A 57,201-nucleotide genomic window follows, 5' to 3' on the forward strand; every position below is an offset into this window, starting at 1 on the left:
GCTCGGCCCAACAAACCCGGAAGCCAAAAAAGAGACGTTGACCGAGCCGCGGAAGAAACACTGACTGAAGGTCTTGATGAGCAGCGTTGTGCACGAGAGAATAGCTGCTTACGACAGATTCGCTCTGTCGTGAAAATGCCGTAGCGGTTGGGGCATAGGCACCGGCGAAGCACGTTCTTTGGTTAACGCGCTTTGCTGAGTTTCTACACCCTGATTCTCATGGGTGCGGAATACCTCAATCAGCGCCTCTTGCGGTCAACTGATTCACTCCGCGTGTGGAAGGCGAGAGGGGCTGAAGAAGAGGGGTGAGGTCGGGGTGCCCCTAGCTGAAGAGGCGAGTTTAGGTGAGGTTGGGAAATCCAAGAGGCGGAGCCAGCTGAACAGGTAGGGCGGAATGAGGCCGAGGCTGCCGTCGGACCTGGGCAGCGAAGCCAGTGACCACCGGCCCTAGGCATACTCCCTTGAGCCGACTCGCAATGCGATCGAATCAGGCGAAGAAGGGAGGGGCAAAGGCGCCGCTAACGGTGATCTCTAGGCATCCCAAACCCCCACAACCCCTATGCAATCCGAGGAGGGCGGCATCAAACCCCCACAACCCCTATGGAATTCAGTGAGGGAGGGGGTGGGCCTTGAATTTCGTGTCCGGATTGACGAAAGCCTCCTGGCATTCAACGATGAGAAGCTCGCGCGCCTTCGCCTCGATCGTGCGGTCGATGAGCTCGAACACCGAAGCGGCCGTCTTCTCGAGTGCTTCGACAGGGCCGGCGCCACCGAGCAAATGCGCAGCGAAGAGAGCCGTCGTCACATCGCCGCTGCCATGAACCTTCCGCTCAAGGCGGGGGGTTGCGAGAAGATACGCGCCCGACGAATCAGCGACGAGGAGCTCGAGCATGCCGTCGGCGGTGTCTTTCGTGATCACGCTCGTCACCAGCACGGTCTCGGCACCCTCGGCACGCAGCTGCTCGACCGCTTGAAGCGTGCCCTCGAGCGTGGACACATCGGTCCCCGTGAGTACGCCAAGCTCGAAGTGATTGGGCGTGAGTACCTCGGCGGCAGGAACGACTTTGTTCGCCATGAGCGGCGGAATATCGGCATCGACGTAGAATCCCTCGCCGGCATTGCCCATGACCGGGTCGGCGATATACACGGCGTTCGGGTTATGAGCCTTCACGCGTTCCACGGCGTCGAGAATCACGTCGGTTACAGCCGCGGATCCCTGGTATCCGCTCAAGATAGCGTCGGCTTCGCCAAGAATGCCGAGCTCTTCGATTCCCAAAACAACCTCGTGAACGTCCTTCGCATCGATGACGGGACCGCGGAACGTCGGGTGGCCCGTGTGGTTTGAGAAAAGGACGGTGTTGACGGGCCATACTTCGTGGCCGAGCCGCTGCAGCGGAAAAACAGCGGCAGAATTACCCGCGTGTCCGTAGGCCACGGCGGACTGGATCGTCAAAATCTTCATGCGTCTCTCCTTGACGGCAGTTGAAAGGGGCACATCGCTGTTTAGAAAAGGGAGGGGCCGAGCGCTTTGGCTTTTTCGTCCAGATAGCACGTGCCGCACAGGGACTCGTAAGTGACGCGGCCAGCGCCATCAATCGCCACCTGATCTCCCTGGAATACGAACATGCCGTTTACGCTGCGGCAATTGAATTCGGCCTGAGAGCCGCATCGACACATGGTCGGTAGCTTCTCGAAGTTGTCGGCCAGCTCGAAAAGTCGCGAAGAGCCAGGGAATTGGCAGGCGAGGAAGTCCGTGCGAAGCCCATAGCAAATCACCGAAATCTGATCGTTTTTCGCGACGAGAAAAAGTTGATCGATTTGGTCGCGGTCGAGGAACTGGCTCTCGTCAACGAGCACCACATGGAAGTCGCGGTCGGGGCGTGCGGCGATGAACGCTTTGATTTCCTCTCGCAAGTCATGGCCAGACTCGATGAGAACGTCGACGCGTCGTTTTGCGCCTCCGCGGGCGAGCACCCAGTCCTCGCCCTTCGTATCGATAGCGGGCTTGACCGTGATCGTGCCGAGGCCTCGTTCCTCGTAGTTGTAGGCCGCCTTAATGAGGGTGTCGGATTTTCCCGAATTCATCGCGCCGTATTTGAAGTGGAGCTTAGCCATCGGTTCCTCCTGAGCGTCCCTTCGCCGTGCGCGAATCTATCCTCCCCAACCTTAGTGCACCTGGCCTTGCTAGCGTGAAGGCGTGAGCACACGTGAGGATAGCGCCGGCGGCCGAAAAGTATTCACCCGCAAAAATCAGGCGAGGAAAAACTCGGAAGTTTGGCGCGAGAGGAGCCGGGCAGGCGTCGGAATCCGAGAACCCGCTCCTGGCAACGGAACGGGCCGTACCAACGAGGGTGGTGCCCAACCCGGGGGCTCCCACCCGAACCGCACGATTCCCGTGGGCCTGTCGACCTCTTCGCTTTTCCCGCTTGGCCTCGAGGACACCTTTAAAGCGGCGCGTGAAACCGGCTATGACGGCGTTGAGGTCATGTGTTCTCTCGATCCCGCAACGCGTGACGCAATGCGTCTTCAGACCCTCACTCGCGTGTATGAGCTTCCAATCTTGTCGCTTCACGCACCAACTCTCTTCTTTCTGCAGTTCGCGGGCGGCCTTGACCCCAAGAAGAAGCTCGAGGACACGATGCGCCTCGCTGTGGATCTTGGGGTTCCGACGGTTGTCGCCCACCCGCCGTTTCGATGGCAGGGGCGTTACGCCAAGAATTTCGTGGAGATCGTTGCTGGACTCGAAGAGCGCTACGGAATCGCGCTTGCCGTCGAGAACATGTATCCGTGGCGCCTCGGCGTGCGCGAGGTGCTCCCGTATTACCCCGATCACGACCCCACGGATGAGGATTACGCGCATCTCACGATCGATCTCTCGCACGCGTCGACGGCTGGAGACGATGCGCTCGCGATGATCGAACGCTTGGGGGATCGGCTCAGCCATCTCCACCTCACCGATGGGTCGGGGCACACCTTGCGCGATGAGCATCTGGTGCCGGGCGACGGTGACCAGCCGGTTGCCGAAATTCTGCAAAGGCTCGCGCGTCGAGGATGGGGCGGCTCTGTCATTGTGGAGATCGCGACGGGCACGAGCCGGAACTTCGAGGCGAAGCTCGCCCCGATCAAACGCTCGCTCACGCTCGCCCGCAGAGAACTCAGTCACGTTTGAGCCTCGCTGCCCCCTGATCAGGTCAATTTTTCACCAAATCTCCAGTGCTTCGGTGGACAATAATGGGGCGCTTTGAGAGGCGCGAACCGAGACCGAAAGCGAATAGTAGTAGTGATCCCCAACACCGCGTTTGACCATAAAAACGCCGCCATTCTCTCCGTTTCCGCCGTGGAAGCTCAGGTTCCCGTCACTTCCGATTCGATCGACGAGATGCTTTCACCGGCCCGCAAGCGACTTCGCTTGCCGAAGGGCACGCTTCAACGCGTGGCCGGTGTGTACGAGCGGCGATGGTGGAAAGACCCGGAAAACGGTTGGAAACAGGGTGCCGTGATTGCCGCTGAGCGTGCGATGGCGAGCGCGGGCATTACGCGCGAGGACGTCGGGGTCCTCATCAACGCTTCCGTTTCGCGTCAGCACCTCGAGCCGGCGATGAGTGCCCACATTCACGCGGCGCTCGGTATGCCCGCCTCGTGCATGAACTTTGACATCACGAACGCGTGCCTCGGCTTTGTTAATGCGATGACCCTCGCCGCCGGTCTGATTGACGCCGGTCAAATCGACTACGCACTCATCGTGGGCGCGGAGGATGTCGAGGAAGTGCAGCGGCGCACCATTGCGCGCTTGAACGACAAGAACTCGACGCGCCAGGATTTCAATAACCAGTTTGCGTCGCTCACGCTCGGTTCGGGCGCTGCTGCGGCCGTTGTGGGGCGCTTCGATAAACACCCGGATGGCCACCGGATCGTGCACACGCAAACGCGTGCGGGCACCGAGCACCACGAGCTGTGCATCGGCAACATGGACGATATGCGTACCGATACGGCCGGTCTCCTTGAAAACGGCCTCGAGCTCGTGACGCAAACGTGGCGCGCCGCCGAGGAAAGCGGTCGCAATTATTCGAATAAGCAGTGGTACATCACCCATCAGGTGTCGATGGTGTACACGCGTGCCTTCGCGAAGGCCATGGGGATCAACCCTGAGATCATTCCGGTGACGTTCCCCGAACTTGGCAACATTGCCGCGGAGGCCGTTCCGCTCACTCTCGCCCTCAACCAGGATCGCTTTGCGAAGGGCGATGAACTTCTGCTCCTCGGCGTCGGCTCGGGATTGAACACGGCGATGATGGAGGTCCAGTGGTGAGCGCGAAGACCTTCCAGGACGTGCAGGATGTTCCCGATCTTCCCGGCGTTCAGCCTGAATTGCACCACACGCTGAAGGTGCGGGACTCGTTCGGTGATATGCGCCGCTGGCACTATCTCGATAACGAGCGTCAACTCGCCGAGCGGGGCATTGAGCCCCGCGGCACGCTTCTGTGCGTGCACGGCAACCCCACCTACTCCTTCCTGTATCGCAGCCTGTTCAACGAGGAGATGCTCGAAGCGGGTTGGCGTGTCGTTGCCGTTGACCAGCTCGAGATGGGCTACTCGGAACGCACGGGACGTGAGCGACGCTTGCAGGATCGCATTACCGATCTTTCGTTGTTCACGGATGCACTCGGCCTTTCCGGCAACGTCGTGACAGTGGGGCACGATTGGGGCGGCATTGTGTCGATCGGCTGGGCACTCGACAACCGCCACGACGTGATCGGTATGGTGCTCACGAACACCGCAATTCATCAGGAACTTGGCGAGTCGCTCCCGGCTTCACTTCAGCTCGCAACGGCCCCCGGTTTCCTTCCGTTCTCGACGTCGCGCACGGACGCGTTCCTTCGCACGACCGTAAACCTCTCGAAGCCGCCGCTGCCGCGCGAGGTGCGGGAGGGCTACTACGCGCCGTATCGGTCGAGAGTGCGCCGTCGGGGCATCGAAACGTTCGTCGCCGATATTCCGGCGAGCGCGGAGCACCCCTCGCGCGCGACCCTTGAGCGCCTTGCGGAGGGCCTCAAGGGCATGGACGTTCCCACCCTCATGGTGTGGGGGCCGCGCGATGTTGTCTTTTCGGACCGATACCTTCGCGATCTTCTTGAACGTGTTCCGCATGCCGATGTGCATCGTTTCGAAGGCGCCTCGCACCTCGTGTGGGACGACGCGCCCGTCGCCCCGCTTGTGCGGCGCTGGCTCGAGGAACGGCTCATCAACGGTGCCGACCATCGCGAACGTTCGGTCTCGAGCTTTGCCGAACAGCCCGAGTACCGACGTCTCGGCTCGCTCATTACTGAGCGCGCAAACGATCCGGCAACGATGTATGAGCCCGCTGTCGTCGAGATGCTCGCCGAGGGTCCTCGCACGATTACGTGGGGCCTTCTTGAAAAGCGTGTGGCGCAGCTTGCGAGTGGAATGCGCGCGCATGGCATCAAGGCCGGTGATCGTGTGAGCGTTCTCGTGACGCCAGGCGCCGACCTCACGGCGGTGCTGTATGCGTGCCTCCGGATCGGCGCGATTGCCGTCGTTGCCGATGCAGGCCTGGGGGTTAAGGGCCTCACGCGCGCAATTGTGGGCGCCCACATCGACTACGTCGTGGGGATCCCTACTGCTCTTGCGGGAGCCCGCGCACTCGGTTGGCCTGGTGAACGTATTTCCGTGCGCACACTGCCCACGATCGATCGCGCTGTGTTTGGTGTAAGCACGTCGATCGATGAGCTCATGCGCGAGGGCGAGCAGATTCACGCTCTTGGTGGCGGCGATGAGCGGTCCGACATTGATCCCGATGCGGATGCGCTCGTGCTGTTTACATCGGGGTCGACCGGCCCCGCGAAGGGGGCCGTGTACACGCATCGGCAGGCGAGCGCGATGTTCGCGGCGGTGGGGGACACCCTTCAGCTGCGTCCTGAACGCGGGCTCGTTGCCGGATTCGCGCCGTTCGCACTGCTTGGCCCGGCCCTCGGTGCGCCGAGCATTGTGCCCGAGATGGACGTGACGCGCCCCGGCGAGCTCACCGCGAGCGCCCTCGCCGATGCCGTCGATGAGCTCGGTTCGCCGGCAGTCTTCACTGCTCCGGCTGCGCTCCAAAACATTATCGATACGGCCGGTGCGCTCGATGAGCGCCAGCGCGAGGCACTTTCGCGAGTGCCGAGCTTCTTTAGCGCGGGGGCACCAATTCCCGCGCCGCTTCTTCGCGCACTACGCGATGTGCTCCCGAACGCGCACTCGTACTCGCCGTACGGCATGACCGAGTGCCTCGCGGTCGCCGCAATTGACCTTGAAGGAATCGAAGCCGCGGGCGAGGGCAGCGGTGTGTGCGTGGGCGCGCCCGTCCCTCGCGTGGAGCTTGCGATTGCGCCGCTTGAGTCCGACGGCCGCGCAGCCTCCACGGTCACCACTAAGCCCGGTGTTGTCGGCGAGATTATGGTCCGTGCCGCGCACGTTCGCGACCGCTACCTCATGCTGTGGGATACGACGCGAGAGTCGATGCGCTGCGAGGGCTATCACGCGACGGGAGATGTCGGTCAGCTCGATGCCGAGGGCCGCCTGTGGGTTGAGGGGCGCCTTGCACACGTGGTCACGACTGCGGCGGGCCCCGTGACTCCGGTGCAGATAGAGAAGGCCGCGGAAAGTCTCGACTTCGTGCGTCGCGCGGGTGTATGCGGGGTAGGCCCCGCGGGAACGCAGCAGGTCGTGGTGATCTACGAAGACCCGGCGACGTTCCGCCCGGGTAAGGGCCAAACGCCCAAGCCCGCGACTCCCGAGCGCCAGGCCGCGATTCGCGAAGCCGTTGAAGCGGCAACGGGTATTGCCGTGACGGCTGCTTTTGAAACGACGACGCTCCCGACCGACATCCGCCACAACTCGAAGATCGAGCGCGCACGCCTTGGGGCGTGGGCCGCGCGCGAGCTGGCCGGTGAAAGGAGTGCGCTGTGAAGGTTCTCGTGACCGGTGCGAGCGGGATGCTCGGCGGCGAGGTCGCAAAGAGGCTTCGCGATGAGGGACATGAGGTCAGCGCGTTCCAGCGCCGCCCCGCGGGAATCGAGGGCATCACCGACGTGTGCGGTTCGCTTACCGAGGCGGACCAGGTGCGCCGTGCCGTCGACGGCAACGACGCGGTCGTGCATCTCGCGGCGAAGGTGTCCATTTCAGGCCCCGAGGAGGAATATCGCGCCATCAACATCGAGGGCACCCGCAATGTGGTGAATGCGCTTCGCGCCCAGGGTGGCGGGAAGCTCGTGAACACGTCTTCGCCGTCGGTCGCCCACTTTGGCGAGGCTATCGTCGGGCTCGACGCGACTGCCCCTGAACCTACGCGCGCCCGCGGGCCCTACGCCCGCACGAAGGCCGCCGCTGAACTCGTGGCGATGGAGGCAGACGGCACGGACGGCATGCTCGTCACGACTTTGCGACCGCATATCGTGTGGGGCCCCGGTGACACCCAGCTCGTGGAACGCATCGTCGAGCGTGGCCGCAAGGGGACGATGCCCCTTCTCGATCGGGGCATGGCGCTCATCGACACGACGTACATCGATAACGCCGCCGAGGCATTCGTCGCGGCACTCGAGCGGATCGAAGACGTGCACGGAGAGAGCTTTGTGATTACGAATGGCGAGCCGCGCACCGTTCGCGACTTCGTGGTGGGGTTGTGCGATGCGGCCGGTGTCTCGCGCCCGCGAATCACGGTTCCCGGCCCGCTCGCACGCGTTGCGGGTCGCGTGATCGAGAAGGCGTGGGAGTTGCGGCCCGGCTACGATGAGCCACCTATGACCGAGTTCCTCGCGGAGCAGCTGTCGACAGCGCATTGGTTTGATCAGCGACGCACGTGCGAGCGTTTGCAGTGGAAGCCGCGCGTAAGTATGGATGAAGGCTTCGCGAAGCTCAAAGCGTATTACGATAAGGCGCGTGACTGAAGATTTAACGACTTCTCCTTACGGCGAGAAGGATTTTGCGGCCATTGATGCTCAGATTCGCGCTGAGCAAGACGCGAAGCCTCGAGCTTCTCAGCGCACCGTTGGGCTCGTGCTGCTCATCGGGTCTGTCCTCGGGATCATCGCGTCATTCGCGCTTATGCAAGATAAGCTCGCGATTCTCGCGGACACGAATGCGTCGCTAGCCTGCGATATCAACCCGTTCATCTCGTGCGGGACGTTTATCCAGACGTGGCAGGCTCAGACGTTCGGTTTTCCGAACATGTACCTCGGGTTCATGGGATTCTCGATCATGGGTGTCGTCGGCGCACTGCACCTTTCGGGCCTTGCGCTTCCGCGGTGGTTCCAGTGGGCAACGTTCGGAGGGCTCGCCTTCGCGTTTGCTTTCGTTGTGTGGCTCTCGAGCAACGCGCTATTCGCCATTCACGCCCTGTGCCCGTGGTGCCTCCTGGTGTGGGCGGTCGTGCCACCCATGTTTTGGTCCTTCGTGACCTTCCTTGTGGAGGAGGGCATCATCGAGGTGCGCGGGCTCGTGCGCACCGTGCTGCGTTCCTGGATCGCGCTTTCGCTCGCGTGGTACGCCCTGGTTATCGTGGCTGCTTTCTTCATGTTTCTGCCCGAATGGCAGGCGATGTTTTTCTAGGCCCTGTGGCGCTCCAGGCTCCACAAGCCCCGGTTGTCCCCAGTGGATCGCCGGGGCTTTTTCGTGGGCGCTCCTCGTTCCTAGCGTGGAGGCTATGAACAGTACGAAGGGGCGCGAGAGGCGACACCGCGCAGATGCACGAACGAGTGCGAACACACGCTCGTGGGACGACCTTGAGGAATGGTCACGCGAAGGATCCGGCGTACGTCGGGGTCCTCGATGGTCAGCACTCAAGGACCCGCGCGTCATACTCGGGATCCTTACCGCGGGTGTGCTCGTGCTCGGTGGGGCACACATGGCTACGTCGATGACGCCGCATGACGACACGGTCGCGGTCACCGCGCCAACTCCCCAGGGGACACCGGAAGCGACGACGGCTCTAGATGAGGGGGCGGCGCCGGATGGAACCTCACCCGCCTCGGTTCCACCGGCGCCCGGGGCCTCGAATCCTCCCGCTTCCGGAAAGCAGACGGTGGTGGTTCACGTCGTGGGGGCGGTCAAGCAACCGAAGCTCGTCGAACTTCCGTCAGAAGTGCGCGTCGGCGATGCACTCGAGGCAGCAGGCGGGCCCACCGAGGACGCCGATCTTGGCCGAATTAACCTCGCGCGCGTCGTGAACGACGGCGAACAGGTTTACGTGCCGCGCCAAGGGGAGGAGACCCCCGCGGCAATCGCGAGCCCCGCGACCGGCGTTGAACCTTCCCCCTCGGGCCCTGGAGCGGAGGCCGGCGGGGACGGCGCTCTCGTCAACATCAACACGGCTTCCGAAAGCGAGCTCGACGAGCTTCCCGGCGTGGGCCCCGCGATCGCCGCAAGAATCGTTGAGCATCGCACAACGAACGGCCCGTTCTCAAATATCGAGCAGCTCCAGGACGTCAAGGGGATCGGTCCTGCCATCTTCGAGAAACTTCGTGAGCGCATCAGTATCTGAGGGCATGAACGGGTGTGGTGTGAGGCCCGTGAGGGGGCTGAGCCTCATTCCACACGCCGCTGTGCTCTGGCCGGCAACCATTGCGAGTGTGTCTCTCGGTCCTGTCGTAATTCTCGCCGTCGTCATCCCGGCGCTTCTCCTGGCCTTAGTGCGAGAGAAACGTTTGCGGGCACATGCGCTGCTTGCCGTTGTTCTTGGTGCAGCAGTCGCAGGGCCGGTTGCCCGCGTGCACAACGATCACTTGAGTCTCGATGAGGCTCTTCGCGAAAGAAACGTTGTGAGCGAGGTCGTGGTGACGCTTCGCGAGTCACCGTCACAGCCCGCGCGAGGTGCCGCGTGGGATACGACGGTTGCACGTGCATCGAGCCAGCCCGAACTCTCGAAGATCACGGTCGGTGCAGGAGACAAAGCGATTTCGAGGCAGACACGAATCGTGCTCACCTGGTCGAAACACACGCGTGGGGGCGATCCCTTCTCGCTTGGACGTGGGGACATGCTTCGGGCGCGGGGGTATGCCGATAAGGACGGCTCCACGCTCTTTCTTGAGATTGCCGAATGGGAGCAGGTGCCGCCACGACCTGCTGAGGATGAGGGGGTGATTGCCGCCGTAGGGCGTGTCCTTGACTCCTGGCGAGAAGAGCGAAAAGAGGTTGTACGGCTAGCCTCCTCGTTTTTGCCTGCCAATGAAGCATCGCTCGTCGTGGGCATGACCCTCGGAGACGCGGCGGGCCTTGCCAGAGAGGTGAAGGACGATATGGCGACCTCCGGGCTCACGCATCTCGTTGCTGCCTCGGGTGCAAATATTGCTTTGACCTATGCTTTTGTCACGCTGCCGCTGCTTGCCGTGGGCGTGCGCCGCAAAGCGCGGGTTCTGGCGGCGGCTGCGGGGATCGCCGTGTACGTGGCTGCGGTGGGCCCGGAGCCCAGCTTGCTGCGAGCCGCACTCATGGCCGTTCCTCTCATGATTGGACGCTACGCAGGTTTTCGCACGCCGCCTCTCAACGCGCTTGCGCTCACCGTTCTCGCCTGGTGCCTCATGGATCCGGCGCTCGTGGGAGAGGTGGGCTTCGTGCTCAGCGTGGGCGCGACGGCGGCTATTCTCGCGCTCTCGGTTCCGCTTGCTGAGGTTATCCGGCAGGTCAGTCGCGAGAGAATTTCTCGCAATCTCGCGCTTGTGGTTTCCGTTCCGACGGTTGCCCAGGCAGCATGCACGCCGGTCTTGCTCCTGCTTGCTCCCGAAACGTCAGTGTGGGCTGTGCCGGCGAATATTGCCGCGGAACTCGTCGTGGCGCCCGCAACCGTGAGCGGTTTTGTCGGCATTATTGTCGCGCATGTGTGGGCGCCGCTCGGGGTACCATTCTTCGCCCTTGCGGGGGCAGGTGCGCACGTTCTCGTGCTCATTGCACAGGTGAGTGCCGCACTTCCGGGAGCGCACATTGCGTTGCCGGCCGGCGCGGGAGGTGCACTGTCCACGGCAGGGGTACTCATCGTCGTAGGGCTCACGCTTTGGCTGCGCACGCGCCGCGAGGTGCGCTGGGCGCTCGCATTCCTCGTAGTGATCGCCCTCTTCGGGGGAGTCTCCACGCTGATTCCCGGGGACGTCGAAGACTGGGATGTCGTGATGTGCGATGTTGGGCAGGGCGATGCAATGCTCGTGCGTGCCGGGGGAAAAACCGTACTCATCGATACGGGACCAGACCCGAACATGCTCGCCCGATGTTTGGACCGTGCGGGAGTCGGAGCGATCGACCTCCTCGTCGTGACCCACCCTCACGCTGATCATGACGGCGGAATACCGGCGTTGACGGGAGAGCGTACGCCGCGGCGGGCGTGGGTGTGCCCGCTCGATACCACGACGAAAGCGAAGCTCCCTCGAACTGAAGTGGACACCGTGCTCGCGCCCCGCGCGGAAACCGTCGGAGGTGTTTCTCTCACGGTGCTGTGGCCGCGTTCAGCCGAGGAAGCGAGAGCCCTCGGGGCAGGCGAGGGCGGGGGTGAGGAGTCGGCGCTCAATGACTGTTCGATTTCGATGCGCGTGGAAGCACCGGAATGGAGCGCACTTACGCTAGGGGATCTAGAGCCGGATGCGCAAGCCAGGCTTGCGCACTCGGGGGCGGTGAAACCTGTTGAAGTGGTCAAGGTTGCGCATCACGGCTCCCGCCGGCAGGCACCGGAGCTTTACGAGGCAGCTCACGCCCCGCTTGCCATCGTTGGCGTTGGTGAGAACTCATTCGGACACCCGCACCCTAAGACGCTCGCGATGTTTGAGCGACAAGGAACAGTGCTTAGACGTACCGACGAGGAGGGGATGCTGGTGTTGACGAGAACGGACGCGGGCTGGACGGTGCGCACGAAATGACGCTCAACAGGCCGATGTAGCATGGCCTGTGCTCATGCCTATGTAGCGGGATTCCGCTGTTGATCTTCGAAGGAGTTCTGCGTGTCTGATGCCGCGGCGAAGACCGTGACCGCCACCCTGCGCAAGCGAATTATCGCTGCCCAATACGAGGCCGGCACTCCGCTTCGTGAAGTTGCCTTGGCGAAGGAGTTTGAGCTGTCGCGCGTCCCCGTGCGTGAGGCATTGCGCATCCTCACGGCGGAGGGATTCGTTGATACGCGGGCAAACGTCGGATCCCGCGTGGCCCACCCGCCCTTTGACGATGCGCGCGAGCTTTTTGACCTCCGCATCACCCTCGAAACCTCACTCGTGCGGGACGCAGCCGCGCGATTTGCCGAGTTCTCCGCTCCCGGGGCCGCTCATGTCGAGCGTTCGCGCCGTCTGTGCACGGAAATTGAGGATGCCCTCGCGCAAGGCGACGAGGCGTTTGCGAATCGAGACGGTGCTGGAATCGCGGAGGCGAATCTCCGCGTGCACCAGGGACTTGCGGATCTAGCCATGCGCCCTGTGCTGAGTCACATCCTCCAGCAGATCGGCGGGCGCGTGGAGTGGCTTCATAGCGCGCATCGTGGCTTCACGGTTACGCGCGACACGTCTGCCTGGGATCAGCACAAAGTGATTTACGATCTCGTGCGCGCAGGAGATGCGCACAACGCGCCCACGCATATGCGCGCCCACCTGGAGGCGTCGCGCGATGCTTTCCTCGCGAGCCTCTCGAGCTTGGCCGACGAGGATCGGTAACTAGCGCCTTCACTTTTCCTATACAAACTGTCGCACGAGCGCGACGAGGGCGACGACGACGATGGTCGCGCGCAGCACCGAGTTCGGTAGACGCTTCGCAACGTGCGAGCCAACATAGCCGCCGATCATCCCGCCCGCGGCGAGAATGGCGACGCCAGCCCACCACACGTGCGCGTCGAAAAACACAAACGCCACGAGGTAGACAATCGCGGCCGTCGTATTGACGTAGAGCTGCATGAGGTTCTTGACCGGGTTGACGTCTTTCATGCTGCGGGATGTGGCGATGCCGAGGATGCCCATGTAGAGAACGCCCTGTGCAGCGGTGAAGTATCCGCCATAGACTGCGGCCGCCCCCATGGGGGCGACGAGCCACGGGCTTTCGTATGCCTCGCCGACGGGGCCGGTTTGCGTGCCAGGGTCGGCCTCGCGCCGTTTATTGAGCCACGCCGTCAGATAGGGCTGACCGATGACGAGGACGAGCGCAACGACGATGAGAATGGGTACGACGATGTCGAGAGCACTCGAGGGGGAGAGGAGGAGCATTATCGAGCCTGCGCTCGCGCACACGATCGTGGTGATCGAGAGGGGGACGAGGTGGCGCTTCTCCGCTGCGATTTCTTTGCGAAAGCCTAGGACGGAGGCGACTGTCGCGAAGGACATGCCGATCGTGTTGGTGCGCACGGCCACGCCGGGCGGGACGCCGAGTGCGAGGAGCACGGGAAGGGTGAGGAGAGAGCCGGATCCGACGGCTGCATTGACGATGCCCGCGAGTATGCCCATGACGAACAGCAGCAGCGCGCTCAAACCCAACACGGGTCACACCTCCAGTTTGTTGTATACATTCAGGCGCTCTAGGTCACCGTAGTCGCTGACCTCAAGCCAAGCGCACAGCGTGAGCCATGTGGTCGATAGACTCTCCCCATGGCCGAAGTCCAGTGGCACAGTATCGAACCCGCGCCCGTTGTGCTCATCGCGGGCAAGGAAGCGCTCCTCGCCCAGCGCGCGCTCGAACGCATCGTCCACCTCAGTCGCGAACGCCACGCGGACCTTGAGGTCCACCGTTTCATCTCGACTGAGATCTCGAAGAGCGACTTGCTCCAATGCACGGCCCCCTCGCTGTTCGGCGAGCCCCGCCTCGTCATCATCGACGAGGTCACGCGCGGCGCGGAGCCTCTCATCAACGCTCTTATGGAATACGTGAAGAGTCCCGAGCAGGACGTCACGCTCGTGCTCATCAATCGCGGTGATCAGCGCGCCAAGAAGCTCCTCGACGCCGTGAAGAAATCGGGTGCCCCGTGGGTGAACGCAGCAGAGATCAAAACCGCGAAAGCGAAGATGACCTTCGCGATGAGCGAGTTTTCACGCGCGCGGCGCCGCGTCAACTCCGATGCGGTCAAAGCCCTCGTCGATGCCTTTGGGGCGGACCTCATGGAACTAGCGGCCGTGAGCACCCAACTCATGCGCGACACCGAGCCCGAGTCGGGGCAGCAGGCTGGTCCCATCACGCTGCGGCACGTCGAGGCTCTTACGGCAGGTCGCGCGGAGACAACGGGTTTTGCGATCGCCGACGCCTGCCTAGCCGGCAAAGAACGCGAAGCGCTCGTGCTGCTTCGCCAAGCCGAACTCTCGGGGCTGTCTCCCGTTGCTATCGTCGCGACGATTGTGCGCAAGGCCAGGCAGGTGGCGCAGGCAGCGATTCCCGGTGCGTCGGCAAAGAGCACAGGCATGCAGGACTGGATGTTCCGCAACAACGCTCAGCTCGCCCGCCACTACTCGGAGCGAGCGCTCGCCTCGGTGTTCGAATCCCTCGCTGCAGCGGATGCCGCGGTCAAGGGTAATGATCGTGACCCAATGTGGGCGCTTCAACGCCTTATCGTTGAGATTTCGCGCGCGAGGAGGAGCCGGGCATGAATCGTTTCGACTGGAGAACCGCTCTGTGGGTGGTGGGTGGTGCGCTTCTCACGCTTCTTCTCGTGCTGTCGTTCGCGAAGGACCTCGTCGCGCAGGTGCGGATCATCTTCGGCTAGGTAGGTCGACGCACGGGTCGATCCATTGCCGACAAGGCAACGAAAAAGGCCCCGCCGAAGCGGGGCCTTACGTCAGGCTAAAACGCGAGAACTATGCTCACTTCTCGAGCGTCGCTACAAGCTTTGCGAGACCCGACTTGCGGTTTGCAGCCTGGTTCTTGTGGATGACGCCCTTCGACACAGCCTTGTCGAGCTTGCGCGAAGCCTCACGAAGAGCCTTGGTCGATGCTTCCGCATCGCCGGCAGCGACCGCGGTGCGAACCTTGCGCACGTAGGTCTTGAGCTCGCTGCGGTACGCCTTGTTGCGTGCCTGAGCCTTCGCGTTGGTCTTGTTGCGCTTGATCTGGGACTTGATGTTTGCCACGAGGTGCCTTTTCTAGATGTTGAGGTGAAACGCCGCTCATGAGAGGTGCTCGCGCTCGACGGGGACGGGCGGTGGGGTGTCGCCTGGAGACGTCAAACGTTCGCATCACGAACGGAAAAACTCACGCCGGCGCATGCAGCACTCTGCCCCAGAGACACGAAAGGGGCGAAAGTGCGCCGCACGCAGCGCAGTATGTTCACACATACAGCCGTCAACTTTACCAGCGGCTGCGGCGAAAGCCCAGAGCTTCAGCTCACCAACCGTGCTCTTCGCGTGTGGCATTAGCCACCCGGTCGAAGCGGGCCTTGTCGAGCTTGCCGCCCTCTCGTCGCACTTTCGCTGCTTCGAGTCTAATGAGGCGATCGACTCGCACCTCCGAAGGGCGGTGCTTGGCATCCCACGAACCGGTGCCGATGTCCACCCAGCGGTTGCCGTATTCATCAGTGTGATCGCCCTTGCCGCGGTCGCGTGAGGTGAGCATGAGTGCCACGATCACGCCGTTGCCTTCGTCGGCAAGCACGAGTACGGGGCGGTCTTTGCCCTTCGAGGGGTCTTCCTCGAACGGTACCCATGCCCACACGATTTCACCCGGATCCGGATTGCCATCAGCGGAGGGTGCGTACGTGATGGTCAGGGGAGCGTTGCCGGCACGGTCGGGGAGAGTGGTTCGGGCGTCGCTCGCGCGAGCATCGGCGTACGAATCTGGCCCGACGCTTGCCCGGCCACCGTCGGAACCCCTCATTTTTCCTTCGAGGGTGCGCACCCCCTCCCGCGCAAGGCGGCGCGCGGCGCGTTGCACTTGACGGTTTCGGGCAAGGGAGCCCGCGATGGACCGGAGGGAGGAGAAAAGGCTCATGATGTGACCGTATCAACCCGTGCGCGGGCCCGCGCGAACGGGCCAAAACTGTCCGTGCATGGGACAATGGAGTCATCTATGCCCGTCGAAAGGATTCCCGTTGACTAGCGCCCCCGCGAACATGCGCGAGATTGAGCCAGCCGCGACCTCCATGGAGAGGATTCGCAACTTCTGCATTATCGCGCATATCGATCACGGAAAATCGACCCTCGCTGACCGGATGCTCCAGCTCACCGGGGTCGTCGACGAGCGTGCGATGCGGGCCCAATACCTCGACCGCATGGATATCGAACGCGAGCGCGGCATCACGGTGAAGAGCCAGGCCGTGCGCATGCCGTGGGTCGTGGATGGCGAGGCCTATGCGCTCAACATGATCGACACGCCGGGTCACGTGGACTTCACCTACGAGGTCTCGCGCTCGCTCGCAGCATGTGAGGGCGCGATCTTGCTCGTTGATGCTGCGCAGGGCATCGAGGCGCAGACCCTCGCGAACCTGTACCTCGCGCTCGATAATGACCTTGAGATCATCCCCGTGCTCAATAAGATCGACCTGCCCGCCGCTGATCCCGAAAAGTACTCCGCGGAGATCGCCCAGCTCGTGGGCTGCGACCCGGAAGATGTGCTCAGGGTTTCCGGCAAGACCGGCGAGGGTGTGGAGGCACTTCTCGATCACGTTGTGCGCACGATCCCGAAGCCCCACGGGCAGATCGATGCGCCCTCGCGTGCGATGATTTTCGATTCCGTGTACGACACGTATCGGGGCGTTGTCACGTACGTGCGTGTGGTCGACGGGCAACTCGACCCGCGTGAGAAAATCCAGATGATGTCGACCGGTGCGACTCACGAACTGCTCGAGCTCGGCGTGATTTCACCCGAGCCGAAGCCCACGAAGGGGCTTGGTCCCGGCGAGGTCGGATACCTCATTACGGGCGTAAAGGATGTGCGCCAGTCGAAGGTCGGTGACACGGTGACCGCCGCGCTGCGCGGCGCCGAAGAACCGCTACCCGGCTACTCCGAACCGAAACCGATGGTGTTCTCGGGGCTCTTCCCGATCGACGGCTCCGACTACCCGGCGCTGCGCGACGCGCTCGACAAACTCAAACTCAACGACGCCGCGCTCAACTACGAGCCAGAAACCTCGACCGCGCTTGGCTTCGGCTTCCGCGTGGGCTTCCTTGGGCTGCTTCACCTTGAGATTGTGCGCGAGAGGCTCGAGCGCGAATTCAACTTGGACCTGATATCGACCGCGCCGAGCGTGATCTACCACGTGACTATGGAGGACGGCACCGAAGTCCAGGTGCTCAACCCTTCGGACTTTCCCGAGGGCAAGGTGCACGAGATTCGCGAACCCGTCGCGAAATCTACGATCCTCGTGCCCAAGGAATTTGTGGGCACCGTTATGGAACTGTGCCAGTCCAAGCGCGGAGCGATGAAGGGCATGGACTACCTGAGCGAAGACCGCGTGGAGCTTCGGTACACCCTTCCCCTTGCCGAAATCGTGTTTGACTTCTTTGACCAGCTCAAAAGCCGAACGAAGGGCTACGCCTCTCTCGATTACGACGTGCAGGGTGAGGAAGCGGCAGACCTAGTCAAGGTTGACATGCTCCTTCAGGGCGAGACGGTGGACGCCTTCAGCGCGATTGTGCACCGCGATAAGGCCTACCACTACGGCGTCGAGATGGCCGGAAAGCTCAAGAACCTCATTCCTCGCCAGCAGTTCGAGGTTCCGATCCAGGCGGCGATCGGCTCGCGCATCATTGCGCGCGAAAACATCCGCGCGATCCGCAAGGACGTGCTTTCCAAGTGCTACGGGGGCGACATCTCCCGTAAGCGCAAGCTGCTCGAGAAGCAGAAAGAAGGTAAGAAGCGCATGAAGTCGATCGGCTCGGTCGACGTGCCGCAGGAGGCCTTCATCGCGGCGCTGCGCTCGGATGGCGGCTCGTCCGACGGCAAGAACAAGTAAGGGGACGAAGATGAACGTCGAACCGCTTTCGGTCGCGATTGCCCAGGGCCCCGCGCGCGTGCTCTCGACGTGCACGGTGGACTCGCTCTTCCACGTCGAGGAGACGGGCATTCGCTCGGGAATCAGCAAAGTTCCGCGAGAAGAAGGCATCAAGCTGCTCACGCACGGCGTGCTCGGCGACGTGCAGGGCGATACCGAACACCACGGAGGCCTTTTCAAGGCCGTATACGCCTTTGCGCGCGAAACGCGGGAGGAACTTGCGCGCCGGGAAGGTTTGAGCGGATTGCCCGACGGTGCCTTCGGCGAAAATCTCGTCACGGAGGGTATCGATACCGACGAGGTCATCATTGGCTCGCGCTGGCGCATCGGCGGGGCAGAGCTTGAGGCAAGCGTGCCGCGCCAGCCCTGCAAGACTTTCGCCGTGTGGATGGGGCGCTTCGCCAAGCAGGCGGGAATTGAGCCCCAAGGGCCATGGGGCCGCCGCTTCAATGCCTACGGAAAGTCGGGGGCGTACTTCCGCGTTGTACGCGAGGGCGTTGTGCGCCCGGGTGACGAAATCGAAGTGCTTTCGGTTCCCGAGCACGGCGTAAGCATAGGCGAGATCTTCCGCGGTCTCTCGAGCGAGATCGATCCGGCGAGCGCCAAGGCGCTCCTGAGCTGGGCGCGAGACACGGAAACGCCCGTGTACACGTCGATGGCGAGGGGATGCCTCGCGGCGCTTCAAAGCGCCAATATCGCGTTCGAGTTCCCCGCCTCGCTCATCACCGATGGCCGGGGAAACTAGCGCGAACGACCGAGGACTCTCGGTTTACATTCACGTGCCGTTTTGCGCGGTGCGTTGTGGGTATTGCGACTTCAACACCTACACCGCAAAAGAGCTTGGCGGGGGAGGTTCGCAAGCTGAGTATCCGGATAACGCGATGCGCGAAATGGAGCGCACGCTCGCGGACGATCAAGCGTCGGGCTTCACTTACGACCGCGTTGACACCGTGTTCTTCGGAGGAGGTACCCCCACCCTCCTGCCCGCCGAGGAACAGGCGCGCATGCTCGCCCACCTCGACTCGCTTATTCCTCTCGCCCCGGGCGCCGAGGTGACAACCGAGGCGAACCCCGACTCCGTCACCCGAGACTCCCTCTTCCGCCTCGCCGATGCTGGGTTTACGCGCGTGAGCTTCGGCATGCAATCGGCCGTGCCGCGTGTGCTCGCGATCCTCGACCGTACCCACAACCCCGAATCCGTCCCGAGGGCTGTCGCGTGGGCCCGGGAGGCGGGCCTTCAGGTGAGCCTCGACATGATTTATGGGACGCCGGGGGAGACGCTCACGGACGTCGAGACCACCATCGGGGCGATAACCGAGATGCAGCCGGATCACGTGAGCGCCTACTCGCTCATCGTCGAGGGCAACACCAAAATGGCTCGCCAGCTGCGCCGCGGCGAACTCAGCGAGCCCGATCCGGACTTCATGGCCGATGCCTACGAGCTCATCGCCGACCGCACGCGAGCCGCGGGCTTCGAGTGGTATGAGGTCTCGAACTTCGCGCGCGGCGACGAGTTTCAGTGCCGCCACAACCTCGCCTACTGGCGGGGCCGCGACTGGTGGGGGATCGGCCCCGGCGCGCATCGACACCGCGACGGCTACCGCTCGTGGAACCTCAAGCACCCCTCACGCTATGCCGCGGCCCTCGCCGCCGGGCGTTTGCCCGTTGACGGGTTCGAGAACGTTTCGCTGGAGGATCGCGCGCTCGAGCGCCTCATGCTCGAGATGCGTATAAGGGAGGGTTTCGAGGCGGCGAGCAACCCGCTTACTTCACGTAGCGAGGCACGCGAGGTGCTCGTGCAGCACGTGGCAGAGGGGCGGTTGGATGCGAGTGCATGGGATAGCGGGATCGTGAGGCTTTCCGACGCCGGCCGGCTTGTCGCCGATGCCATTACGCGCGATATCGCAGCGCTCTAACGCGCGCCGCCGCCACCAATCAAACCCCCACAACCCCTATGGAATTCAGGGATTGGCGGTGACGAAGTCGATCAGTTCCTCGATACGGCCGCTAAGGGTTGGCTCGACATCCGCGTACGAGCGCACCCGCCCGAGAATCTTCTGCCAGCCTTCGGCGATGTCCCCTTGCGACTCGGCGGGAAGTCCGAGCGCTCTGAGCGAGCCGACTTTGATGTCCGTTCCCTTGGGGATGTGGGGCCACTTCTCGAGCCCTACGCGCGCGGGTTTCACGGCTTGCCACACATCGACGTATGGGTGACCGAGGATGAGAACGTGCTCTCGCATCCCCGGCTCGCGCATGACGCTCTCGGCGATGCGGGTTTCCTTGGATCCCGCAACGAGGTGGTCCACGAGAACGCCGAGCTTGCGGTCCGGCCCCGGCCGGAAAGCCCGAACGCGCTCGAGAAGGTTATCGGCGCCATCGAGCATTTCGACAGCTACGCCTTCGATGCGCAGGTCGTGCCCCCACACCTTCTCCACGAGTTCGGCGTCGTGCTTGCCTTCGACCCAAATCCGGGAGCCACGCGCGACGCGGGCACGGGCTCCTTCGACATAGGTTGAGCCCGACGCGCTTCGTTTAGGGCCCGACGTTTGCCGAGCAGCCGTCGGACCGCCGCTCGTGGGCGGGGTCAAGCGAACGGGCCTTCCATCGATCAGAAAACCAGGGCCGAGGCGGAACGTGCGTAGGCGCCCGTGACGATCCTCGAGTTCGACGATGTGGATACCGCCCGACTTCTCCACGCGCGTGACGGCGCCGACCCAGCCGGTTTGGACATCCTCGACAACGAGCCCGCGCTCGGCTGGGACATCCCTGCTCGCGGGGCGTTTCGGGTGAAAGGCATCCCCGGTACCGGAAAGGACGTCGTGGCCGTATCGATCGATATTCACGGCGCTTTACGCTACCAGGGGCGTGTTCGCTCACAGGGGATCGCCACACCGTGCAAGGGTCGCGCGCTACGCGTAGTATTGGCACTCGAAGCCTGTGACTGCTAACGCGCGAAAGGATGAGAAGTATGGATGAGCGCAAGCTCAGCATCCTCGGCGCAATCGTGGAAGATTACGTGGCGACTCGCGAACCGGTGGGCTCGAAGTCGTTGCTCGAGCGGCACGAACTCGGCGTCAGCGCGGCGACCGTACGCAACGACATGTCCGTGCTCGAAGAAGAGGGCCTCATTATGCAGCCCCACACGTCGGCAGGTCGCATTCCCACCGACAAGGGCTATCGCGTTTTCGTCGACTACGTCGCGCAAGTCAAGCCCCTCTCGGCTCCTGAACGGCGCGCGATTCAGACGTTTTTCGACGGCGCCCACGACCTTGACGACCTTCTTTCGCGCACGGTGCGCCTGCTGTCGCGTCTCACGAATCAAGTGGCGGTCGTGCAGTACCCGGCGCTGCGACAAGCACACGTGCGCCACGTTGAGCTCGTGAAGACATCCGAGACTCTCCTGCTCGTCGTGCTCATCACAGACGCGGGGCGCGTTGATCAGCAGACGATCTCGCTCACACACCCCCAAGAGGCCGCCTATTACGAGAGGCTTCGCGAGCGCATTAATCGGGTATGCACGTCAAGGCCCGTGACCTCCGTGGGAGGGGATCTAGACGCACTCCTCGACGCGGAATCCGAATCGACCCGCGCCGCGGCGACCGAGGTGCTCGACACGCTCGGAGAGCTGCTCGCCTCTCGCCGCGAGGATCGCATGATCGTCGGCGGAGTCTCGAACCTTGCGCGCGGCGAGCAATTCTCTCGCGAGGTCGGGCCGATGCTTGACCTGCTCGAGGAACAGCTCGTGCTCCTTCGACTCCTCGGCGAAATGCATTCGAACTTCGGCGAGGTCGATGTGCTGATCGGCGAGGAACTCAGTAGCGTTTCGGGCGATGCCCTTCAGCGAGCGGCCCTTGTGGGGAGCGCCTATACCGAAACTGCGGGCGCCGCTTCCCCCTCCTCGCGCATCGCGATCCTCGGCCCCTCGAGCATGGACTACGTGACCTCGATTTCTTCCGTGCGCGCTGTCGCGCGGTACATCTCCCGTTTCATCGGTTAAGAACTGAACCCAACTCTCAAGGAACCACACTTCGTGAACGACGACTTTTACGAGATCCTCGGCGTCTCAAAGGACGCAAGCGCGGACGAGATCAAGAAGGCCTACCGCAAGAAGGCCCGCAAGCTGCACCCCGATGTCAATCCCGATCCCGCCGCAGCCGATCAAATGAAGAAGGTCTCCCAGGCATACGAGACCCTCTCCAACCCCGAAAAGCGTCGAATGTACGACATGGGCGGTCAGAACCCATTCGGGGGCGGCGGCTTCGGTGGCTTCGGCGGGGGAGCGACGTTCGATTTCTCCGACCTCTTCGATGTATTCGCGGGTGCGTCAGGAATGAGTGGGCGCGGGCGTGGCCCGATCCCGCGCGAACGCCGCGGTAACGACATCCTCCGACGCATGACACTCGAGCTTGATGACGTCGTCTTTGGCTCCGAAAAGGAGCTGACGTTCCCAACGGCTGTCACGTGTAATCGCTGCCACGGTAATTGCTGTGAGCCCGGAACGGAGACGAAGAAATGCACCGTCTGTAGCGGAAGCGGCCACGTGCAGCGCACGGTGAACTCTCTGCTCGGTCAGATGGTGCAACTCGCGCCGTGTTCGGCCTGTCAGGGTCATGGCACGATCATCGAGAATCCTTGCAGCGAGTGCCAGGGGCACGGCCGTGTGCAGGACGAGCGCACGATTACGCTGCGCGTTCCCGCGGGCATCGATACAGGTCGCCGCATCCAGCTTCGCGGGGAGGGCGAAGCGGGTGAGGCTGGCGGCCCCGCAGGTGACCTCTTCGTCGAGGTGCGCGTCAAGGAACACGAGATCTTCCATCGCGAAGGCAACGATCTGCTCGCGCGCCTCACAATTTCCATGGTTGCCGCGGCCCTCGGCACGAAGGCCACCCTCACGACCTTCGACGGCGAGCGCGAGGTCGAGATCAAGGCCGGAACTCAACCCGGTGACGTGATTCGGCTCCGCGACCTCGGCGTCACTGCGTTGCGCGGCGATTCTCGAGGCGACATCCTCATCGAAGTGGGCGTCGAGATCCCGAAGAAACTCTCGGGTGCCGAAAAAGATCTCCTCGCCAAGTTCGGCGAGATGCGTAACGAACCTGACCTGCGCTCGGCGGCGAAAAATGCTCAGCACAGCGACGGCGGCGTGTTCGCGAAACTCCGCGAGAAATTCCGCGATCTGTGAGCCTCAAGAACTTCCTTCTCCTCGAGGGGACTCTCGAGGACGCCACCGCCGGAACCTCAATCGAGATTGGCGGGGACGAAGGCCACCACGGGGCGCGCGTCATGCGGCTTCGCCCGAGCGAGAGCATCCTCGTGACGGACACGGACGGTTACCAGGTGGAGGCTACCGTCACGAGCGTATCGAAGAGCAGCTTCGACATTCAGCTGTGCAGCGCGCCCACGCACCAGCCAGCGCCGGAGACGACATTTGTGCTCGTCCAAGCGCTCGCTAAGGGCGGCCGCGACGAATCGGCGATTGAAATGGCGACCGAACTTGGCGTTGACCGCATCGTTCCCTGGCAAGCTGATCGCAGCGTCGTCCAATGGAAAGGCACGAAAGAGGATAAGGGGCTTGAGAAGTGGCGTGCGCGTATCAACGCCGCAGTTAAACAGTCTCGTCGCGCACGCATCCCCGTGCTCGAGCCCGTCGTCACAAGTGACGATCTCGCTTCCCAAATCGCGCGTGCAGTTGACAGCGGATCGACGGTTCTTGCCCTGCACGAGAGTGCAACCGTAGGACTCGGGGCACACCTACGCGATCTCAACCCCGCCGCGGGTACGCAAGAAGGCATTCCTCGCGACGTCTGGGTCATCGTCGGGCCCGAGGGCGGTATGAGCGACAGCGAGATCGACCGGTTTACTCGGGCTGGTGCCACGCAGACGCTTCTGGGCACGGAGATTCTTCGGGCCTCGAGCGCGGGCCCCGCGGCTCTTGCGGCCCTGTGCGCAGTAACCGGGCGGTGGCAGTAGCCCCACCGCGATACTGACTGCCTTCACGGCTCGCGGCCGGCGAGCGTCGGAAGCACAAGCCGCGCGGGCACCCGACTACTAGACTGGTGGAACCAGCGCCCACACGAGCCGCCACGCGCCAGTTTCCGGCACCGTGCGGCGGCAGCCCTGAGGAGGAACCGATGACCACGACCGCACCAGACTGTGTCTTTTGCAAAATCGTTGCCGGCGAGATCCCGTCGACCAAGGTTTACGAGGACGCCGACGTCGTGTGCTTCAAAGACCTTGAGCCGAAAGCTCCGGTTCACGTGCTCGCCGTGCCGAAGGAACATTACGCCAACATCGTGGAGCTCTCGGCCAACAAGGACCTGCTCGCTGCGGTCGTCAAAGCAGCGGGCTCAGTCGCGAAAGAACATGCCCGAGGCGAGTTCCGCTTCCTCTTCAATACCGGTGAAAGCGCTGGCCAAAGCGTTTTCCACGTGCACGGGCACATTCTTGCCGGTAAAGCCCAATCCGAAGGAGACCTCTTCTAACCGTGCAGGAGACCACCGAAATCCTCGAACGCTACGTCGCAATCCCCGACCACTTGCGTCCCGTCGCCGTTCTCGGCGCGAACGATCAGGCACTCAACGTCATCGAGAAGATCATGCCCGACATCGACGTGTCGATGCGCGGCCACCAGATCACACTGCGCGGCCCCGAAGGCTCGCTCGATCGCGCTGCCGCCATCATGAACTCTCTTATTGAGATCGCCGCAAGCGGCGAAACCGTGACGGGCGAAGCCGTCCACCGCGCCGCAGAACTCTACGGCGATGATCGGCGACGTGACCAGCACGTGTCGGCGATCCTCAGTCAATCAGTTCTCTCCGCACGAGGGCGCACGATTAGGCCGAAGACGATCGGCCAGAAAGAGTACGTGGACGCAATCGATGAGAACACGATCGTGTTCGGCATCGGCCCCGCAGGCACCGGAAAAACGTACCTCGCGGTTGCGAAAGCCGTGCGTGCACTTCTCGATAAGCAGATCAACCGGATCATCCTTACGCGCCCCGCGGTCGAAGCAGGCGAGCGCCTCGGATTTCTCCCGGGCACGCTCAACGAGAAGATCGATCCCTACTTGCGCCCCCTCTACGACGCGCTTCACGACATGCTCGACCCCGAGTCCATCCCGCGGCTCATGGGTGCGGGAACGATTGAAGTTGCGCCGCTTGCCTACATGCGCGGGCGTACGCTTAACGATGCGTTCATCATCCTCGACGAGGCGCAAAACACGACACCCGAGCAGATGAAGATGTTCCTGACCCGCCTGGGTTTCAACTCGACCATGGTGATCACGGGCGATGCGACCCAGGTGGATCTTCCCGGAGGCACTAGCAGCGGCCTCAAAGTCGTCGAACGCATCCTCGGTAAGGTCGACGACATTGCCTTTTGCCACTTGAGCTCGAAGGACGTCGTGCGCCACCGACTCGTCAGCGACATCGTCGACGCCTATGCGCGTTGGGATCTTTCCGAGTTCTCACCGAAGAAGAAGGGGAAGCGATGAGCATCGAAGTCAACAACGAAACGACCGCTCAGATCGATGCCCGCGAGTTCGTTGATCTAGCTCGCTACGTATTCGAAGCCATGTTCTTGCACCCGGCCACCGAACTGTCGATCACGTTTGTGGACGAGAAGGCAATGAGTGAACTCCACGAGGAGTGGATGGACCTCGAGGGGCCCACCGACGTCATGAGCTTCCCCATGGACGAACTTCGCGAAGGACGCGAAGGGGAGCTCGCCCCCGAGGGCCTCCTCGGGGACATCGTCATCTGCCCCACCGTCGCCGCGCAGCAAGCCCGTATTGCCGGCCACAGCTCTGAAGAAGAAATGCTTCTTCTGCTCACTCACGGCATCCTTCACCTGCTCGGCTACGACCACGTCGAGCCCGAGGAAGAGCGTGTGATGTTCACGCTCCAGCGCAAGCTCCTGTTGACGTTTCTCGCTGGCCGTGGCTCTCGCGTGGGCATCTGCGATACCGGCGGCCCCGACGCATGAGTGCCATCGCTTTTCTCGTTCCACTCGCTATCGTCGCGATCGTCCTCGCGGTGTGCTTCTCGGCCGCTGACGCCGCGCTCAGCACGCTTTCGCGCCACAGTATCGAGCGCTACTTCGAAGACGAAGAAAAGAAGCGGGACCGCATCCTCACGATGCACGACGACACCCACACGACGTTCGCCACGATCGCGCTTGGGCGCGTTCTTGCCGAAACGACCTACGCTGTTGTCATCACGGCATTCATGTTCGAACGGCTCGAGGGACTGTGGCTACCACTCCTCCTCGCGATTACGGTGACCTTCCTCGTGTCGTTCATGGGAGCCTCCGTGTCGCCCCGCACGCTAGGCAGGCGTGCCCCCGAGAAAACGATCTCGGCTCTTTCCCCGCTTGTCCGTTTCGCCCGGGTCGCCCTAGCCCTTCCTGCGAAGGTCCTCATCCACATTTCGAATGCCTTCACTCCCGGCGGGAAGGTCGCGGGTGGACCGTTCGCGACGGAGGAGGAGCTTCGCCACTTCGTGGATCGCGCGAGTGAAACGGAAGCGCTCGAGGACGACGAGCGCAACATGATCAAGGGCGTGTTTGATCTTGACGACACGATGATCCGCGAGGTCATGGTGCCCCGAACCGATATGGTGACGATCGACGCGGACGCGACCGCGAACAAGGCCATGCGCCTGTTCGTCCGTTCGGGGTACAGCCGAATTCCCGTCATCGGCGAAGAGGGCGTCGACGACCTGCTCGGCATGCTGTACTTCAAAGATGTGATGCGTGCGATCCATTCGCCGTGGGATCCCGGCGGCGATCGGCCCGTCACAGAGATCATGAGGCCCGTGAAGTTCTACCCGGAGTTCCTCACTGCCGATCGCGTCATGGAAGCCATGCGTACCTCTCGCGTGCACGTTGGTATCCCCGTCGATGAATACGGTGGTGTTGCCGGCATCGTCACGATTGAGGACATCCTCGAAGAGATCGTGGGGGAGATTGCCGACGAGCACGACCGCCGCGAGCAAGAGGCCGAGAAGGTCGCCGAAGGCGAATACCGCGTTCCCGCGCGCATGACCATCGTCGAGGTCGGCGAGCTGTTCGATCTCGAGATCGAAGACGACGACGTTGACACGATCGGTGGTCTCCTCGCGAAAACCATCGGAAGGGTGCCGATCGTGGGCGCCGAGGGTACTGCCCACGGTTTACACATGGAAGCGGATCGCACGAGTGGCAGACGCAAGCAGGTCTCAGCAATTCTCGTCAGCCGCGCCCCGCGCGATACCGGTGACGAGTCGCACGAGAGCGACGATTAGGAGAGCAAAAGTGGAAACCGTGCATCGAAGTGGCTTCGTCGCTCTCGTCGGCAGGCCCAACGTCGGCAAATCGACGCTCACGAATGCGATGGTGGGGGACAAGGTCGCGATTACGAGCTCGAAACCTCAAACGACGAGGCGAGCCATTCGAGGGATCGTCAGCCGCGAACACGACCAGATCATCATCGTCGATACCCCGGGCGTCCATCGCCCCCGCACTCTTCTTGGCAAGCGCCTCAACGATCTCGTGCGCGAAACCCTAGCCGAGGTTGATGTCGTGGGCTTTTGCCTTCCGGCTGACCAGAAGATCGGGCCCGGCGATCGCTTTATCGCCGAGGACCTTCGACAGTTGCGTGGCAACCGTCGGAGCCCGGCGATCGTGGCGATCGTGACGAAGGTAGATCTCGTGAGCCGAGACGAGCTCGCCGCTCACCTCATGGAGGTTGAGCGTTTTGTCAAGGCTGAAGACATCGTTCCCATCTCCGCGCTCGAGGGTGAGCAGATCGACGTGCTCATGGATGTCATTGCCTCGCATCTTCCCGAGGGCCCAGCGCTTTACCCGGATGATCAACTCACGGAGGAGAGCGTGAGCGACCGTATCGCGGAGCTCGTGCGCGAGGCTGCGCTCGAGGGTGTGCGCGATGAACTCCCGCATTCCCTCGCCGTTGTGGTCGAGGAGATCGTGGAGGAGTCGCTCGATGGTGATCCGTTCGCGGAGGTGGCGCCCGGCGAAGGCAGGCTCGTGGTGCGCGTTTCACTCTTCGTTGAACGCGACTCCCAAAAGGGAATCGTGATCGGCAGGGGCGGTAAACGTCTGAAGCAGGTCGGTACGCGGGCGCGGCGTGGCATCAGGGATCTCATGGGTCGCCCGGTCCATCTCGATATTCGGGTGAAGGTCGCCAAGGATTGGCAGCGGGACCCCAAGCAGCTCGGTCGCCTGGGCTTCTAATTTTTCGAGCCGTTTCGTCTCACAGTTCGAGTGTCCGACGGTTGCCGCTCTCGCATTGCTCGCCCCAGGTGTAAGGTGACGGCCATGAACCGCGAAGCTCGTATCGTTGCCGCAACTGAAGATCCGCGCACGCCCGTTCTCGGGCAGCACGGGGATGCGCCCCAAGCGCCCTCTGGTATGCCAGTCAAGCGGTATCTCCCGTTTCACGAGCAGATTCCCTTCACGCTTGAGGGGCGCGAGTGGCCAAACCGCGTGATTACCCGTGCGCCGCGCTGGTGTGCGGTGGATCTTCGCGATGGTAACCAGGCACTCATCGACCCCATGAACACCGAGCGGAAGCTCAGAATGTTCAACCTTCTCGTGGGGATGGGATTCAAGGAGATCGAGATCGGGTTTCCTTCGGCGTCGCAAACGGACTTTGACTTCTGCCGCACCCTTATCGAGCAGGATCTCATTCCGGATGACGTGACGATTCAGGTGCTTGTCCAGTGTCGTGAGCACCTGATTGAGCGCACGTACGAGGCGCTCCAGGGCGCTAAGCGCGCAATCGTGCATTTTTACAACTCGACATCGATCGTGCAGCGCGATGTCGTATTCCGCGCGAACGAGGACGAGGTTCTCGACATAGCCGTGCAGGGGGCGTTGCTCTCGAAGAAATACGAGGAGTCGCTCGATGGCTGCGACATCACCTACGAATACTCGCCCGAGTCATTCACCGGCACGGAGCTCGAGTACGCGGCACGCGTGTGCAACGCGGTCATCGACATCATCAAACCGACCCCCGAGAAGAAGATCATTATCAATCTTCCGGCGACGGTCGAGATGGCGACCCCAAATGTGTACGCGGATTCCGTCGAATGGATGGATCGCCATTTGCACGCACGCGAGAGCGTCGTGCTTTCGCTTCATCCCCACAATGACCGCGGCACGGGGGTAGCGGCGGCCGAGCTCGGTTACCTCGCGGGGGCGGACCGCATTGAGGGGTGTTTGTTCGGCAACGGGGAGCGAACGGGTAACGTCGATCTCGTGACGCTCGGCCTCAATCTTGCGACGCAGGGCGTTGATCCTCAACTCGATCTGTCGAATGTGCCGGAGATTCGCCGTACGGTCGAACATTGCAATCAAATCGGGGTCCATGAGCGTCACCCGTACGGCGGCGACCTTGTGTTTACCGCTTTTTCGGGTTCGCACCAGGATGCGATCAAGAAGGGCCTTGAGCGCATGGACACCGATGCGCAGCGCGCGGGTGTCGAGGTGAGCGAGGCGACGTGGCGCGTACCCTACTTGCCCGTTGATCCCAAGGACATCGGCCGCAGCTACGAGGCGGTTATCCGGGTGAATTCGCAGTCCGGCAAGGGTGGCATGGCGTACCTCCTGCGCACCGAGCACGGACTCGATCTTCCTCGCCGCCTGCAGATCGAGTTTTCGACCATCGTGCAACGCCGCACCGACACTGCCGGTGGTGAAGTGACTCCAGCCCAGCTGTGGGAGGCGTTCGTCGACGAGTACCTTCCCAACCCCGATGCGTCCAAGCGCTGGGGACGCTACGGCTTCAGGGGGCTCACCCAGCACTCTGAGGGCGAAGGGACAGACAGAATTGCTGTGCAGCTTCGCGTCGAGGATCACGAGAGCACGATCGAGGGCCTCGGTAACGGCCCGCTCGATGCGTTTGTGAAGGCGCTCGCCTCGCGCGGGGTCAAGGTACGGATTCTTGACTACGCCGAGCACGCACTGAGCGAGGGCGATGACTCGCTCGCCGCGGCGTACATCGAGGCCGAGATCGGCGAGTCTATCTATTGGGGCGTGGGCATTGACGGCTCGATTACCAGGGCCTCACTTCAGGCGCTAATTTCGGCACTCAATCGTGCCGCGCGCGCGGGAATTCTGTAGGGCCGCTCGCAGGTGGCATCGAGGCTGTACCGCGACGATGCGATCGTCCTTCGAACCCAAGACTTGGGGGAGGCCGATCGCATCGTTACGCTCTATTCGAAAAACCACGGGAAGATCCGCGCGGTCGCGAAGGGAGTGCGGAAAACCTCCTCCCGCTTTGGCGCGCGCCTCGAGCCTTTCCAGCGTGTCGACGTGCAGTGTCATCGTGGACGCTCCCTCGATACCGTTTCGCAGGTCGTGACGATCACCGCGTACGCCGAGCAGATCGCTGGCGACTACGCGCGCTACACGGCAGCGGCGGCTATGGGCGAGCTCGTGGAGAGACTCACGAACGAAGGATTCGACCCTACGAGCGCGCACTACATGATGCTCGTTGGGGCACTGCACGCGCTCGTGAATTCCGGGCGGCCGCCCGTGCTCGTCCTTGATGCCTTTTTGCTGAGGAGCATTGCGATGGCGGGTTGGCGCCCGGAGCTTCGCAACTGCGCTGTGTGCGGGGCAGAAGGGCCGCACCAGGCATTCGATGTGAGCCAAGGTGGCGTCGTGTGCCGAGAATGCCGGCGCCCCGGCGCCGTGGCAGCGCGACCGAGCGTGACCGAACACATGATCTTTTTACTCGCGGGAGACTGGGACGAGGCCCTCGCAACCGACCCTGCTGCGCAGGCAGAAGCGGGCCGTCTCATCGCGCGTATTCTTTCCTATCACCTTGAGCGGCCGCTTGCTGCCCTAGAATTGGTGGATCGATCCATCGAAAGCGCGCCGGCGCTAAAGGAGAACGCGTGAAAGCCAGCTACGTGAACCCGCCCGAACACCCCTCGGGGGAGAAGGCCCCGGTTCTCGAGGAACGCTTCATCCCGAAACACGTCGCTGTCGTCATGGACGGCAACGGACGCTGGGCTAATAAGCGGGGTTTGCCTCGCACAGAGGGCCATGCCGCCGGCGAGGCGGCGCTTCTTGACGTTGTTGCCGGGGCGATTCAGGCGAACGTGACGCACCTGAGCGCCTACGCGTTTTCGACGGAAAACTGGTCGCGCTCCCCGAGCGAAGTCCGTTTTCTCATGGGCTTTTCGCGGAGCGTCTTGCGGCGACAGCGAGACACGCTCCATTCGTGGGGAGTGCGCATAAAGTGGATCGGCCAGGCAAAACGGCTGTGGCCTAGCGTGATCAAAGAGCTGCGTGAAGCGGAAGAACTCACGAAGCACAACACGGGGCTCACGCTGTATATGTGTGTCAATTATGGCGGTCAGGCGGAGCTCACGGATGCGGTCCGTGAGATCGCGACAAAGGTCAAGAACGGCAAGCTTTCGCCGTCGCGCGTCAACGAGAAGACGATTCGCGCCCACCTCTACGACCCCGACATGCCCGACGTCGATTTGTTCATTCGCACCTCGGGTGAGCAGCGCACCTCGAACTTCCTTTTGTGGGAGGCTGCCTACGCCGAGATGCTTTTCGTTCCCGAGCTGTGGCCGGACGTCGATAGGCGGACCCTCTGGCGCGCCATTCTCGACTATGCCAAACGTGACCGTCGATTTGGAGGGGCGATAGACAAAGTTGCGACGTCCGAAGGCTTCGAAGAGTAGGGTGCGCTAGCTGTCGCGCTCGGCTTTGCCGCTTTCCATTTCGGGGAGCAGCGGGGCGCGCTCGCCCGTCACGACACGTTCGTGCGCGAGCTCTCTCGTGGCGCGGTTTCGCTCGGCGCGTTTGCGAAGGATGTAGTACGTCAGTAGTCCGACGGCTGCCACGGCTATAGCCACCGCCACGTAGGGATTGGTGAGGGCTACCCTCCACCACAGGGCAAATGCGGCAAGACCTACGGTCGCGTAGATAACGGCCCACGCAAACCCGCCGATCAGGAGGGCCGGGAGGTAACGAGCCAGTGGCATGCGTGTCACTCCCGCCGCGAGGTTGGCGGCCGTTTGGAAGCCGATCGTGAGGAAGCTGAGCGCGACGATCGGCGCGCCCCATTTGTTGACCTTTTCTGCGGCGTTTTCAACCCGCGGGCTCGTGAGGATCGCGTGGAAGCGGCCGCGGTCCGCGAGTGTATAGGCGAATCTTCCCAGAAGATACGTGCCCCCAGCGCGGCAGTAGATCACGACCATGAGGAAAGCGATCGCGGGAAGAAGGGGAAGGGAGTTGATCCAATCGAGCATTCCAGCAGGAGACGCCTACTTCGCCGCGGACGACGCCGAGCAATCGGGGCAAAGACCAAAGATTTCGAGCGTGTGCTCGATCTGGGTGAAGCCATTCTCCTCAGCGACCTTATTTGCCCACCCTTCAAGCTCGGGCGGAAGGAACTCGATGGTCTTGCCGCATGTGCGGCACACGAGGTGATGGTGGTGCGATTCGGTCGTGCACTGACGATAGATCGCTTCGCCCGAATCGGTGATGATGACGTCCACGAGACCAGCGTCGACGAGCGGCTGCATGTTCCGGTACACGGTTGCGAGCCCCACCGACTCTCCGTCGGCTCGCAAAAGGTCGTGTAGCTGCTGCGCCGTCATGAAATCCTGTGCTGATTCGAGCGCGCCCAAAATCGCGGTGCGCTGTTTAGTGGTGCGGAGTGGTTTTGCCACGACAATCACGTGCCCTTCGGTTCGTGCGAGATTCGCGCGCGGCCAATACCTGCCTGCGCGAGAACTCCCAGGATATAGAACCCAATCGCAATCAGCACGATCACGCCACCAGGCGGAAGATCCACGTACACGGTCAGGAGGAGCCCGCTGACGGCACAGACGACGCCAAGGAGCATACTCACGCGCATCGTGCGCGTGAATCCGCGAACGACCTGTTGCGCTGCCGCGACCGGCACAATCATGAGAGCGGACACCATCAGGGCACCGACGATTCTCATCGCGAGGGTCACGGTGAGCGCAGCCATAATGGCGATCACCACGTTCACGGCACGTACGGGAAGACCGATCGCTCGCGCGTGCTCTTCATCGCTCGTGACGGCGAACAGAAGTGGGCGCGCGCCGACGCCGACGAGAAGAATGACGAGTGCAAGAGCGAGCGCAACCCACAGATCGGAGTGCGTGACCGTCGCGAGTGACCCGAAGAGATATGCCATGAGGCTCTGCGACGTGCCCCCAGCAAGTTGAATGATCACGACTCCGCCAGCGATGCCGCCGTAAAAGAGTATCGCGAGGGCTGTGTCGCGGCTCGTATGGCCGACCTCGCGCACGTACTCGATGAGCACGGCACCTATGACACTCGCGGCAAGCGCTCCCGGGATCGCGAGCGCATCGCTACTGGAAAGCTGGAAGATCGAGCTAGCAAGCCACCCGATTGCCACACCCGTGAGCGCGACGTGGCCAAGCCCGTCGCCGAGAAGCGAAAGCCGCTTTTGCACGAGATAGGTGCCCACGACGGGCGCTGTAAGCCCCACTAGTACCGCGATGATGAGGGGGTAGCGGACGATCGGCGAGAGAAGAAGGTCGAGGGGGCTCACGGGTGAATCTCGTTCCCTAGGCACTGGTCGATGGTCTCGTTCACGTGGTGCTTTCCGTCCTCGCTCTCGCTTGCATCCGCATGCGGATCGTCGTGGGGGAGTGGGCCGTCGTGAACAATTCGACCTTCCTCCATCACGATTGCGCGCGTAATGAGGTCGCGCAGCGGGTCGAGATCATGGAGCACGACAACGACAGTCGTCCCGCGCTCGTGGAGCTTGCCGATGAGCTGAGAGATGTTCTCTTGAGTCGCGGCATCGACCCCGGTAAAGGGTTCGTCGAGGACAAGAATGCGTGGCTCCCGCACGAGAGCGCGAGCGATCATGACGCGCTGACGCTGACCACCGGACATCTCCGTGACGGCGCGGCTCGAAAGAGCACCGAGCCCCACGAATTCGAGGGCACGCTGGACCTTGTGCTTCGGTGCCCGGGTGAACAGTCGCGTGCTCGTGAGTAGGCCGCTCGCGGTCGTCTCGTACGCGCTCGCCGCAATATTTCCGCTGAACGCGGCCATTTGTGGCACGTATCCGATCGCGTCGTGCACACCCCGCGTGGTCGAGGGGCGGCCGAGGATCTGGGCGCTTCCACCCGAAAGGGGCAGCACCCCGATCATGGCCTTGAGAAGCGTCGACTTACCCGAGCCGTTCGGCCCGAGAATGGCGACGACTTCGCCCTCGTTAATGCGGGCTGTGACGTCCTTGAGGACGACGTTGCCGCCGCGTTTGAGGCTCACATGTCGAACCTCAAACGCGGCGGCGTCGTGAGTGGTGGCGCTACTCACTGCCAGGAAGCAACGAGTTTGTCGGCGTTGTCTCGCATGACCTGAGCATAATCTTTCTTCTCATCGAGCTGCGTCTCAAGATTGTCAAGTTCCTCCGCCTTCGCGCCCGTGCGGCTCGCGAGCGCCTCAGCGACGGCGGGAGTCGCCGAGGTCTCGAAGAAGACGGTCGTCAGCTTCTCCTTCTTGACGAGATCAGCGAGCTCGAGCAGACGTTCGGTCGAGGGCTCGTTTTCAGGGTCAATGCCCGCGATGCCGATTTGATGAAGGTCGTAGGTCTTTGCGAGGTAGGCGAACGCGGTGTGGCTCGTGATAAAAGCCTTCTCTCGCGTCACGGAGTCGTACTTTTCGTGGAGCTCTTCGTCGAGCTTCGTGAGCTCCTTTTCGAGCGATTCGTAGTTCTTCGCGTAGTCCTTGGCGTGATCTGCGTCGATCTCGGAGAGAGTGTCGGCGAGTGCCTTTGCCGCCTTGATCATGCGGTGCGGGTCCTGCCAAAAGTGCGGGTCGATGCCGCCGTGATCGTGATGATGTTCGTGGCCACCGTGCTCGTGATCATGCTCGTCAGAGTGCTCATCGTGTTCGTGTTCGTGTTCGTGTTCGTGTTCGTGCTCGCCGCCGCCGTCACTCGCCTCATGCTCGTGATCGTGTTCGTGTTCATGCTCTTGAGCATGCTCATCGCCGTGTTCGTGCTCGTGCTCCTCACCGCTTGCGGGCAGAATGTCCACAAACTCGTTGAGGTTCAGAAGCTTCTTCGGCTTGTGAGCCTTGATGGCATCGTCGACGGCTGTTTGGTAATGCTCGATCTGCACCACGAGGTCGGCATCGGCCATTTGCGCAACCTGCTGCACCGAGAGCTCGAGGCCGTGAGGGTCGATGCCCGGCTTCACCGGGTTGATGATTGAGACGTGCTTACCGCCGATCTTCTCGGCGAGGTACTGGGTGGGGTAGCACGTGATCATGACCGAAACATCGCCGGAACCCGAGGAGGCGTCGGACCCCTTCGCGCCACCCGACGTGCCGCCACACCCGGCAAGAAGTGCCGCAAGCGAAAGCCCGCCGCCGAGCGTGAACGCGCGGCGAGAAATGGGGGAAGGCATGCCTGAAAGTGAGCGTGAATCATTCATGAGAACTATTATCAATGATTGTTGTGGTGTGCGGCAAATCTTCGCCTACCTGCGTGCAAGAAGGATCAACCTTTCGGCGGTTTCTGGTTAGGGTGGAACAAAGCGCGCAAGCCATGCGTGCCCATCGTTCCAAGGAGATCTCGTGGCGAAGCCCCAACCGTCGAAGCTCGATAACGTCATCGCCCTCGCGAAGAAGCGCGGATTCGTGTTCCCCGCCGGCGATATTTACGGCGGCACGCGTTCGGCGTGGGACTACGGCCCCCTCGGTGTTGAGCTCAAGGAGAACATTAAACGCCAGTGGTGGCGCACGTTCGTGACTTCGCGCGCCGACATGGTGGGCCTCGACTCCTCAATCATCCTGCCTACTCGCGTATGGGAGGCCTCGGGGCACGTCAAGACCTTCACGGACCCGCTCATCGAATGCCGCAGCTGCCACAACCGCTTCCGCGAGGATCACCTCGTGGAGGAGTTCGAGGAACGCAAGGGGCGTAAAGCCGAGGGCATGAGCGAAATCCCATGCCCGAACTGTGGCACCAAGGGCGAGTACACCGAGCCCCAGCAGTTCTCGGGCCTCATGAAGACTTACCTCGGCGCGGTCGACAACGAGGAGGGCCTGCACTACCTTCGCCCCGAAACAGCGCAGGGCATTTTCGTCAACTTCCTCAACGTCGTCACCGCTGCGCGCGTGAAGCCGCCTTTCGGCATCGGCCAGGTCGGCAAGTCCTTCCGCAACGAGATCACTCCGGGCAACTTCATTTTCCGCACCCGCGAATTTGAACAGATGGAGATCGAGTTCTTTACCCCGCCGGAGCAAGCCGGCGCATTTTTCGACGAGTGGGTCGAGGCGTGCGAGAAATGGTTTTTCGATCTCGGTATCAAACCGGAAAACATTCGCCGCTTTGACGTTCCGGAAGGGGAGCGTGCCCACTACTCGGATGCCACCATCGACCTCGAGTACCGCTTTGGTTTCCAGGGCAGCGAATGGGGCGAACTCATGGGCGTCGCTAACCGCACTGACTTTGACCTCGCAAGCCACACGGAAGCTTCGTGCACGAAGATGCAGTACTTCGACCAGGCAAGCGGCGAACGCTACACTCCCTACGTCATCGAGCCGTCGTTTGGCCTTACGCGTTCGATGATGGCGTTCCTTATTGACGCCTACGAAGAAGACGAGGCTCCCAACACCAAGGGCGGAGTCGATAAGCGCACCGTTCTCAAACTCGATCCGCGCATCGCGCCTGTCAAGGTCGCCGTGCTTCCGCTATCCAAGAGTGAGGATCTTCAACCCACCGCGCACAACCTCGCCTCGGAGCTGCGCGGGCTGTGGAACATCGAGATGGACCTCTCTGGTGCGATCGGTCGACGCTATCGTCGCCAGGATGAAATTGGCACGCCTTACTGCGTTACGGTCGACTTCGACACACTCGACGATCAGGCCGTGACCGTGCGCGATCGAGACACCATGGCTCAAGAGCGCGTAGCCCTCTCCCAGATCAAGGGCTACCTCGCCGAGCGTCTTGCAGGATGCTAGGGAGCTCCTTTCACGCATGAGTCGTTCCCTCACGATTGGTCCTCACACGAGCGACACTCCCGTGGTTCTCGCCCCGATGGCGGGCGTGACGAACATGCCGTTTCGTCTCCTCTGCCGCGAGTTCGGCGCGCTTCACTCGGAAAACGACGGTGGGTTTTTCGTCTCCGAAATGGTGACGAGCCGCGCGATCGTCGAACGCCACCCGGAAACAATGCGTCTCGTGACGATGGGGGAGCGGGAGACGCCTCGCTCCATTCAGCTATACGGCGTTGATCCCGCGACCATCGCAGCTTCGATTCGCGTGCTGCGCGAGCTTGATCTCGTTGATCACGTGGACCTCAATTTCGGTTGCCCCGTTCCTAAGGTCACCCGCAAGGGCGGCGGTGCGGTGCTTCCGTGGAAGACTGAGCTGTTCACCCGCATCGTGACCGAGGCCGTGAAGGCCGCCGAGGACGTCCCCGTGACGGTCAAGACCCGGATGGGCGTCGATGACTCGCACCTCACCTATCTCGACGCGGGACGCATCGCGGAAGAGGCCGGTGCCGCGGCGATCGCGCTCCACGGGCGCACGGCCAATCAGCATTATTCGGGGCATGCTAGGTGGGACGCGATCGCGGAGCTGAAGCAAGTGGTCACGAGCATTCCGGTGCTCGGAAACGGGGATATCTGGAGCGCCGAGGACGCTTTGCGCATGGTCGAGCAGACGGGGTGTGACGGCGTGGTCGTCGGCCGAGGCTGCCAGGGGCGGCCGTGGCTCTTCGCCGATCTTGCCGCGGGATTCGCCGGCAAACCTGATCGAGTGAAACCGACACTCGGGGAGGTTGCCCAGGTGCTCATTCGCCACGCCGAGCTTCTGATCGAGTTCTTTGAGGACGAAGGACGAGGCGTGCGTGATCTGCGCAAGCATGTCGGCTGGTACTTCAAGGGGTACCCGGTGGGTGGCAAAGCACGGCACGCCCTTGCGACCATGGAATCGCTCGAGGACCTCAAGGAGAAGCTTGCTGGTCTCGACTGGGACGCACCGTACCCGGGTGAGCCGGTTGAAGGCCCCCGCGGGCGAGCAGGGCACCCGAAGCGCACCCACATGCCCGACGGCTGGCTCGATTCGCGCGAAATCTCAGAAGAACACCGCGCCCGTTTGCACGAGGCGGAACTTTCCGTCTCGGGAGGTTGAGACGTGCCACCACACATTCCTGCCCCGTACCACTCGCGCGACATCGAGCGTTTCTTCGCGGAACTACCGAAGTCCCAGGCGCGCACGCCGTTTCAACGCGATCGCGCGCGAGTGCTGCACTCGTCGGCGCTCAGGCGCCTCGGTGCCAAGACCCAGGTGCTCGGGGCTGGCTCGAACGATTTTTCCCGCACCCGGCTCACTCACTCGCTCGAGGTCGCACAAGTGGGCCGCGATATCGCCCATGAACTTGGCTGCGACCCCGATATCGTGGACGCCGCATGCCTCTCACATGACCTCGGGCACCCGCCGTTTGGGCACAACGGCGAGCGGGTGCTCAATGAACTCGCGCGCGACATCGGCGGATTTGAGGGAAACGCTCAAACACTGCGCCTGCTCGCGAGGCTCGAACCGAAGGTCCTTGGCGGTGAAAGGAGCTACGGCCTCAATCTGACGCGGGCGGCGCTCGATGCAGCGATCAAATACCCGTGGCGGCGCGGTGAAGGCCCGAATCCCAACTCGCCTAAGTTCGGGGTTTATGAGGATGATCTGCCCGTGTATGAGTGGGCGCGCGAGGGCGCGCCCGAGCACCGTAAGTGCCTCGAGGCACAGGTCATGGATATTGCTGACGATATCGCCTATTCGGTGCACGATATCGAGGATGCGATAACGGGCGGAACGATCACGCTGCGGGCACTGAAAGATCCGCAAGAGCGCGAGGCCGCGCTCTATGTTGTCCAGGACTGGTACACCCCCCATCTCGAGATTAGTGACCTTGATGTCGCCCTTACGCGCCTCGAAAATGAAACGGTGTGGCAGTGGGAGCATTCGGGGGATCCGTTCTCCGCTGCGGCCCTGAAGGACATGTGCTCTCAGCTCATCGGCCGCTTCGTGGGATCGGTTGTCGAGGCGACTCGTCAGGCACACGGGCAGCACGCACTGGCACGCTTCGAAGGAAGCGTCGTGATTCCCGAGGACACCGAGCGAGAGATCTGCGTTCTCAAAGGGCTCGCGGCCGCATACGTCATGTCGAGCAGGGCTCAGCAGGGCGTGTATGCCCTCCAGGAGCAGATCCTTACGGATCTCTTTACGCTCTTTCGCCGCACGGGAGCGGCGCACCTGGATCCCATCTTTACCGTGCTGTACGAGCGGGCGAACACGCTTCAGGAGCGTGAGCGAGTTATCGTGGATCAGATCGCGTCGCTCACCGATGTCTCCGCAGTGCGGCTGCACTCCGAGTTCTTCTCTGGCGCCTACTCGGATGCGTTGGCGGGCGATGTGCCACTTCCCGGGTTCGGCCCGGAAATCCCGTTTAACTGAGCGAGGAAGGTGCGCGTGAAAGGCCTCATCAAACGCGAGGACATCGTGGCCGTGCGCGAGCGCGCGAACCTCGAAGAGATCGTCTCCGAGCACGTCTCCCTCAGGAGCGCGGGCCTAGGTTCGATGAAGGGCCTGTGCCCTTTCCACGACGAAAAGACTCCCTCGTTCAATATTCGCCCCGCGATCGGCCGCTACCACTGCTTCGGCTGCGGCGAAGGCGGAGACGTGATCGAGTTCGTCCAGAAGATCAACCACATGAGCTTCACCGAAGCCGTCGAATACTTGGCCTCTCGCTACGGCATCCAGTTGCGGTACGAAGATTCCTTCTCGCGCGGTGATCGCGATGGGGGTCCACGAACCGACTTTGGTACCCGCCAGCGGCTGCTCGCGGCCCACGAGGTAGCGGAGGAATTCTTCCGCGAACACCTCACGAGCCCCGAAGCTGAGATCGGGCGTCGATTTCTGGCGGAACGCGATTTTGGGCCGCGCGCGGCCGCCCACTTCGGGATCGGCTTCGCGCCGCAGGGGTGGGACAACCTCACGAGGCACTTGCGCTCGCGCGGCTTCACGGAGAAAGAGCTGACTCTCAGCGGGCTCGTCTCTGAAGGCCAGCGCGGTGTCTACGATCGTTTTCGTGGGCGCCTCGTGTGGCCTATTCGCGATGTCACGGGCAAAACGATCGGCTTCGGCGCGCGCCGGCTCTTTGAGGACGATAAAGGCCCGAAATACCTCAACACGCCCGAGACCCCCATCTACAAGAAATCGCAGGTACTTTACGGTCTCGACCTCGCGCGCAAGCACATTTCCGCAAAACGCCAGGTCGTCGTCATGGAGGGGTATACCGACGTCATGGCAGCCCACGCAGCCGGTATTGACACCGCCGTCGCTTCGTGCGGAACCGCCTTCGGCTCCGAGCACGTCACCCTCGTGCGCCGCATTATGGGCGACACTTCCGCGCTCAGCTCGCTGAGCCTTGCCAGCGGTGGCGGATCGTTCGCGGGAGCTGGGGGAGAAGTCATCTTCACGTTCGATGGCGACGAAGCGGGGCAAAACGCGGCTCTCAAAGCCTTCCGCGAAGACCAACGCTTCGTTGCCCAAACGTATGTCGCCGTCGACCCCCAGGGGATGGACCCGTGCGACATTCGCGTCAAGCGCGGTGAGGAAGCGCTCAAAGACGTCATCGCTGCCCGCATTCCCATGTTCGAGTTTGCTATTCGAGCAGCGCTGCGTTCCGTCGACCTCGACACCGCCGAAGGCCAGATCGCCGGCCTGCGAATGGCCGCCCCTGTCGTTGCACAGATCAGAGATCACGCGCTTCGCCCCGAGTACGCGCGCAGGCTCTCCGGGTGGCTTGGCCTCGATGAACGAACCGTTCAACGAGCGGTTCAGGACGCCGGAAAGGCGGTATACGAGCAGCGCAGGATCGCGCAGCAAGCGTCGGAATATGTGCCGGAGAGCCCCGGCGCGGGCAGTTCCGACGCCACGCACGCACCCGCCGATGCCGAACCCCTCCTGTCGCCCATTCGCCTGCGAGATATAGCGCAGACGCACGACCCGATCGAGACGGCCGAAGTGCAGGCACTGTCCCTCCTGCTTCAGGCGCCCTCATGCGTCAGTATCGAGGATGTGCATGCGCTGCCCGACGAGCCATTTCGCACGGTGACCCTTCAGAGCGTGTGGGACTGCGTGATCGCGACCGGCCTCTTCGAGGAAGCGGCGCACAAGAACGTCAGCGTGCGCGCGTTTGTCGAAGCGGTCATGGAAATTGCGGGTGATTCCTTGCGCCCGCTCATCGGCGACCTTGCCTCCTACCCGCTTCCCGCACGCGATGAGCAGCAACTGAGCCGTCTGGGCCCCGCGCTCATACGCCGTCTACAGCAGTTGAGCTTCACGCACGACATTTCCGAGCTGCGTCGCAAACTCGGAAGGCTCACCCCCGAGCGCGACGCCGAGGAGTACCGGGCGACCATGAATGCCCTTCAAGAGGCGCAGCATAAACTCCGCGCCCTCAAAGACTAGAGGCACGCGGAGTTTTTGGAAACGGTCGGTCAGCCGACGAGGTGAAGGCGGCGCGGCTCCTCACCGCTCGCGGCTACGCGGAATACCTCGAGCTCGCGATCCCACGCCTCGCCAAGAGCCTTGCCGATCTCCTGTTCGATGCGCGCGGCGTCGCCAGCACCAGCGGCAATGCAAAAACGAATACGGTCTTCGGTGAGCGTGACGTTGCCCGCCGCGTCGATCGCGGCGTGATGGATGCCGAGCGAGGGCGTGTACATCCACCGTGCCCCCTCTTCGCCGCCTCCCGGCTCTTGCGTGACTTCGAAGCGCACGCTGTCCCAGCCACGAAGCGCAGTCGCGAGGCGTGCACCAAGGCCTTCGGGGCCGGTCCAGTTGATCGCCATGCGTAGCTGCGAGGGATCACTTTCGTGGCGATGCCACTTTACGCGTACGGGCACACCAAGAACTCCGCTGACGGCCCATTCAAGATGAGGTGCGAGGGCACGCGGCACGGAGTGGATTGTGAGGGTTCCACGAGCCATGGGCTTACCTTTCGTATCAATCGAAACGTCTTCCCCACGATTCGCGTTGATACTTGCGGTGGCCAAGCTCGGGCCTTACGACAGTCTAGAGGTTTGCGCGGATAGCCCGCAATGCCTTCTTTTTCTCGCTCTTCTCGAGACCGTCGATATAAAGCGCACCGTCGAGATGACCCACCTCGTGCTGGATCAAGCGCGCGACAATTCCATCGCCCTCGAGCACGACTTTGTTTCCGTCAAGGTCAAGGCCCTCGCACGCCGCCTTCGCGGCGCGTTCGCGCGGAAACCACAGGTCCGGAACTGAAAGACAGCCTTCGTCACCGCCTTGCTTTTCCTCAGAAAGGTAGGTGATGACCGGATTCAGGATGTAGCCGAGCTCACCGTCGATGTTCCAGGAAAACGCGCGCAAGCTCACCCCGATTTGATTCGCGGCAAGACCGGCGCGCCCCTCCTCGTTGACGTTCTCCAGGAGATCCTCGACAAGGGCACGAACGCCAGGGGTGATGTCCTTGATCGGATCGCACTCGGTGCGCAGAACCGGGTCGCCAACAATGCGAATGTCGCGCTTGGCCATTACTTCTCCTCCTCGTGCGATGCAGCCGCGCCAGCGGAATGTGCATCGGTAATCGTGTGGCGCACTTCGGCCCCAGGAACGACAGTGCGCTGAATCGTGCACGCCGCATCAATGACGCGATCGATGACGGCGGCGAGCTTCTCCCGCTCTCGCTCATCAAGACCGGAGAGATCCAGCTGAATCGTCTCGTCAATCTCATGGTAGCGGTCGTCCTTTTCGTCGGACGTACCGTGCGCGTAAAGCCGCGCCGCAAAGTCCTCGCCGAGGCGCCGTGCAACCGAATGATCCATCGACATTCCCGCGCACCCAATGAGAGCGAGCTTCAAAAGCTCCCCGGGGCTGACGCGCCCTTCCTCGAGACCAATGGGGATCTCCACACCCGACTGAGTGTGACCCACGTACTGGCGAGTGGCGACTCGATCGACCCACACGCTGCCCGGTCCGAAATCCTCGGGCCGCTCAAATGACTCGGGCGAGTGAACACTCATGGGTACCTTCTTCCAGGCCTCGGGGCTTAACGCTACCGCGAAAAGTGAAGGCCCCGGGTTTCCCCGGGGCCTTCTGTTGCTCCCCCAATTGGACTTGAACCAATAACCCTTCGATTAACAGTCGAATGCTCTGCCGATTGAGCTATGGGGGATCGACTCGAAATACATTAGCAGCGCCCCGGCCTATCTCGCCAATTCAGAGGCTCAATCTGGCGCAGATGTGCCAAAGGCCACGCTCATGGCGCTCGGGCCGCGTCAACTTTTCTTCCGGGGCGCGAACCAGCGATAATGGTGCGCATACGCGGGCCCGTAGCTCAGTTGGTTAGAGCACCGGACTCATAATCCGTCGGTCGCGGGTTCAAGCCCCGCCGGGCCTACTCGCAACGCTCAGGAGTAGAGCAAACGGGGGCCGACAACCGTCGGACCCCGTTGCTTTTTTGGTGAGTTTTCGTTAGGCGCTCGCAAACACGACCGACATGTCGTGGCCGCCAAAGCCGAAGGCGTTGTTGATAGCGGCGATGTCTCCACTTGGGAGTTCGCGCGGCTGGCCGTTGGCGATGTCCATCGTGACGCCTTCATCGAGATTTTCGATGTTGATGGTCGGCGGAGCCAGGCGGTTGTGGAGGGCAAGGATCGTGAAGATTGATTCGACAGCGCCCGCGCCGCCGAGGAGGTGACCGGTCATCGACTTCGTCGAGGTGACGACGACCTGATCGGTCTCGCCCTCGAGGGCGATCGAGATGGACTCGAGTTCGTTGAGGTCGCCAAGCGGAGTCGAGGTGCCGTGCGCGTTGACGTGAACGACGTCGCGTGCGGCTAGGCCAGCGTCGGTGAGCGATTCACGGATTGCGCGCGCCTGACCTTCGGTGCTCGGTGCCGAGATATGGTGGGCATCGGATGCCATGCCGCGGCCGGCAAGGTAGGCGTAGATGTGGGCGCCGCGTGCCTTTGCGTGCTCCTCGGTCTCGATCACCATGATGCCTGCGCCCTCGCCTAGAACGAAACCGTCTCGATCGCGGTCGTAGGGGCGGGAGGCTGTCTCCGGGGAGTCTGTGCGGGTCGAGAGCGCACGGATGTTGGCGAAGCCGGCAAGGGGGAGCGGGTGCACGCAGCCCTCGGTGCCGCCGACGATTGCGATGTCTGCGCGGCCACTGCGAATGAAGTCAAGGCCGTGCGCGAGTGCTTCAGCGCCCGAGGCGCACGCCGAGACAGGAGTGTGGGCACCAGCCTTCGCCCCGAACTCGATCTCGATATGCGCGGCCGCGGAATTCGCCATGAGCATGGGGACGGTGAACGGATTCACGCGGCGCGCGCCGCGCTCTTTCACGGTGTCCCACTGGTCGAGGATCGTCCACACGCCACCGATTCCGGTACCGACCACAACGCCAAGGCGCAGAGGATCGATCTCGGGGCTGCCCGCGTCCTTCCAGGCCTCACGTGCGGCAATTATCGCGTACTGGCCGTTGGGGTCGAGCTTTTTAGCTTCAGGCTTCGACAGATAGTCGAGGGGATCGCCCGCAACCGTGCACGCGAAGTCGACGGCGAGTCCGTAGCGCTCGGCCCAATCGTTCTCGAGCGTGTGGGAGGTCGATTGTCCCGCAAGGGCGGCGTTCCAGGAGCTTTCAATGTCGACTCCAAGCGGGTTGAACGTGCCTAGGCCGGTAACAACTACGCGAGGGCTCTCGCTCATGGGTTCTCCTTGCGGGCGTGATGGAAAAGGGCGAAAAGATTAAAGTGCGCGCCCGCCGCTAACGGGCGAGCGCGCACCGGCAAAAATCAGGCCTGAGCGTTCTGGATGAACTTGACGGCGTCGCCAACGGTCACGAGGTTCTTGACCTCTTCGTCGGGGATGCGCACGTCGAACTTCTCCTCAGCGTTCACGACGATGGTCATCATCGAGATCGAGTCGATGTCGAGGTCGTCGGTGAAGGACTTGTCGAGCTGAACGTCAGCGGTCTCAACACCGGTTTCCTCGTTCACGATCTCGGCGAGGCCAGCGAGGATGTCTTCTTCGGTGTGTGCCATGAGGCTCTCCTTTGTGCTTTACGAATTAAATCAGCGGCATTAGCCTACAGGCATAAACCTGAAGGTTCTGGTTCCGACGGTTGCAAGTTTGACGTGTGTCTCGCTCTGCTCGATCGCGGCTTGTCCTGCGCTCGTGTGCGTGAGACCGTCCCGCGGGTTAGGTCCGGACCGGGCAAGCGAGGCACAACCTACGGCAAGACGACGATCTGGCAAGCGTAGGCGAGGCCGGCACCGAAACCGATCTGCACGCACACGTCGCCAGATTTCGCTTGGCCTTCTTCGAGGAGCCGGTGCACGGCGAGCGGAACCGATGCCGCCGACGTATTACCCGTGTCGGCAATGTCGCGGCCGATCACTACGCTTTCCGGAAGCTTCAGCTGCTTTGCGAGCTCGTCAATGATGCGCATGTTCGCCTGGTGGGGAACGAACACGTCAATGTCGTCGACGGTGAGCCCCGCCTCGTCGAGCGCTGAGCGAACGATCTCGGCGGTGTGCCATACCGCCCAGCGGAAGACGGTGCGCCCGTCTTGTTCGAGGGTCGGGAAACCGAGTTCGGGGTTGTCCCGGTACTCGAGCAGCGAGTGGGTCATGCGGATCGTGTCCCAGTTCTCGCCGTCGCTGCCCCAAATGGTGGGGCCGATCTTTGGTTCGTCGCTCGCGGATACGATCGCGGCGCCCGCCCCATCTCCGAGGAGGAACGAGATTGAACGGTCGGTGGGGGAGATGAGGTCTGAGAGCTTCTCTGCACCCACGATGAGCACGTTCGTTGCGGCGCTCGAGCGCACGAGAGCGTCGGCTTGTCCCACCGCGTAGCAGAAGCCTGCACACGCCGCCGAAATGTCGTAGGCGACTGCATCCTCAATCCCGAGTCGGGCCGCGAGGAGGGTTGCGGCCGAAGGCGTTTGATATTCAAACGAAATCGTCGAGACGATAACCGCGTCAATGGCCGAAGCGTCGAGACCCGACTTTTCGATTGCTTCCCGCGAGGCCTCTTCGGCGAGGTCGATGACGTGAATGCCTTCGCTCGCACGCTTGCGGGTCACGATGCCCGTGCGGCGGCGGATCCATTCGTCGGACGAGTCGATCGGGCCTGCGATGTCATCGTTCTTGACAACGAGGTCGCCGCGTGCGGCGCCGTAGGCGAGAATCTGCGAGCCCGCAACGGGCTTCGAGGGGCGAAGAGTGACCACCGAACCTATGCCTCCTTCGGGGTCTGGCCGGCATGCTCGCGCACGAAATCGCGCGCGGCATCGAGCTGATCGGGAGTATTGAGATCGAACCGAGCGATCGACTTTGCGTCCCGCTTGACGAGCCCGGTGAGGGTGCCTGCAGGTGCAAGTTCGAGGATGCCGGTGACACCCTCCGCCTCAAACGTGCGCATGCATGCAAGCCAATCGACGGTATGGGCGACTTGCGTGACGAGCGACTCAAGGAACGCCTGGCCGTCGTGGACGACGGCGCCATCGGCGTTTGAGACCACGGGAATCTGGGGGGTGCGCACCGAGTAGTCGCTTACTCGAGCGGCGAGCGCTTCTCGCGCGCTTTCCATGAACGGGGAGTGGAACGCGCCGGCCACCTGCAGCGGGATTACGCGAGCCTTTGCCGGCGGATTTTCCTTGAGGGTCTCGAGCTGGGCGAGCGAGCCGGCTGCGACGACCTGAGCCGCTCCGTTGATGTTTGCGGCAACGGCACCGGCGGCTTCGATCTTCGCGAGAACGTCCTCGCGCACACCGCCCACGACTGCCGCCATCCCGGTTTCTTCTGCCGCGGCGGCTTCTGCCATGGCCCGAGAGCGATCACGGACGAACTCCATCGCGTCCGTCTCCGTGAGGGTCCCGCTCAGACCAGCCGCGGCAACCTCACCGACCGAGTGCCCCGCGTAAAAATCGGGGCGCGGCATGTCGAGCGCGCCGAAAAGTACGCTGTGCACGATCAGGCTCGAGGCAACGAGAAGCGGCTGGGCAATCGCCGTGTCACGAATCGTGTCGGCATCCGACACGGTCCCGTGCTTCACAATGTCGACGCCAGCGGCTTCGCCGAGGGAGCCCGCATATTCCGCGACGCTATCGAGGTCCAGCCACGGGGCGAGAAACCCCGGTTTCTGAGCGCCCTGCCCGGGCGATGCAATGACGAGCACGCCACTGTCCTTTCACACTGTCGAACGAGAGGAGGCCGCTTCCGTGCGGAGCGCGGCCTCGAACATCGCGAGGGAGGCGTCGGCCCCCACCCCCGATGAAACTGCCAGGCGCGCGGCATGCGCAAGAGCCTCTTGAAGCGAGCGTTCTACCTCGCCCCAGGGTTTTATGCGCGTGCCCCGACGCCCATCGGTTTCCACAATACCTGCCGCCGCAAGTGACTTAATGGCCTTCGCCGCAGTGTTCGGTGCGACGTGGCAGGCTTCCGCGAGTGCACGGACGGAGGGCAACTTCTCACCCGGGGCGAGAGTGCCCTCCGCCGCGGCATTCGCGATTGAATCATGTAGCTGCGCTGCGGCGTTCGGCGCGGACGCGTCGACTCTAAGCCACGGCAGTTCAGCGGCCATGATGCTCAGGCGTCCCCGCCTGCGCCACCGGACGAACCGGCGTTGACGTTCAGCAGATCGTACTTGTCGATGGCCTGCTTGACGATCGACCGGTCAATCGTGCCTTGATCCGCGAGCGACTTGAGAGCGCGCACGACGAGCGACTCGCGGTCAATGTGCAGGTAGCGGCGGCCCGCAGCACGCGTGTCTGAGAACCCCCAGCCTTCGGCGCCGAGAACGGCATAGTCGTTCGGCATCCAGGGGCGGATCATGTCGGGAACGAGGTAGTCGAAGTCCGTGGTCGCCACGAACGGGCCTTCGGCGCCCTTGAGCTTCTCGACCATCCACGGCGTCCTGGGTTCCTCTTCGGGGTGGAGGAAGTTGTGCTTGTCCGCGGCGAGTGCGTCGTTGCGCATCTCGCTCCACGAGGTCACCGACCATACAGCCGAGCGAACGCCCCAGTCCCTGTAGAGAAGATCGCGTGCTTCGCGAGTCCACGGGACTGCAACGCCCGAGGCCATGAGCTGGGCAACGGGGCCGTCGCCCTCTTGAACGTCATCGACCTTGTACATGCCCTTGATGATGCCCTCGACATCGACATTCTCGGGTTCGACGGGCTGGTGGATCGGCTCGTTGTACACGGTCAGGTAGTAGAAGACTTCCTGGAGGCGCTCTTCGTTTTCCCCGTACATGCGTTGCAGGCCATCGCGCACGATGTGCCCGATCTCGTAACCGTAGGCGGGGTCGTAAATAACCGCACCGGGGTTCGTGTACGCGAGCAGCGGGGAGTGGCCATCCATGTGCTGGAGACCTTCACCCGCGAGGGTCGTCTTGCCGGCCGTTGCGCCGATCACGAAGCCCTTGGCCATCTGGTCGCCGGCGGCGTAGAAGAAGTCGCCGGTGCGCTGGAAGCCAAACATCGAGTAGAAGATGTAGAACGGCACGAGGGGTACTTCGTGCGTCGAGTAGGCCGTACCCGCAGCCGTGAAGGCGCTCGTCGAGCTGATCTCGTTAATGCCCATGTGCTTGATCTGACCCTGCGAGGATTCCTTGTACGCCAGGAGGAGATCGCGGTCCACCGAAAGGTAATTCTGGCCCTTCGGGTTGTAGATCTTCGCGGTCGGGAACATCGCGTCGAGGCCGAACGTGCGGGCCTCATCGGGAATGATCGGAACCCAGTATTTGCCGGTTTCCTTATCGCGCATGAGGTCCTTGAGAAGGCGCACGAGTGCCATCGTCGTGGCGACCTCCTGCTTACCGGAGCCGCGCTTCGCGACGGCCCAAGTCTTCTCGCCGGGAACCGTGAACGTCGCCTTCTTGTGGCGGTTATCGGGAACAACACCACCCAGTTCTGCGCGGCGCTCGCGCATGTACTGCATTTCGGGCGAGTCTTCGGCCGGCATGTAATACGGCTGGTTGTAAAGATCAGCCTCGAGTTGCTGATCAGTGAACGGAATGTGCAGCGTGTCGCGCAGCTGCTTGAGGTCATCGATCGTGAACTTCTTCATCTGGTGGGTCGCGTTACGGCCCGCGAAGTTCTTGCCGAGCACGTACCCCTTAATGGTGTGCACGAGGATGACGGTCGGCTTGCCGTTCTTGACTGTCGTGGCATGCTTGAACGCCGCATAGATCTTCTTGGGGTCGTGGCCGCCGCGCTTGAGACCCCACCAAATGTCGGCATCGCTCATGTCTTCGACGAGGGCCTTCGTGCGCGGGTCGCGGCCGAAGAAGTTATCGCGGATGAAGCCGCCCGATTCGGCGCGGAACGTTTGGAAGTCGCCGTCGGGGGTTGTGTTCATGAGGTCCACGAGGGCGCCGTCGGTGTCTGCGGCGAAGAGCTTGTCCCAGCCCTCGCCCCACACGACCTTCACGACATTCCAGCCCGCGCCGCGGAACTGGGCTTCAAGCTCCTGAATGATCTTGCCGTTGCCACGCACGGGGCCGTCGAGGCGCTGGAGGTTGCAGTTGACGACGAACGTGAGGTTGTCGAGTTGCTCGTTAGCGGCGATGTGGAGGGCGCCTCGCGATTCGACCTCGTCCATTTCGCCGTCGCCCAGGAACGCCCACACGTGCTGCTCGCTCGTGTCCTTCAGGCCACGGTTGTGGAGGTAGCGGTTAATGGATGCTTGCTCAATTGCGTTGACGGGGCCGATGCCCATCGAAACGGTGGGGAACTGCCAGAACTCCGGCATCGCGCGCGGGTGCGGGTAGCTGGGGATTCCGTGCGGGTTCGACTTTTCCTGGCGGAAACCGTCGAGATCCTTTTCACTCAGGCGCCCCATGAGGAAGGCTCGCGAGTAGATACCGGGGGAGGCGTGGCCCTGGAAGAACACCTGGTCGCCACCGCCGCGGTGTTCGCGACCGCGGAAGAAGTGGTTGAAGCCAACCTCGTAGACGGTGGAAATGGAGGCGTAGCTCGAGAGGTGGCCACCGACGCCGATTTCGGGGCGCTGTGCGCGATGAACCTGCATTGCTGCGTTCCAGCGCACGGCCCGTCGGATCGACTTCTCGATGTCGAGATCGCCCGGGTACTCGGGCTCGTCCTTCGCGGCGATGGTGTTGACGTAGTCGGTGTTTTCCACGCTTGGAACGTCAACATTCTTTTCGCGTGCGCGCGTGAGGAGGTTGCCGACGATGTGGGAGGCACGCTCCGCGCCGCTGTTCGCTACGACCGCGTCGAGCGAGTCGATCCACTCCCTCGTTTCTTCGGGATCCACGTCGTTCGCGTGGCTGGGAAGACCGATCCCTTGACGCCCGGTGATGTCGTTCGAGTTCACGCTGTTGTTCTCCCTCATGGTGTGAGTGAAAAGGGCTGTGCCTAAAGGCCCGCCATTGTGCCGTCCTAGCGTATAGCGTGCGCCCGAACGAGAGGTGAGCGCGGGGCGGTTAAAGGTGCCGCGGGTCTCATACTTCGGGCGTGGTTTCACGTCGTGTTTTTGTGAGTGACACCGCCGGAGTCCTTAGGTACAGTTGGAGCGTCCCGAGATCCTCCATCTCATTTCCGACCTCCGAAGGAGTCGCCCCTTGTCACCGGTTGCAGCTTCGAGCGACAACCTTGCCGAAGTTTTTGAGTTCCACGAAGGCCAGCTCGTGCAGGAATTCGGGTATGACGACGATGTAGATCTCGACCTTCGCGATGCCATCGAGGACCTTATCGACGCCGACCTCGAAGATGAGTACTCCCGCGAGATCGTGGACGGTGTCATTATGTGGTGGCGCGATGGTGACGGTGATCTCACCGATGCGCTCGTCGATTGCCTGTCGAGCCTCGTCGCCGGAGGGCCCGTATGGCTGCTCACGCCGAAACCCGGCCGCCCGGGTCACGTGGATCCCGCGGATATCCAGGAAGCGGCGAACACCGCCGGCTTGCGCGGAATGAATGCGGTTTCGCTTGCGCCGGATTGGTCTGGCACGCGGTTGGCCTCGCGGTCGTAGTTTTCGCGGAAGAGTTTTCCGACGCCTTTCCGCTTCCCGTTTTGCCGAATCCGGCCGCTCGTGCGACGATAGTCCGCGCGGGTCTTTAGCTCAGTTGGTTAGAGCGCCACGTTTACACCGTGGATGTCGGGGGTTCGAGTCCCTCAAGACCCACGTAAGATGAGAAAATCGAAACTTGCCCCGCCTGATGGCGGGGCAGTTTTGTTTCTGCGGTGACGTGCACCGGGGCGCCGATGCTGGTGTGGGCAAGGACGGTGGGGGTGGTCTGCTCGGGTGTGCAGGTGGCGTTTTCTTCATCGTCGATGGTGATGCGGGTGAACAAGGCGCGGTTGAGGATGCGTCGTTCGGCTGGGGCGCACTTGTTGTAGAGGTTGTCGAGGAGTTTGGTGAGCCGGTCCAAGCCTGTTCGGGCCTCGGCGTAGGTGTCGGTGAGGTTGTCGAGCCGTGTGCTGATCTGGTCGAGGCTGGCGCGGATGCGGTCTTGCTCGCTCTTGAGGAGGTCGAGGGGGATCGCGTCGGCGTAGTGGGCCTGGACGAGCTTGAGGCGTTCGGCTTCGAGCTTGTCGCGCTGGGCGGTCAGGAGCATGCGTTCGTCCTCGCTGGATCCTTCGAGCTGGTCGAACACGTCGTTGAGGACCTTCCGGACGTGCTCAGCCTGGGTTGGGCTCAGGGAGTTGCGCTGGTAGGTGCTTTCGATCTCAGCTTCGGCGCGTTCGGCGAGGATCGCGGAGCGGGTGCATGACACTGCGGTGCATGTCGTAGATAGTCGCAGAAGATGATGCACAACACGCTCGCCTGAGAAGCCCGTCGGTCTCGCGCTAGACAGTGGGAAGCAAGAAACTTGTCCGGCGGTGCCATCGTGCCCGGGGCAATCCGCTGATTCCCCTTGGGTTGCGGTTAGAGCTTGGTAGCGATCTTCATGAGCGTGTTCCAATTTCGAGCGGTCGCCGTCCCCCCGAAGCGCTTCTCCAAGGCAGTATGTGAGACCTTCATCGCCTTGACGCCACCAGGGGTCCACACGAACGCGGTGCGCCCGATGAGCCGTACTACTTCAGGACTGACATCTTCTGACTCTAGGGCCGCAACTTCCGCCATAGCGGGCGTTGCAGACAGGAAGATAGCCAAGTACTTGGAATAGTCGGTAGCGACGTCTGCTAAAGGATTGCTCGCCAAGACCTCGCGTACTTCGTCGGCTTGCCGCACCACCATGGGGACCGTAACTCCAAAGGCATCAGCCATTACCGACTGCACCTCAATGATAACTTGATCCTCACTCCCTGACCGAGAGGCAATAATGTTCCCACTTTGACCAATCGTGACGACAGCCTCGAACCCCGCGTCAGTGAGCGCGGAACGCAGTTCAGACATTGGTACCCGGTTGTTGTTGCCTACGTTGATGCCACGCGGCATGACAAGCCAGCGAGTCATGCGAGTTTGTAGTCAAACGTATAGGAGTGGTCACCGTCAACGTCGTCGATGGTCAAGGTGCCACTGATCCCGGTCAGCTCACCAGTACCCGTCCCAGGAACGATAACCACGGACAACTCCGGTTCCCCATGAGCGACGATTCCATGGTGTTGCAAGACGAAGGTGCCTTCCTTGCCATTAAGGGTGCCGGTGAAGTGTTCGATCGCGACATAACCAGCCGAACCGGGATCCGGGGTGCGCGCTGCGATCATATGCGCTTCGGAGGTGCCGGTGACCGCACCTGTGAAGGTCTTACGCACCACATTGCGGTTGATTGTGACCCCGTCCTGCTCATAGAAAGGGGGCTCACTGTCAGTGGTGACCTCGAATGGTCCGCGAAGGATGGTCATTTTTCCCCTCTTCAATTGAGGCGGCGAATCGCCGGCGATAAGTTGGCATCTGCCTGCGGTCTCGGGGGGGCCGAGGTCTCCTCAGACGCGCTCTCCCCGGGCACCGTAACACACCTCTTGGGGTTCGGTCATGTTGACGTGGCCCTGCTACGACGACCGCCCCTAGAAGGTATGGACCATCAGCATCAACCAATTCAACCGCGGTGAAGTCGACTCTTGGATGATCGGTCAAAGTGCCTCGAGTCAACGTTCGCTCGATGTCCCGAGATTTTTGTGTTCTGGAGCGTTAAGGTGTGACTTATGGTCAACGGTTCATCGCGCACAGCCAAACGGGGGGCGTAGGCGCACCGCGTACATTGTTGTCGCAATTGTTGCTGTCGTTGCGTTTCTTGCGATGGTAGGAGTTGCCCAGTTCACCTCGGGAAATACCAACGCTTCCAGTGACGGGTTAGCTCAGAGGAGTTCATCATCCTCGAATGAGAACACAAACGACGGGTCATCGTCCGGTCACGAAGGCAATGCCACCGATCGAGACACTCGACCAAGCAGCGATGGCGACGTTGCGCTCATCCTCGTCCTCGAACGTGAACCGGATGATCGCGAGTGTCGCGGGCAGCATCAGTGCTGCACCCACCGCGAGTAGTGCCCGCGCGACGATCAGCACCCACACGTTTGGAGAAAAGGCTGCGAGTAGGGAAGCTATCCCGAACGCGCTGATGCCAATCTGGAACACCAGCTTGTGTCCGAACCTATCCCCGAGCGTCCCGGTGCCCAGCAGTAGGCCAGTCATGACGAGGGGGTACATGTTGATGATCCACAGTGACTCACTTACGCTCGCCGACAACTCGTCCGTCAGAAGAGGCACGACCACGTAGAGAATCGAAGTGTCGACCGTTGCAAGCAGCAAACCGAGAGAAACGGCGGTGAGCACGAACCGCCGTGTGCGCTGCGAGGCCGGCGCAGGGGATCTTGAGTCATCTCAGCCTTGCAATATTCCGATACGTCGTCAGAGCGCGGTAGATTTGGGGGTCGTATACAGGGAGCCTGAAAGTCAGACTCCTGATCATTGGCGCATGTGCTCGGAGGCAAGTCGCGCGAAGATGAGGGTGTCGGTCCATTCGCCCTTGCTGAACCAGTCCTGGACGTGACGTGCTTCGAGCCGGAGCCCGACACGACGAGCCAGTGCTGCCGAGGCGCTGTTGCGGGCATCCACCTGCGCGGTGATGCGGTGGAGCCGGTAGTGGTCAAACCCGAGGGCGAGTACTGCTCGGACGGCTTCGCTGGCGAAACCTTGCCCACCGTGCGCTGGGTCGAGAACCCACCCGATCTCGCCTTGACGGTGCTCGTGATCGGTGAGCCACAACGCGACGTCTCCGATTGGGACGCCGTCATGCTCGATGACCAGCGCAAGCGCGCCACTCTCGCCATCGATGTCAGTCTTCGCTAGACGTTCGGTGAGCTTGTCGTGGGTGACTTCCGCGGTCCATGGCTCGTCCAGCAGGTAGCGGGCAACGTCGGGTCGCGAGTACAGCTCGTGAAGCCATTCGGTATCGTCGGCGTTATGCGGACGGAGCCGAAGCCGCTCCGTCGCCAACGGCCACTGGGCGGTGGGCTTGAGATCGCGCCGGTAATGGAAAAGTTCCTCGCGCTGTCCTGCGGGCGTGGTCCCGACGGCTCGCTCGACCTCATGGAACCCTGCGTTCGTCAAGCACCGCTGGGAGGCCCTGTTCTCCAGGAGCGTGCGTGCTGTCAAGGTTCGCAGTCCACTGTTGCGTGCGAAGCGCGATGCCAACTCCAGGCCCCGACGAGCGTGCCCTGCTCCCCGCGCATCCGGATGAATCCAGAACCCGACCTCGGCAGCCTCGGAGCTGACGTCGAAGAGCACCAAGGAGCCCACAAACCGGTCCGTCTCGGCGTCGGCAAGTGCGAGAACTGCCAGCGTGCCGGACGACAGACCCTCAGCAACCTCGTCACGGATCATCCGTCGCACGGACTCGGGGGTGTAGTCGGACTCGGGCAGGTGGCCGAAGCGCCGCACAGCTTCATCCTTGGTGCCGGCTGCATACGCGCCTGCGTCCAGCTCAAAGAGGGGGCGTAGGCGAGTGTTCTCAAAGGTGATCGGGAGGGTGGTGGCATCCAGCATGCTCGAAACCTAACATAGAATGGATAGCTAACGGAAGCGTGTTTGGTTAGGCTGGTGGGGTGAGCTACTGGGAACATCGCAAACCTGTGCGACGCCTTCGCGCAGTGGACATCGGGGAGGTTGCGAGGGCATCGGTGAGGCTGCTGGACGAAGGCGGGTTGAGGGCCCTCACCCTGCGATCTGTGGCACAACAGGTGGGTGTCGCTCCAGCCAGCTTGTACTCCCGCGTCGAATCCGTCGACGACCTGTTCGACCTCGCCCTCGACACAGCGCTTGCAGACGATCCTGTGATGTCCGAGTCGATCCGCAACGCCGACCTGTCTGCCCTGATGCACGCCTTCTTCGCACACCTCACGACCCACCGGTGGGCCGGTCAGGTCATCGGTATGCGCGCTCCCAGGGGCCCGGCGTACCTGGCCCTTTCCGAGCGGATGTGCGTCCTGGTCGAACAAGCGGGTACCCCGGATCCGCTGGGAACTGCCTACCTATTGTCCAACCTGGTGATTGGCGCTTCGCTGACCGCACCCATGGCGTCTGACGAGAAGCGCGTCGCCATTGACCCTGACCAAGCTCCTACCTATGCGCGGCTCCACGCGACGCACCACGTCAGCCCACGCGAGATTCTCTCCGACGGCCTCACGGCACTCCTGTCGTGAGGGGGCCTTTTGATTCGGGGCCGCCGTGCATTGCTGATGGCCACGGACTGGTCTCCGTGAGAGTGCGCCCCTTCGCAGTGCGCCGATAGTCGGACGGGCTGATGCCGACATCGTTCGCGATCGCGCGGAGCGCTTTGCCATCGTGATACCGCCGATCCAGAGAGTTGACTGCCTCGCTACCGATGCTGCGGTACGGACTTACCGGTTCTGGCTCACGTTGGGCAGGCGCCCCGCGCGACTGCGGTTCGTCCGGTGCAGTGATCTCATGGAACCCACCGGTGGGGCGAGTTTCTACAAGCTTTCTGCTAGGTCCACCATCGCAACCCTTGCTCTTCGCGAAGAGTGAGGGTGTTGTGACGTTGTGTTCTGGTTGCTCAGTCGCGGTGAGCGCACGGCGTGTCGCCAATGCGGGCGCAGCGCTTGTATCTTCGCTCCGGACGAAGGAAGGGGCCCGTGGCCCGAACGGCTCGTGTGAGGCTCTGACACATTTCCCACAGATTTGCGCTTTTCGTGTTGCAAAATTTCTATACTGGTTTGCGCACGCTCGAACGGTCGACAAGGAGCATTCATCCATGACACCTGAAGTGTCCGCGCAGCATCCCGGACTCGACGTCGAGGCTATCCGCCGCGACTTCCCGATTCTCCATCAGAACCTCGCGGATGAGAGACCGCTGGTGTATCTGGACTCGGGGGCGACAAGTCAGCGCCCCCAGAGCGTGATCGATGCTGAAGTCGCGTTTCTCACGGCGAGCAACGCGGCGGTTAAGCGCGGCGCCCACCAGCTCGCGGAGGCGGCAACGGATCGTTACGAGGGGGCGCGCGAATCCATCGCTAGTTTTATTGGTGCGACGGACCCTCGGGAACTCGTCTTTACCAAGAATGCGACCGAGGCACTCAACCTCGTGGCGTATGCACTCGGTAATGCAGACTCGTCAACGCCGGAACACCTATGCGTGCACGAAGGCGATGAAATTCTCGTCACCGAGATGGAGCACCATTCGAACCTCGTGCCGTGGCAGGAACTTGCCCGCCGCACGGGAGCAACGCTTCGCTACATCCCCCTGACGGACGATTTCGAGCTCGACCTCACCGATATAGATTCGCTGCTGAATGAACGCACGAAGGTTTTCGCTTTCGCGCATCAATCCAATGTGCTCGGCACGATCAATCCGGTTTCCACTCTCGTGGCGCGTGCCCGCGATGTCGGTGCCCTTACAGTGCTCGACGCATGCCAATCCACACCTCACATGCCGATCGATGTCGCGGAGCTCGGCGTCGATTTTCTTGCGTTTTCGGGGCACAAGATGCTCGGGCCCACGGGCATCGGCGCACTGTGGGGGCGCTACGAACTGCTCGCCGAGCTCCCACCCTTCTTGCTCGGAGGGTCGATGATCGAAGTTGTCCACATGGATCACACGACGTTTGCGGAGCCTCCGGCCCGTTTTGAGGCGGGAACCCCGATGATCTCCCAGGCCATTGGGCTTGAGGCGGCCGTCGGATACCTCCGCAGCCTGGGCATGGCGAACGTTGCCGCCCACGAAGCTGACCTGACCGCACGGGCTCTCGACAACCTCTCGCAGATCGACGGCGTA

At 62.4% G+C, this 57,201-nt stretch carries 55 protein-coding genes and 3 tRNA genes (1 of these 58 only partly in view); 33 read left to right on the forward strand and 25 right to left on the reverse strand.

Annotated features, from left to right (window positions below):
• Positions 1-607: 607 nt before the first annotated feature.
• A complete protein-coding gene (gene pdxY / locus DEHOM01_RS05375; RefSeq protein ID WP_061211850.1) occupies positions 608-1,462 on the reverse strand; it encodes a pyridoxal kinase PdxY in 855 nt (284 codons plus the stop codon).
• Between the two features lie 41 nt (positions 1,463-1,503).
• Complete coding sequence (locus DEHOM01_RS05380) at positions 1,504-2,115, reverse strand: thymidine kinase (RefSeq protein WP_061211851.1); 612 nt, start codon at positions 2,113-2,115, stop codon at positions 1,504-1,506.
• 82 nt (positions 2,116-2,197) lie between these two features.
• On the opposite strand from DEHOM01_RS05380, the gene DEHOM01_RS05385 reads away from it, so the two are divergent.
• The 8 genes from DEHOM01_RS05385 to DEHOM01_RS05420 all read left to right on the forward strand — a co-directional run bounded on the left by DEHOM01_RS05385 (position 2,198) and on the right by DEHOM01_RS05420 (position 12,674).
• Positions 2,198-3,169: a sugar phosphate isomerase/epimerase family protein gene (locus DEHOM01_RS05385; protein ID WP_061211852.1), complete on the forward strand. Its 972-nt coding sequence runs from the start codon at positions 2,198-2,200 to the stop codon at positions 3,167-3,169.
• 114 nt (positions 3,170-3,283) lie between these two features.
• Positions 3,284-4,309, forward strand: coding sequence for a 3-oxoacyl-ACP synthase III (locus tag DEHOM01_RS05390; protein WP_061211985.1), 1,026 nt, complete (start codon positions 3,284-3,286; stop codon positions 4,307-4,309).
• A complete protein-coding gene (locus tag DEHOM01_RS05395) occupies positions 4,303-6,966 on the forward strand; it encodes an alpha/beta fold hydrolase (protein ID WP_061211853.1) in 2,664 nt (887 codons plus the stop codon). Before DEHOM01_RS05390 ends, DEHOM01_RS05395 begins: the two co-directional genes overlap by 7 nt.
• On the forward strand, positions 6,963-7,943 hold the full coding sequence (locus DEHOM01_RS05400; RefSeq protein ID WP_082738734.1) for an NAD-dependent epimerase/dehydratase family protein: 981 nt from the start codon (positions 6,963-6,965) through the stop codon (positions 7,941-7,943). The genes DEHOM01_RS05395 and DEHOM01_RS05400 overlap by 4 nt, the downstream gene beginning before the upstream one ends.
• Positions 7,936-8,604 carry a vitamin K epoxide reductase family protein gene (locus tag DEHOM01_RS05405; protein WP_061211854.1) on the forward strand — a complete coding sequence of 223 codons (669 nt, stop codon included), beginning with the start codon at positions 7,936-7,938 and terminating at the stop codon, positions 8,602-8,604. The genes DEHOM01_RS05400 and DEHOM01_RS05405 overlap by 8 nt, the downstream gene beginning before the upstream one ends.
• Before the next feature lie 94 nt (positions 8,605-8,698).
• Entirely contained in the window at positions 8,699-9,535 is an 837-nt protein-coding gene (locus DEHOM01_RS05410) for a helix-hairpin-helix domain-containing protein (protein WP_061211855.1), read from the forward strand.
• A gap of 88 nt (positions 9,536-9,623) precedes the next feature.
• Positions 9,624-11,894, forward strand: a complete 2,271-nt coding sequence (locus DEHOM01_RS05415) for a ComEC/Rec2 family competence protein (protein WP_167346648.1) — start codon at positions 9,624-9,626, stop codon at positions 11,892-11,894.
• 81 nt (positions 11,895-11,975) lie between these two features.
• A complete protein-coding gene (locus DEHOM01_RS05420) occupies positions 11,976-12,674 on the forward strand; it encodes a GntR family transcriptional regulator (RefSeq protein WP_061211857.1) in 699 nt (232 codons plus the stop codon).
• A gap of 18 nt (positions 12,675-12,692) precedes the next feature.
• Here the strand turns inward: DEHOM01_RS05420 and DEHOM01_RS05425 are convergent, their stop codons facing one another.
• A complete protein-coding gene (locus DEHOM01_RS05425; RefSeq protein WP_082738736.1) occupies positions 12,693-13,487 on the reverse strand; it encodes a sulfite exporter TauE/SafE family protein in 795 nt (264 codons plus the stop codon).
• Positions 13,488-13,595: 108 nt separating this feature from the next.
• Between DEHOM01_RS05425 and holA the strand changes: the two genes are divergently transcribed.
• Positions 13,596-14,585 (forward strand): DNA polymerase III subunit delta, encoded by a 990-nt coding sequence (holA, locus tag DEHOM01_RS05430; RefSeq protein WP_061211858.1) that lies wholly within the window; start codon positions 13,596-13,598, stop codon positions 14,583-14,585.
• Between the two features lie 213 nt (positions 14,586-14,798).
• Here the strand turns inward: holA and rpsT are convergent, their stop codons facing one another.
• Both rpsT and DEHOM01_RS05440 read right to left on the reverse strand, forming a co-directional pair.
• Complete coding sequence (gene rpsT, locus DEHOM01_RS05435) at positions 14,799-15,065, reverse strand: 30S ribosomal protein S20 (protein WP_016664452.1); 267 nt, start codon at positions 15,063-15,065, stop codon at positions 14,799-14,801.
• A 253-nt stretch (positions 15,066-15,318) separates the two neighbouring features.
• On the reverse strand, positions 15,319-15,807 hold the full coding sequence (locus tag DEHOM01_RS05440; RefSeq protein WP_369405730.1) for a type II toxin-antitoxin system PemK/MazF family toxin: 489 nt from the start codon (positions 15,805-15,807) through the stop codon (positions 15,319-15,321).
• 235 nt (positions 15,808-16,042) lie between these two features.
• Between DEHOM01_RS05440 and lepA the strand changes: the two genes are divergently transcribed.
• From lepA to hemW, 3 genes are read left to right on the forward strand one after another with little or no spacing between them, the layout of a single operon-like run.
• Positions 16,043-17,884 (forward strand): translation elongation factor 4, encoded by a 1,842-nt coding sequence (gene lepA / locus DEHOM01_RS05445; protein ID WP_061211860.1) that lies wholly within the window; start codon positions 16,043-16,045, stop codon positions 17,882-17,884.
• Between the two features lie 10 nt (positions 17,885-17,894).
• A complete protein-coding gene (locus DEHOM01_RS05450; protein WP_061211861.1) occupies positions 17,895-18,668 on the forward strand; it encodes an MOSC domain-containing protein in 774 nt (257 codons plus the stop codon).
• The gene (gene hemW, locus DEHOM01_RS05455) at positions 18,652-19,839 is read left to right on the forward strand and encodes a radical SAM family heme chaperone HemW (RefSeq protein ID WP_061211862.1); all 1,188 of its coding nucleotides are present in this window, start codon (positions 18,652-18,654) and stop codon (positions 19,837-19,839) included. The genes DEHOM01_RS05450 and hemW overlap by 17 nt, the downstream gene beginning before the upstream one ends.
• A 45-nt stretch (positions 19,840-19,884) precedes the next feature.
• On the opposite strand, the gene DEHOM01_RS05460 is transcribed toward hemW, so the two are convergent.
• Positions 19,885-20,766: a DUF3097 domain-containing protein gene (locus DEHOM01_RS05460; RefSeq protein WP_061211863.1), complete on the reverse strand. Its 882-nt coding sequence runs from the start codon at positions 20,764-20,766 to the stop codon at positions 19,885-19,887.
• A 125-nt stretch (positions 20,767-20,891) separates the two neighbouring features.
• Between DEHOM01_RS05460 and hrcA the strand changes: the two genes are divergently transcribed.
• The 11 genes from hrcA (at position 20,892) to DEHOM01_RS05515 (ending at position 31,623) form a co-directional block, all read left to right on the forward strand.
• On the forward strand, positions 20,892-21,920 hold the full coding sequence (hrcA, locus tag DEHOM01_RS05465) for a heat-inducible transcriptional repressor HrcA (RefSeq protein WP_061211864.1): 1,029 nt from the start codon (positions 20,892-20,894) through the stop codon (positions 21,918-21,920).
• 33 nt (positions 21,921-21,953) lie between these two features.
• On the forward strand, positions 21,954-23,105 hold the full coding sequence (dnaJ, locus tag DEHOM01_RS05470) for a molecular chaperone DnaJ (protein WP_061211865.1): 1,152 nt from the start codon (positions 21,954-21,956) through the stop codon (positions 23,103-23,105).
• Positions 23,102-23,893 (forward strand): 16S rRNA (uracil(1498)-N(3))-methyltransferase, encoded by a 792-nt coding sequence (locus DEHOM01_RS05475; RefSeq protein ID WP_061211866.1) that lies wholly within the window; start codon positions 23,102-23,104, stop codon positions 23,891-23,893. Before dnaJ ends, DEHOM01_RS05475 begins: the two co-directional genes overlap by 4 nt.
• A gap of 161 nt (positions 23,894-24,054) precedes the next feature.
• Positions 24,055-24,405, forward strand: coding sequence for an HIT domain-containing protein (locus DEHOM01_RS05480; protein WP_061211867.1), 351 nt, complete (start codon positions 24,055-24,057; stop codon positions 24,403-24,405).
• Between the two features lie 2 nt (positions 24,406-24,407).
• On the forward strand, positions 24,408-25,415 hold the full coding sequence (locus DEHOM01_RS05485) for a PhoH family protein (protein WP_016664463.1): 1,008 nt from the start codon (positions 24,408-24,410) through the stop codon (positions 25,413-25,415).
• Entirely contained in the window at positions 25,412-25,906 is a 495-nt protein-coding gene (gene ybeY, locus DEHOM01_RS05490) for an rRNA maturation RNase YbeY (protein ID WP_061211868.1), read from the forward strand. Before DEHOM01_RS05485 ends, ybeY begins: the two co-directional genes overlap by 4 nt.
• A complete protein-coding gene (locus DEHOM01_RS05495; protein WP_061211869.1) occupies positions 25,903-27,204 on the forward strand; it encodes a hemolysin family protein in 1,302 nt (433 codons plus the stop codon). The genes ybeY and DEHOM01_RS05495 overlap by 4 nt, the downstream gene beginning before the upstream one ends.
• A gap of 10 nt (positions 27,205-27,214) precedes the next feature.
• Complete coding sequence (gene era, locus DEHOM01_RS05500) at positions 27,215-28,153, forward strand: GTPase Era (protein ID WP_052126893.1); 939 nt, start codon at positions 27,215-27,217, stop codon at positions 28,151-28,153.
• A 177-nt stretch (positions 28,154-28,330) separates the two neighbouring features.
• The gene (gene leuA / locus DEHOM01_RS05505; protein ID WP_061211988.1) at positions 28,331-30,043 is read left to right on the forward strand and encodes a 2-isopropylmalate synthase; all 1,713 of its coding nucleotides are present in this window, start codon (positions 28,331-28,333) and stop codon (positions 30,041-30,043) included.
• A 12-nt stretch (positions 30,044-30,055) separates the two neighbouring features.
• Complete coding sequence (recO, locus tag DEHOM01_RS05510) at positions 30,056-30,826, forward strand: DNA repair protein RecO (RefSeq protein WP_061211870.1); 771 nt, start codon at positions 30,056-30,058, stop codon at positions 30,824-30,826.
• Positions 30,823-31,623, forward strand: a complete 801-nt coding sequence (locus DEHOM01_RS05515; RefSeq protein WP_061211871.1) for an isoprenyl transferase — start codon at positions 30,823-30,825, stop codon at positions 31,621-31,623. Before recO ends, DEHOM01_RS05515 begins: the two co-directional genes overlap by 4 nt.
• 6 nt (positions 31,624-31,629) lie before the next feature.
• Here DEHOM01_RS05515 and DEHOM01_RS05520 read toward each other — a convergent pair whose 3' ends face one another.
• From DEHOM01_RS05520 to DEHOM01_RS05540, 5 genes are read right to left on the reverse strand one after another with little or no spacing between them, the layout of a single operon-like run.
• Positions 31,630-32,193 carry a DedA family protein gene (locus tag DEHOM01_RS05520; protein ID WP_061211872.1) on the reverse strand — a complete coding sequence of 188 codons (564 nt, stop codon included), beginning with the start codon at positions 32,191-32,193 and terminating at the stop codon, positions 31,630-31,632.
• A 15-nt stretch (positions 32,194-32,208) separates the two neighbouring features.
• Positions 32,209-32,616 carry a Fur family transcriptional regulator gene (locus tag DEHOM01_RS05525; protein ID WP_269472711.1) on the reverse strand — a complete coding sequence of 136 codons (408 nt, stop codon included), beginning with the start codon at positions 32,614-32,616 and terminating at the stop codon, positions 32,209-32,211.
• A gap of 5 nt (positions 32,617-32,621) precedes the next feature.
• Entirely contained in the window at positions 32,622-33,491 is an 870-nt protein-coding gene (locus tag DEHOM01_RS05530) for a metal ABC transporter permease (RefSeq protein ID WP_061211873.1), read from the reverse strand.
• Positions 33,488-34,270 carry a metal ABC transporter ATP-binding protein gene (locus DEHOM01_RS05535; RefSeq protein WP_052126894.1) on the reverse strand — a complete coding sequence of 261 codons (783 nt, stop codon included), beginning with the start codon at positions 34,268-34,270 and terminating at the stop codon, positions 33,488-33,490. The genes DEHOM01_RS05530 and DEHOM01_RS05535 overlap by 4 nt, the downstream gene beginning before the upstream one ends.
• Positions 34,267-35,391: a metal ABC transporter substrate-binding protein gene (locus DEHOM01_RS05540; protein WP_082738738.1), complete on the reverse strand. Its 1,125-nt coding sequence runs from the start codon at positions 35,389-35,391 to the stop codon at positions 34,267-34,269. The genes DEHOM01_RS05535 and DEHOM01_RS05540 overlap by 4 nt, the downstream gene beginning before the upstream one ends.
• Before the next feature lie 142 nt (positions 35,392-35,533).
• On the opposite strand from DEHOM01_RS05540, the gene DEHOM01_RS05545 reads away from it, so the two are divergent.
• The 4 genes from DEHOM01_RS05545 to dnaG are packed head-to-tail and all read left to right on the forward strand — an operon-like array spanning position 35,534 to position 41,432.
• Positions 35,534-36,922 carry a glycine--tRNA ligase gene (locus DEHOM01_RS05545; protein ID WP_061211875.1) on the forward strand — a complete coding sequence of 463 codons (1,389 nt, stop codon included), beginning with the start codon at positions 35,534-35,536 and terminating at the stop codon, positions 36,920-36,922.
• A 16-nt stretch (positions 36,923-36,938) separates the two neighbouring features.
• Positions 36,939-38,096 (forward strand): tRNA dihydrouridine synthase DusB, encoded by a 1,158-nt coding sequence (gene dusB / locus DEHOM01_RS05550; protein ID WP_061211876.1) that lies wholly within the window; start codon positions 36,939-36,941, stop codon positions 38,094-38,096.
• Between the two features lie 3 nt (positions 38,097-38,099).
• Complete coding sequence (locus DEHOM01_RS05555; protein WP_061211877.1) at positions 38,100-39,413, forward strand: deoxyguanosinetriphosphate triphosphohydrolase; 1,314 nt, start codon at positions 38,100-38,102, stop codon at positions 39,411-39,413.
• Positions 39,414-39,428: 15 nt separating this feature from the next.
• Complete coding sequence (dnaG, locus tag DEHOM01_RS05560) at positions 39,429-41,432, forward strand: DNA primase (protein WP_061211878.1); 2,004 nt, start codon at positions 39,429-39,431, stop codon at positions 41,430-41,432.
• A 29-nt stretch (positions 41,433-41,461) separates the two neighbouring features.
• Here the strand turns inward: dnaG and DEHOM01_RS05565 are convergent, their stop codons facing one another.
• The 4 genes from DEHOM01_RS05565 to DEHOM01_RS05580 form a co-directional block, all read right to left on the reverse strand.
• Positions 41,462-42,019 carry a DUF3145 family protein gene (locus DEHOM01_RS05565; protein WP_439645383.1) on the reverse strand — a complete coding sequence of 186 codons (558 nt, stop codon included), beginning with the start codon at positions 42,017-42,019 and terminating at the stop codon, positions 41,462-41,464.
• A 19-nt stretch (positions 42,020-42,038) separates the two neighbouring features.
• Complete coding sequence (locus DEHOM01_RS05570; protein ID WP_061211879.1) at positions 42,039-42,524, reverse strand: peptide deformylase; 486 nt, start codon at positions 42,522-42,524, stop codon at positions 42,039-42,041.
• Positions 42,524-43,012 (reverse strand): OsmC family protein, encoded by a 489-nt coding sequence (locus tag DEHOM01_RS05575; protein ID WP_061211880.1) that lies wholly within the window; start codon positions 43,010-43,012, stop codon positions 42,524-42,526. Before DEHOM01_RS05575 ends, DEHOM01_RS05570 begins: the two co-directional genes overlap by 1 nt.
• 79 nt (positions 43,013-43,091) lie before the next feature.
• Positions 43,092-43,164: transfer RNA gene (locus tag DEHOM01_RS05580), tRNA-Asn, on the reverse strand.
• 151 nt (positions 43,165-43,315) lie between these two features.
• Between DEHOM01_RS05580 and DEHOM01_RS05585 the strand changes: the two genes are divergently transcribed.
• Positions 43,316-43,389, forward strand: a tRNA-Ile gene (locus DEHOM01_RS05585).
• A gap of 74 nt (positions 43,390-43,463) precedes the next feature.
• On the opposite strand, the gene DEHOM01_RS05590 is transcribed toward DEHOM01_RS05585, so the two are convergent.
• The 6 genes from DEHOM01_RS05590 to aceE all read right to left on the reverse strand — a co-directional run bounded on the left by DEHOM01_RS05590 (position 43,464) and on the right by aceE (position 50,353).
• Positions 43,464-44,702 carry a beta-ketoacyl-[acyl-carrier-protein] synthase family protein gene (locus DEHOM01_RS05590; RefSeq protein ID WP_061211881.1) on the reverse strand — a complete coding sequence of 413 codons (1,239 nt, stop codon included), beginning with the start codon at positions 44,700-44,702 and terminating at the stop codon, positions 43,464-43,466.
• Between the two features lie 86 nt (positions 44,703-44,788).
• Positions 44,789-45,037: an acyl carrier protein gene (locus DEHOM01_RS05595; RefSeq protein ID WP_016664495.1), complete on the reverse strand. Its 249-nt coding sequence runs from the start codon at positions 45,035-45,037 to the stop codon at positions 44,789-44,791.
• 188 nt (positions 45,038-45,225) lie between these two features.
• Complete coding sequence (locus DEHOM01_RS05600) at positions 45,226-46,227, reverse strand: beta-ketoacyl-ACP synthase III (RefSeq protein WP_061211882.1); 1,002 nt, start codon at positions 46,225-46,227, stop codon at positions 45,226-45,228.
• A 5-nt stretch (positions 46,228-46,232) separates the two neighbouring features.
• Positions 46,233-47,174, reverse strand: a complete 942-nt coding sequence (locus tag DEHOM01_RS05605) for an ACP S-malonyltransferase (protein ID WP_061211883.1) — start codon at positions 47,172-47,174, stop codon at positions 46,233-46,235.
• Between the two features lie 12 nt (positions 47,175-47,186).
• The gene (locus DEHOM01_RS05610; RefSeq protein ID WP_061211884.1) at positions 47,187-47,579 is read right to left on the reverse strand and encodes a GntR family transcriptional regulator; all 393 of its coding nucleotides are present in this window, start codon (positions 47,577-47,579) and stop codon (positions 47,187-47,189) included.
• Between the two features lie 5 nt (positions 47,580-47,584).
• Positions 47,585-50,353 (reverse strand): pyruvate dehydrogenase (acetyl-transferring), homodimeric type, encoded by a 2,769-nt coding sequence (gene aceE / locus DEHOM01_RS05615; RefSeq protein WP_245630663.1) that lies wholly within the window; start codon positions 50,351-50,353, stop codon positions 47,585-47,587.
• Positions 50,354-50,582: 229 nt separating this feature from the next.
• Between aceE and DEHOM01_RS05620 the strand changes: the two genes are divergently transcribed.
• From DEHOM01_RS05620 to DEHOM01_RS05630, 3 genes are all read left to right on the forward strand, one after another.
• Positions 50,583-50,993: a DUF3052 domain-containing protein gene (locus DEHOM01_RS05620; RefSeq protein WP_016664500.1), complete on the forward strand. Its 411-nt coding sequence runs from the start codon at positions 50,583-50,585 to the stop codon at positions 50,991-50,993.
• A 79-nt stretch (positions 50,994-51,072) separates the two neighbouring features.
• A tRNA-Val gene (locus tag DEHOM01_RS05625) sits at positions 51,073-51,146 on the forward strand.
• A 22-nt stretch (positions 51,147-51,168) separates the two neighbouring features.
• Positions 51,169-51,735, forward strand: a complete 567-nt coding sequence (locus tag DEHOM01_RS05630; RefSeq protein WP_156468310.1) for a hypothetical protein — start codon at positions 51,169-51,171, stop codon at positions 51,733-51,735.
• A 155-nt stretch (positions 51,736-51,890) separates the two neighbouring features.
• On the opposite strand, the gene DEHOM01_RS05635 is transcribed toward DEHOM01_RS05630, so the two are convergent.
• The 4 genes from DEHOM01_RS05635 to DEHOM01_RS05650 form a co-directional block, all read right to left on the reverse strand.
• Positions 51,891-52,421: a DUF1697 domain-containing protein gene (locus tag DEHOM01_RS05635; protein WP_061211887.1), complete on the reverse strand. Its 531-nt coding sequence runs from the start codon at positions 52,419-52,421 to the stop codon at positions 51,891-51,893.
• Positions 52,418-52,810, reverse strand: coding sequence for a DUF3224 domain-containing protein (locus DEHOM01_RS05640; RefSeq protein ID WP_061211888.1), 393 nt, complete (start codon positions 52,808-52,810; stop codon positions 52,418-52,420). Before DEHOM01_RS05640 ends, DEHOM01_RS05635 begins: the two co-directional genes overlap by 4 nt.
• A 496-nt stretch (positions 52,811-53,306) precedes the next feature.
• On the reverse strand, positions 53,307-53,741 hold the full coding sequence (locus DEHOM01_RS05645; RefSeq protein WP_061211889.1) for an MFS transporter: 435 nt from the start codon (positions 53,739-53,741) through the stop codon (positions 53,307-53,309).
• 132 nt (positions 53,742-53,873) lie between these two features.
• Positions 53,874-54,953, reverse strand: a complete 1,080-nt coding sequence (locus DEHOM01_RS05650) for a GNAT family N-acetyltransferase (protein ID WP_061211890.1) — start codon at positions 54,951-54,953, stop codon at positions 53,874-53,876.
• Positions 54,954-55,087: 134 nt separating this feature from the next.
• Between DEHOM01_RS05650 and DEHOM01_RS05655 the strand changes: the two genes are divergently transcribed.
• Positions 55,088-55,609, forward strand: a complete 522-nt coding sequence (locus DEHOM01_RS05655; protein ID WP_061211990.1) for a TetR/AcrR family transcriptional regulator — start codon at positions 55,088-55,090, stop codon at positions 55,607-55,609.
• Between the two features lie 572 nt (positions 55,610-56,181).
• Positions 56,182-57,201 carry the 5' portion of an aminotransferase class V-fold PLP-dependent enzyme gene (locus tag DEHOM01_RS05660; protein ID WP_061211891.1) on the forward strand. Its footprint extends 273 nt past the window's final position, so 1,020 of the gene's 1,293 nt are visible here — the first part of the coding sequence; its start codon is at positions 56,182-56,184; its stop codon lies beyond the right edge, outside the window.

It is taken from the genome of Dermabacter hominis NBRC 106157 (genome assembly GCF_001570785.1).
GTDB classification, from domain to species: domain Bacteria; phylum Actinomycetota; class Actinomycetes; order Actinomycetales; family Dermabacteraceae; genus Dermabacter; species Dermabacter hominis.

What these genes read in the sequence shown, in the direction of transcription:
- DEHOM01_RS05495 (WP_061211869.1), top strand. Translation starts at nt 25,903, where the DNA reads ATGAGTGCCATCGCTTTTCTCGTTCCACTCGCTATCGTCGCGATCGTC.
- DEHOM01_RS05520 (WP_061211872.1), bottom strand. Translation starts at nt 32,193, where the DNA reads ATGCTCGATTGGATCAACTCCCTTCCCCTTCTTCCCGCGATCGCTTTC.
- DEHOM01_RS05610 (WP_061211884.1), bottom strand. Translation starts at nt 47,579, where the DNA reads ATGGCCGCTGAACTGCCGTGGCTTAGAGTCGACGCGTCCGCGCCGAAC.
- DEHOM01_RS05410 (WP_061211855.1), top strand. Translation starts at nt 8,699, where the DNA reads ATGAACAGTACGAAGGGGCGCGAGAGGCGACACCGCGCAGATGCACGA.
- DEHOM01_RS05640 (WP_061211888.1), bottom strand. Translation starts at nt 52,810, where the DNA reads ATGACCATCCTTCGCGGACCATTCGAGGTCACCACTGACAGTGAGCCC.
- dusB (WP_061211876.1), top strand. Translation starts at nt 36,939, where the DNA reads ATGAGTCGTTCCCTCACGATTGGTCCTCACACGAGCGACACTCCCGTG.
- lepA (WP_061211860.1), top strand. Translation starts at nt 16,043, where the DNA reads ATGCGCGAGATTGAGCCAGCCGCGACCTCCATGGAGAGGATTCGCAAC.
- ybeY (WP_061211868.1), top strand. Translation starts at nt 25,412, where the DNA reads ATGAGCATCGAAGTCAACAACGAAACGACCGCTCAGATCGATGCCCGC.
- hrcA (WP_061211864.1), top strand. Translation starts at nt 20,892, where the DNA reads ATGGATGAGCGCAAGCTCAGCATCCTCGGCGCAATCGTGGAAGATTAC.
- DEHOM01_RS05650 (WP_061211890.1), bottom strand. Translation starts at nt 54,953, where the DNA reads ATGCTGGATGCCACCACCCTCCCGATCACCTTTGAGAACACTCGCCTA.
- leuA (WP_061211988.1), top strand. Translation starts at nt 28,331, where the DNA reads ATGCCAGTCAAGCGGTATCTCCCGTTTCACGAGCAGATTCCCTTCACG.
- DEHOM01_RS05575 (WP_061211880.1), bottom strand. Translation starts at nt 43,012, where the DNA reads ATGAGTGTTCACTCGCCCGAGTCATTTGAGCGGCCCGAGGATTTCGGA.
- DEHOM01_RS05590 (WP_061211881.1), bottom strand. Translation starts at nt 44,702, where the DNA reads ATGAGCGAGAGCCCTCGCGTAGTTGTTACCGGCCTAGGCACGTTCAAC.
- DEHOM01_RS05570 (WP_061211879.1), bottom strand. Translation starts at nt 42,524, where the DNA reads ATGGCCAAGCGCGACATTCGCATTGTTGGCGACCCGGTTCTGCGCACC.
- pdxY (WP_061211850.1), bottom strand. Translation starts at nt 1,462, where the DNA reads ATGAAGATTTTGACGATCCAGTCCGCCGTGGCCTACGGACACGCGGGT.
- DEHOM01_RS05440 (WP_369405730.1), bottom strand. Translation starts at nt 15,807, where the DNA reads ATGAGGGGTTCCGACGGTGGCCGGGCAAGCGTCGGGCCAGATTCGTAC.
- holA (WP_061211858.1), top strand. Translation starts at nt 13,596, where the DNA reads ATGGCCGAAGTCCAGTGGCACAGTATCGAACCCGCGCCCGTTGTGCTC.
- DEHOM01_RS05540 (WP_082738738.1), bottom strand. Translation starts at nt 35,391, where the DNA reads ATGAATGATTCACGCTCACTTTCAGGCATGCCTTCCCCCATTTCTCGC.
- DEHOM01_RS05595 (WP_016664495.1), bottom strand. Translation starts at nt 45,037, where the DNA reads ATGGCACACACCGAAGAAGACATCCTCGCTGGCCTCGCCGAGATCGTG.
- aceE (WP_245630663.1), bottom strand. Translation starts at nt 50,353, where the DNA reads ATGAGGGAGAACAACAGCGTGAACTCGAACGACATCACCGGGCGTCAA.
- DEHOM01_RS05480 (WP_061211867.1), top strand. Translation starts at nt 24,055, where the DNA reads ATGACCACGACCGCACCAGACTGTGTCTTTTGCAAAATCGTTGCCGGC.
- DEHOM01_RS05380 (WP_061211851.1), bottom strand. Translation starts at nt 2,115, where the DNA reads ATGGCTAAGCTCCACTTCAAATACGGCGCGATGAATTCGGGAAAATCC.
- hemW (WP_061211862.1), top strand. Translation starts at nt 18,652, where the DNA reads ATGGCCGGGGAAACTAGCGCGAACGACCGAGGACTCTCGGTTTACATT.
- DEHOM01_RS05635 (WP_061211887.1), bottom strand. Translation starts at nt 52,421, where the DNA reads ATGACTCGCTGGCTTGTCATGCCGCGTGGCATCAACGTAGGCAACAAC.
- DEHOM01_RS05450 (WP_061211861.1), top strand. Translation starts at nt 17,895, where the DNA reads ATGAACGTCGAACCGCTTTCGGTCGCGATTGCCCAGGGCCCCGCGCGC.